The 57,671-nt window shown below is 73.1% G+C and carries 43 protein-coding genes, 1 other RNA gene and 2 pseudogenes; 20 read left to right on the top strand and 26 right to left on the bottom strand.

From position 1 onward, the window contains the following. Window positions 1-165: 165 nt before the first annotated feature. The 9 genes from AB0A94_RS24880 to AB0A94_RS24840 form a co-directional block, all read right to left on the bottom strand. Window positions 166-1,584 (bottom strand): NAD-dependent malic enzyme, encoded by a 1,419-nt coding sequence (locus AB0A94_RS24880; protein WP_361747694.1) that lies wholly within the window; start codon window positions 1,582-1,584, stop codon window positions 166-168. 389 nt (window positions 1,585-1,973) lie between these two features. After that, window positions 1,974-4,271, bottom strand: coding sequence for a UvrD-helicase domain-containing protein (locus AB0A94_RS24875; RefSeq protein ID WP_361747692.1), 2,298 nt, complete (start codon window positions 4,269-4,271; stop codon window positions 1,974-1,976). Between the two features lie 60 nt (window positions 4,272-4,331). Continuing rightward, window positions 4,332-5,093, bottom strand: coding sequence for a zf-HC2 domain-containing protein (locus tag AB0A94_RS24870; RefSeq protein WP_361747689.1), 762 nt, complete (start codon window positions 5,091-5,093; stop codon window positions 4,332-4,334). A gap of 65 nt (window positions 5,094-5,158) precedes the next feature. Next, window positions 5,159-5,743: a sigma-70 family RNA polymerase sigma factor gene (locus tag AB0A94_RS24865; RefSeq protein WP_004930798.1), complete on the bottom strand. Its 585-nt coding sequence runs from the start codon at window positions 5,741-5,743 to the stop codon at window positions 5,159-5,161. A 278-nt stretch (window positions 5,744-6,021) separates the two neighbouring features. After that, window positions 6,022-6,615: a CGNR zinc finger domain-containing protein gene (locus AB0A94_RS24860; RefSeq protein ID WP_361747687.1), complete on the bottom strand. Its 594-nt coding sequence runs from the start codon at window positions 6,613-6,615 to the stop codon at window positions 6,022-6,024. Between the two features lie 116 nt (window positions 6,616-6,731). Then, the gene (locus tag AB0A94_RS24855; RefSeq protein WP_361747685.1) at window positions 6,732-7,886 is read right to left on the bottom strand and encodes a uroporphyrinogen-III synthase; all 1,155 of its coding nucleotides are present in this window, start codon (window positions 7,884-7,886) and stop codon (window positions 6,732-6,734) included. 129 nt (window positions 7,887-8,015) lie between these two features. Then, the gene (locus tag AB0A94_RS24850) at window positions 8,016-9,374 is read right to left on the bottom strand and encodes a nitrate/nitrite transporter (RefSeq protein WP_361747683.1); all 1,359 of its coding nucleotides are present in this window, start codon (window positions 9,372-9,374) and stop codon (window positions 8,016-8,018) included. Between the two features lie 186 nt (window positions 9,375-9,560). Further along, complete coding sequence (locus AB0A94_RS24845) at window positions 9,561-10,451, bottom strand: hypothetical protein (RefSeq protein WP_361747681.1); 891 nt, start codon at window positions 10,449-10,451, stop codon at window positions 9,561-9,563. Between the two features lie 26 nt (window positions 10,452-10,477). Continuing rightward, window positions 10,478-10,948 (bottom strand): ATP-binding protein, encoded by a 471-nt coding sequence (locus tag AB0A94_RS24840; protein WP_361747679.1) that lies wholly within the window; start codon window positions 10,946-10,948, stop codon window positions 10,478-10,480. A gap of 225 nt (window positions 10,949-11,173) precedes the next feature. Between AB0A94_RS24840 and AB0A94_RS24835 the strand changes: the two genes are divergently transcribed. Continuing rightward, window positions 11,174-12,028, top strand: a complete 855-nt coding sequence (locus tag AB0A94_RS24835) for a helix-turn-helix transcriptional regulator (RefSeq protein ID WP_361747677.1) — start codon at window positions 11,174-11,176, stop codon at window positions 12,026-12,028. Window positions 12,029-12,039: 11 nt separating this feature from the next. Then, complete coding sequence (locus tag AB0A94_RS24830) at window positions 12,040-12,213, top strand: DUF397 domain-containing protein (RefSeq protein ID WP_361747675.1); 174 nt, start codon at window positions 12,040-12,042, stop codon at window positions 12,211-12,213. Between the two features lie 1,100 nt (window positions 12,214-13,313). Here the strand turns inward: AB0A94_RS24830 and AB0A94_RS24825 are convergent. The 4 genes from AB0A94_RS24825 to AB0A94_RS24810 all read right to left on the bottom strand — a co-directional run bounded on the left by AB0A94_RS24825 (window position 13,314) and on the right by AB0A94_RS24810 (window position 19,514). Beyond that, window positions 13,314-14,633: an acyltransferase gene (locus tag AB0A94_RS24825; RefSeq protein ID WP_361747673.1), complete on the bottom strand. Its 1,320-nt coding sequence runs from the start codon at window positions 14,631-14,633 to the stop codon at window positions 13,314-13,316. Then, complete coding sequence (locus AB0A94_RS24820; protein WP_361747671.1) at window positions 14,630-16,831, bottom strand: glycosyltransferase; 2,202 nt, start codon at window positions 16,829-16,831, stop codon at window positions 14,630-14,632. The genes AB0A94_RS24825 and AB0A94_RS24820 overlap by 4 nt, the downstream gene beginning before the upstream one ends. Continuing rightward, complete coding sequence (locus tag AB0A94_RS24815) at window positions 16,831-18,366, bottom strand: hypothetical protein (protein ID WP_361747670.1); 1,536 nt, start codon at window positions 18,364-18,366, stop codon at window positions 16,831-16,833. The genes AB0A94_RS24820 and AB0A94_RS24815 overlap by 1 nt, the downstream gene beginning before the upstream one ends. Window positions 18,367-18,545: 179 nt before the next feature. Then, entirely contained in the window at window positions 18,546-19,514 is a 969-nt protein-coding gene (locus AB0A94_RS24810; RefSeq protein ID WP_361747667.1) for a LysR family transcriptional regulator, read from the bottom strand. Between the two features lie 83 nt (window positions 19,515-19,597). On the opposite strand from AB0A94_RS24810, the gene AB0A94_RS24805 reads away from it, so the two are divergent. Together AB0A94_RS24805 and AB0A94_RS24800 are read left to right on the top strand one after the other, a co-directional pair. After that, window positions 19,598-20,920 (top strand): MFS transporter, encoded by a 1,323-nt coding sequence (locus AB0A94_RS24805; RefSeq protein WP_361747665.1) that lies wholly within the window; start codon window positions 19,598-19,600, stop codon window positions 20,918-20,920. 90 nt (window positions 20,921-21,010) lie between these two features. Further along, window positions 21,011-22,018: a LacI family DNA-binding transcriptional regulator gene (locus AB0A94_RS24800; protein WP_361747663.1), complete on the top strand. Its 1,008-nt coding sequence runs from the start codon at window positions 21,011-21,013 to the stop codon at window positions 22,016-22,018. A gap of 164 nt (window positions 22,019-22,182) precedes the next feature. Here AB0A94_RS24800 and ssrA read toward each other — a convergent pair. The 3 genes from ssrA to AB0A94_RS24785 all read right to left on the bottom strand — a co-directional run bounded on the left by ssrA (window position 22,183) and on the right by AB0A94_RS24785 (window position 24,442). Beyond that, window positions 22,183-22,586, bottom strand: a transfer-messenger RNA (tmRNA) gene (gene ssrA, locus AB0A94_RS24795). Between the two features lie 155 nt (window positions 22,587-22,741). Continuing rightward, window positions 22,742-23,221 (bottom strand): SsrA-binding protein SmpB, encoded by a 480-nt coding sequence (gene smpB, locus AB0A94_RS24790; RefSeq protein WP_030834350.1) that lies wholly within the window; start codon window positions 23,219-23,221, stop codon window positions 22,742-22,744. 60 nt (window positions 23,222-23,281) lie between these two features. Continuing rightward, on the bottom strand, window positions 23,282-24,442 hold the full coding sequence (locus tag AB0A94_RS24785; RefSeq protein WP_361747661.1) for a S41 family peptidase: 1,161 nt from the start codon (window positions 24,440-24,442) through the stop codon (window positions 23,282-23,284). Between the two features lie 244 nt (window positions 24,443-24,686). Between AB0A94_RS24785 and AB0A94_RS24780 the strand changes: the two genes are divergently transcribed. Next, on the top strand, window positions 24,687-25,874 hold the full coding sequence (locus AB0A94_RS24780) for a transposase (RefSeq protein ID WP_361747659.1): 1,188 nt from the start codon (window positions 24,687-24,689) through the stop codon (window positions 25,872-25,874). Window positions 25,875-25,909: 35 nt separating this feature from the next. On the opposite strand, the gene ftsX is transcribed toward AB0A94_RS24780, so the two are convergent. Next, window positions 25,910-26,827: a permease-like cell division protein FtsX gene (gene ftsX, locus AB0A94_RS24775; protein ID WP_361747657.1), complete on the bottom strand. Its 918-nt coding sequence runs from the start codon at window positions 26,825-26,827 to the stop codon at window positions 25,910-25,912. 29 nt (window positions 26,828-26,856) lie between these two features. Beyond that, window positions 26,857-27,546: a cell division ATP-binding protein FtsE gene (ftsE, locus tag AB0A94_RS24770; RefSeq protein ID WP_030834344.1), complete on the bottom strand. Its 690-nt coding sequence runs from the start codon at window positions 27,544-27,546 to the stop codon at window positions 26,857-26,859. Window positions 27,547-27,877: 331 nt separating this feature from the next. On the opposite strand from ftsE, the gene AB0A94_RS24765 reads away from it, so the two are divergent. Next, window positions 27,878-28,069 (top strand): hypothetical protein, encoded by a 192-nt coding sequence (locus AB0A94_RS24765; RefSeq protein WP_142195050.1) that lies wholly within the window; start codon window positions 27,878-27,880, stop codon window positions 28,067-28,069. 97 nt (window positions 28,070-28,166) lie between these two features. Here the strand turns inward: AB0A94_RS24765 and AB0A94_RS24760 are convergent, their stop codons facing one another. From AB0A94_RS24760 to AB0A94_RS24745, 4 genes are all read right to left on the bottom strand, one after another. Next, window positions 28,167-28,907 carry an LPXTG cell wall anchor domain-containing protein gene (locus tag AB0A94_RS24760; protein WP_361747655.1) on the bottom strand — a complete coding sequence of 247 codons (741 nt, stop codon included), beginning with the start codon at window positions 28,905-28,907 and terminating at the stop codon, window positions 28,167-28,169. 307 nt (window positions 28,908-29,214) lie between these two features. Beyond that, complete coding sequence (gene prfB, locus AB0A94_RS24755) at window positions 29,215-30,321, bottom strand: peptide chain release factor 2 (RefSeq protein ID WP_217128398.1); 1,107 nt, start codon at window positions 30,319-30,321, stop codon at window positions 29,215-29,217. Window positions 30,322-30,593: 272 nt separating this feature from the next. Beyond that, window positions 30,594-31,838, bottom strand: coding sequence for a serine/threonine-protein kinase (locus tag AB0A94_RS24750; protein ID WP_361747653.1), 1,245 nt, complete (start codon window positions 31,836-31,838; stop codon window positions 30,594-30,596). A gap of 109 nt (window positions 31,839-31,947) precedes the next feature. Then, a complete protein-coding gene (locus AB0A94_RS24745; RefSeq protein ID WP_361747651.1) occupies window positions 31,948-33,618 on the bottom strand; it encodes a serine/threonine-protein kinase in 1,671 nt (556 codons plus the stop codon). 481 nt (window positions 33,619-34,099) lie between these two features. Here AB0A94_RS24745 and AB0A94_RS24740 point away from each other — a divergent pair, with 481 nt between their 5' ends. The 9 genes from AB0A94_RS24740 (at window position 34,100) to AB0A94_RS24700 (ending at window position 51,718) form a co-directional block, all read left to right on the top strand. Further along, the gene (locus AB0A94_RS24740; protein WP_361747649.1) at window positions 34,100-37,735 is read left to right on the top strand and encodes an FHA domain-containing protein; all 3,636 of its coding nucleotides are present in this window, start codon (window positions 34,100-34,102) and stop codon (window positions 37,733-37,735) included. Between the two features lie 380 nt (window positions 37,736-38,115). Continuing rightward, window positions 38,116-39,486 carry an ABC transporter substrate-binding protein gene (locus tag AB0A94_RS24735; RefSeq protein ID WP_361747647.1) on the top strand — a complete coding sequence of 457 codons (1,371 nt, stop codon included), beginning with the start codon at window positions 38,116-38,118 and terminating at the stop codon, window positions 39,484-39,486. 7 nt (window positions 39,487-39,493) lie between these two features. Then, window positions 39,494-40,843: a sugar ABC transporter permease gene (locus AB0A94_RS24730; RefSeq protein ID WP_361747645.1), complete on the top strand. Its 1,350-nt coding sequence runs from the start codon at window positions 39,494-39,496 to the stop codon at window positions 40,841-40,843. Further along, window positions 40,840-41,733, top strand: a complete 894-nt coding sequence (locus tag AB0A94_RS24725) for a carbohydrate ABC transporter permease (protein ID WP_361747643.1) — start codon at window positions 40,840-40,842, stop codon at window positions 41,731-41,733. Before AB0A94_RS24730 ends, AB0A94_RS24725 begins: the two co-directional genes overlap by 4 nt. A gap of 148 nt (window positions 41,734-41,881) precedes the next feature. Next, a complete protein-coding gene (locus AB0A94_RS24720) occupies window positions 41,882-44,149 on the top strand; it encodes a bifunctional glycosyltransferase family 2 protein/CDP-glycerol:glycerophosphate glycerophosphotransferase (RefSeq protein ID WP_361747641.1) in 2,268 nt (755 codons plus the stop codon). Between the two features lie 155 nt (window positions 44,150-44,304). Further along, window positions 44,305-46,503: a bifunctional glycosyltransferase family 2 protein/CDP-glycerol:glycerophosphate glycerophosphotransferase gene (locus AB0A94_RS24715; RefSeq protein WP_361747639.1), complete on the top strand. Its 2,199-nt coding sequence runs from the start codon at window positions 44,305-44,307 to the stop codon at window positions 46,501-46,503. 1 nt (window position 46,504) lies between these two features. After that, complete coding sequence (locus tag AB0A94_RS24710; protein ID WP_361747637.1) at window positions 46,505-48,760, top strand: bifunctional glycosyltransferase family 2 protein/CDP-glycerol:glycerophosphate glycerophosphotransferase; 2,256 nt, start codon at window positions 46,505-46,507, stop codon at window positions 48,758-48,760. Beyond that, entirely contained in the window at window positions 48,757-50,022 is a 1,266-nt protein-coding gene (locus tag AB0A94_RS24705; protein ID WP_361747635.1) for a hypothetical protein, read from the top strand. Before AB0A94_RS24710 ends, AB0A94_RS24705 begins: the two co-directional genes overlap by 4 nt. Before the next feature lie 148 nt (window positions 50,023-50,170). Then, window positions 50,171-51,718: a hypothetical protein gene (locus AB0A94_RS24700; RefSeq protein ID WP_361747633.1), complete on the top strand. Its 1,548-nt coding sequence runs from the start codon at window positions 50,171-50,173 to the stop codon at window positions 51,716-51,718. Between the two features lie 12 nt (window positions 51,719-51,730). On the opposite strand, the gene AB0A94_RS24695 is transcribed toward AB0A94_RS24700, so the two are convergent. Further along, a complete protein-coding gene (locus AB0A94_RS24695) occupies window positions 51,731-52,144 on the bottom strand; it encodes an organic hydroperoxide resistance protein (protein ID WP_217128409.1) in 414 nt (137 codons plus the stop codon). A gap of 131 nt (window positions 52,145-52,275) precedes the next feature. Here AB0A94_RS24695 and AB0A94_RS24690 point away from each other — a divergent pair, with 131 nt between their 5' ends. The 4 genes and pseudogenes from AB0A94_RS24690 to AB0A94_RS24675 form a co-directional block, all read left to right on the top strand. After that, window positions 52,276-52,773, top strand: coding sequence for a MarR family transcriptional regulator (locus AB0A94_RS24690; RefSeq protein ID WP_217128410.1), 498 nt, complete (start codon window positions 52,276-52,278; stop codon window positions 52,771-52,773). Between the two features lie 79 nt (window positions 52,774-52,852). Beyond that, a complete protein-coding gene (locus AB0A94_RS24685; RefSeq protein ID WP_361747828.1) occupies window positions 52,853-54,514 on the top strand; it encodes a glycosyltransferase family 2 protein in 1,662 nt (553 codons plus the stop codon). After that, on the top strand, window positions 54,511-55,491 hold the full coding sequence (gene galE / locus AB0A94_RS24680; RefSeq protein WP_361747631.1) for a UDP-glucose 4-epimerase GalE: 981 nt from the start codon (window positions 54,511-54,513) through the stop codon (window positions 55,489-55,491). Before AB0A94_RS24685 ends, galE begins: the two co-directional genes overlap by 4 nt. Beyond that, a pseudogene (locus tag AB0A94_RS24675) lies at window positions 55,491-55,610 on the top strand (ADP-ribosylglycohydrolase family protein); the annotation flags it as partial. The gene galE and the pseudogene AB0A94_RS24675, both read left to right, overlap by 1 nt. A gap of 81 nt (window positions 55,611-55,691) precedes the next feature. On the opposite strand, the gene AB0A94_RS24670 reads toward AB0A94_RS24675, so the two are convergent. Genes AB0A94_RS24670 through AB0A94_RS24660 form a run of 3 tightly spaced genes read right to left on the bottom strand, consistent with a single transcriptional unit; the run spans window position 55,692 to window position 57,233 of the window. Then, the gene (locus AB0A94_RS24670) at window positions 55,692-56,336 is read right to left on the bottom strand and encodes a dihydrofolate reductase family protein (protein ID WP_361747629.1); all 645 of its coding nucleotides are present in this window, start codon (window positions 56,334-56,336) and stop codon (window positions 55,692-55,694) included. A gap of 55 nt (window positions 56,337-56,391) precedes the next feature. Continuing rightward, entirely contained in the window at window positions 56,392-56,601 is a 210-nt protein-coding gene (locus AB0A94_RS24665) for an SDR family oxidoreductase (protein ID WP_361747826.1), read from the bottom strand. 5 nt (window positions 56,602-56,606) lie between these two features. Beyond that, the gene (locus AB0A94_RS24660; RefSeq protein ID WP_361747627.1) at window positions 56,607-57,233 is read right to left on the bottom strand and encodes a TetR/AcrR family transcriptional regulator; all 627 of its coding nucleotides are present in this window, start codon (window positions 57,231-57,233) and stop codon (window positions 56,607-56,609) included. Between the two features lie 142 nt (window positions 57,234-57,375). Here AB0A94_RS24660 and AB0A94_RS24655 point away from each other — a divergent pair. Further along, window positions 57,376-57,671: pseudogene (locus AB0A94_RS24655) on the top strand (ABC transporter permease); the annotation flags it as partial.

Below are 57,671 nucleotides of genomic sequence, written 5' to 3'. Positions count from 1 at the left end.
CAATCCGGCACCCGCAGGAGTCGTGAGAACACCCCGGGGAGTCACACGAAGAGCGCCACAGCCCGGCCGCCACCATAGAGGGCGACCAGGATTTCCGGGTGCCCCGACGCGCCGGTTCCAACCGGCCGTGGCGATCCTCACAGCCCGCTCGGCGTCCGGGTCCCCCTAGGAGACCGACGCCCCCGCCGCCTTCGCCGCCTCGCGCACCGCGCCGGCGACGGCACCGGCGACCTTGTCGTTGAAGACGCTGGGGATGATGTAGTTCGGGTTCAGCTCGTCCTCGGTGACCACGTCGGCGAGGGCCTTGGCGGCGGCCAGCATCATCTCGGTGTTGACGGTGCGGGACTGGGCGTCGAGCAGGCCGCGGAAGACGCCCGGGAACACCAGCACGTTGTTGATCTGGTTGGGGAAGTCGGAGCGGCCGGTGGCCACAACGGCCGCCGTCTGACGGGCGATTGCCGGGTCCACCTCGGGATCGGGATTCGCGAGCGCGAACACGATGGCGCCCTCGGCCATCGCGGACACGTCGTCGCCGTCGAGGACGTTCGGGGCGGAGACGCCGATGAAGACGTCCGCGCCGCGCACCGCCTCCTTCAGGGTGCCGGTGAGGTTCTCGGGGTTGGTGTTGTCGGCGATCCAGCGCAGGGCGGAGCCGGGGGCGGCGTCCACGAGGTCGGCGCGGCCGGTGTGCACGACGCCGTGGATGTCGGCCACCACGGCGTTCTTCACCCCGGCGGCGAGCAGCAGCTTCAGGATGGCCGTACCGGCGGCGCCGGCGCCGGACATCACGACGCGGATGTTCTCGATCGCCCTGCCGGTGACCCGCAGGGCGTTGGTCAGGGCGGCGAGGACGACGATCGCGGTGCCGTGCTGGTCGTCGTGGAAGACGGGGATGTCCAGGGCCTCGCGCAGCCGCGCCTCGATCTCGAAGCAGCGGGGGGCGGAGATGTCCTCCAGGTTGATGCCGGCGAAGCCCGGGGCGATGGCCTTGACGATCTCGACGATCGCGTCGGTGTCCTGGGTGTCCAGGCAGATCGGCCAGGCGTCGATGCCGGCGAACCGCTTGAACAGGGCCGCCTTGCCCTCCATCACCGGCAGCGCGGCCTTCGGGCCGATGTTGCCCAGGCCCAGCACGGCCGAGCCGTCCGTCACGACCGCAACGGAGTTGCGCTTGATGGTCAGGCGGCGGGCGTCCTCGGGGTTCTCCGCGATCGCCATGCACACGCGGGCCACGCCGGGCGTGTAGACCATGGACAGGTCGTCACGGTTGCGGATGGGGTGCTTCGACGCCATCTCGATCTTGCCGCCGAGGTGCATCAGGAACGTACGGTCGGAGACCTTGCCCAGGGTGACGCCCTCGATGCCGCGCAGCTGCTCGACGATCTCGTCGGCGTGGGCGGTGGAGGAGGCCGCGATGGTGACGTCGATACGGAGCTTCTCGTGGCCCGACGCGGTGACGTCGAGGCCGGTCACCGAGCCTCCGGAGGACTCCACGGCCGTGGTGAGCTGCGATACGGCGGTTCCGCTCGCGGGCACCTCCAGCCGGATCGTCATCGAGTAGGAGACGCTGGGCGCCGTTGCCATGGCCGACTTCCTCTGCTTTCACCGTGCCGCTGAATGTGCCGTCCGATCGTCGCACCTACCCCTGAGTACGCGGTAGCCGCCCCGAATTGCGGACGTTTTGTTCACCGACACGTACCGTATCGTGGAAGGAAGTTTCCATCATTCGGAGAAGCTTGGGCAAGAAAAGAGGCCCACATCACGTCCTGTGATGTGGGCCTCTCAGCTGCCTGAGTGACACCGACCCGCCATGCTCGCCTCGCGGCAAGTGGTCGCTCGAAGCGACTAAGGTTGGGCCCGGGGGCTTGGATCGGGCCGGTGCCACACCAAGGCTAACAAACGGATCCGGTAAGACCATTCCCGTGGCGCAACCGGTTTTCCGGGCGCCCCCGGTCTCCCGGTCCCTCAGTCCCTCAGTCCCTCAGCAGATCCGGCACTCCGGCCGCGTCCGGCTCGTCGCGGTCCGCCGAGACCACCGTCAGCTGCTGCGTGGCCCGGGTCAGGGCGACGTACAGCACCCGCAGGCCGGCCGGGGACTCGTCGGCGATCTCCGCCGGGGAGACGACGATCGTCGCGTCGTACTCCAGGCCCTTGGCCTCCAGGCTGCCGAGCGCCACCACGCGGTCGCCGAGCCCGTCGAGCCAGCGCCGGGCCTCCTCGCGGCGCTGCATGGCGACGACCACGCCGACGGTGCCGTCCACACGCTCCAGCAGCCGGGCCGCCTCCGCGCGCACGGTCTCGCCCAGCACGCCCTCCGCGACGGCGAAACGCGGCTCGACGCCGGTGGAGCGCACCGCCCTCGGCGACCGCGACCCCGGCATGGCGAGCGCGAGCACCTTCGACGCCAGTTCGGCGATCTCGGCCGGGTTGCGGTAGTTCACGGTGAGCTCGAAGCGGCGGCGCGGGCGGGTGCCGAGGGCCTCGTCGCGGGCCTGGGCGGCCTCGTCGGGGTCGGACCAGGAGGACTGCGCCGGGTCTCCCACGACCGTCCAGGTGGCGTGCCGGCCGCGGCGGCCGACCATGCGCCACTGCATCGGGGTGAGGTCCTGGGCCTCGTCGACGATGACGTGCGCGTACTCGACGCGCTCCTGGGCGAGCCGCTCGGCCCGCTCGCGCTGGCTCTCCTCGCGCACCGGCATCAGCTCCTCCAGGCCGGTGAGCTGGTCCAGCGGGTCGAGCTCGCGCTTCTTGCGGGGGCGGGCCGGGGCGCCGAGGATCGCCTGGAGCTCGTCGAGCATCGCGATGTCGTGCACGGAGCGGCCGCCGCGCTTCAGCGCGCGGGCGACCTTGCGGACCTCGCCCGGGTTGAGGATCCGCCGGGCCCAGCGGCCGAGGCGCCGCTCGTCGGCCATGGCGTCCAGGACGGCCGCCGGGGTCAGCTCGGGCCACCAGGCGTCGAGGAAGGCGATGAAGTCGTCCTCGGTGGTGACGTCCTCGTCGAAGGAGGAGCGCAGCTCGGCGGCGAGCTCCGGGTCGGTGTGCCGGTTCCCGGCGCCGGAGCGCTCCCAGAGGGCGTCGAGGAGCAGCTTGCGGGCGCGGGGGCGCAGCAGGTTGACCGGGGCGGTGCCGCCGAGGGCGGTGCGGCGGATGTCCGCCAGTTCCTCCGCCTCCAGTTCCAGTCGCCGTCCGAAGGCGACGACCCGCAGCCGCTGCGGTGCGTCGTGTCGCTCCAGCGCTCCGCGCGCGGCCTTCCGCAGCACCTTCAGCATGCGGTACGAGCCCTTGGCGCGGGCCACCGACGGGGAGTCGTACAGCGTGGCCTCGGCACCGTCGACCAGCGAGCCGATGGCGCGGATGGCGACCTGGCCCTCCTCACCGAGGGAGGGCAGCACGCCCTCGGTGTAGGCGACGAGGAGCGGGGTCGGCGAGACGATGAGGATGCCGCCCGCGTACCGGCGCCGGTCCTGGTAGAGGAGGTAGGCCGCGCGGTGCAGGGCGACGGCGGTCTTGCCGGTGCCGGGGCCGCCCTCGACGTACGTGACGGAGGCGGCGGGGGCGCGGATCACCAGGTCCTGCTCGGCCTGGATGGACGCCACGATGTCCCGCATGGTGTGCGTACGGGCCTGGCCGAGCGCGGCCATCAGGGCGCCGTCGCCGATCACGGGCAGCTCGTGGCCGTCCAGGGACGCCGTCAGCTCGGGGCGCATCAGGTCGTCCTCGACGCTCCGCACCCGGCGGCCCTTGGAGCGGATGACGCGGCGGCGCACGACCCGGCCGGGGTCGACCGGGGTGGAACGGTAGAAGGGGGCGGCGGCCGGCGCCCGCCAGTCGATGACCAGCGGGGCGTACTCCTCGTCCAGGACGCCGATGCGGCCGATGTGCAGGGTCTCGGCGATGTCGGCGGTGTTGTCCGGGCGTACGGCGCCCTCGGCGGGCTCGACGGCGGTGTACGCGCCGTCGGGGCCCTTCTTGCCGTCCTTGCCGAGCAGCAGGTCGATCCGGCCGAAGAGGAAGTCCTCGTACTCGTTGTTCAGCCGGTTGAGGTGGATGCCGGCGCGGAAGACCTGGGCGTCCCGCTCGGCGAGGGCGCCGGGCGTGCCGACCTGGCCGCGCCGGGCGGCGTCGCGCATGAGGAACTCGGCCTCGTGGATCTTCTCCTCGAGGCGCCGGTACACCCGGTCGAGGTGTTCCTGTTCGACTCGGATCTCCCGGTCGCGAACGGAGTCGTGAACCGGGTCGACCGCGGTTTCCTGTTGAGCCTGAGCGGCCACCGGGCCCCCTTCTGACGTGCTGGGCAGCCGTCAACCGTACGCGAAGGGGGCCCCATAAGGCTACGCGTCGACCTCGACGAGCAGTTCGCCGTCGAAGGTCATGATCTGGAAGTGGTCGATCTCGTTCGGCTGGAAGGCGGCACCGCCCTGCACGTACAGCGGCTGCCTGGCCTTCTCCGCCTTGGCGTCCGGCAGTCCGTACCCCTCGCCGGGCACGGACCAGGAGTTGACCGTCTCGCGCTCGCCGTTCTTGCCGACGGCGATCAGCGAGCACTTCTGCTCGCCCTTGACGTTCTTCAGCTCCGTGACGATCTCGGTGCCCCAGAGCTTCTCCTCCAGGGCCACGGTCGCGGTCACCCGGGTGCCGGGATCGGTCGCCATGATCTTGTCGGAGCTCCTGTCGAAGGCCTCCTTGGCGGGATTGGCCGTAAGCGTCCGGCCGGCACCGCCCCCGCCCCCGCCCTCGTCGCCCCCGCCGCTGGCGGCGACGGCCACGAACGGCCCGCTGACGATCAGCGCGCCGGCGGCGGCGACCATGTAGAAGTTGCGGCGGCGCTTCCTCGCGCGGCGCTCGGCCACCTCGTCGACCAGCTTCTCCACCACGCGCGGGGAGGGCTTGGCGGACAGCGACTCGCCCAGCGCGGGCGTCCCGGTGCCGGGCAGGTCCGCGAGCGCGGCCAGCATCGGTTCCATGCCGGCGAGTTCGTCGAGCTGCTGGGCGCACCACTCGCAGGTCGCGAGGTGCGCCTCGAAAGCGGTTGCCTCGGCGTCGTCGAGGATGCCGAGGGCGTAGGCGCCGACGGTCTCGTGTTCGTTCGGCACCGGTGATCCCTGCATGGGACCAGACATACCCGTACCGCCCTCTCCGTATCCCCCGTAGACCCTCGTCACGCCGTCACCCCCCGCTCCTCCAGAGCCAGCTTCATCGACCGCAGGGCGTAGAACACCCGGGAGCGGACGGTGCCGCTGGGTATGCCGAGTGTCTGGGCCGCCTCATTGACGGTACGCCCCTTGAAGTACGTCTCGACGAGTACCTCCCGGTGAGCCGGGGTCAGGTCGTCGAGCGCGTCCGACAGCGTCATCAGCCACAGCGCCTTGTCGATCTCGTCCTCCGCGGGGATGACCTCCAGCGGCGACGGATCGACCTCCTGCGGCCGGGCCTGCCGGCTGCGGTGGCCGTCGATGACGATGCGCCGGGCGACCGTCACCAGCCAGGGGCGTACCGAACCGGTCGCCCGATTGAGCTGACCGGCGTTCTTCCAGGCACGGATGAGCGTTTCCTGAACGACGTCCTCGGCGCGCTGCCGGTCTCCGGCGACCAGCCGCAGGACGTAGGCCAGCAGAGGTCCGGCGTGCTCGCGGTACAGCGCGCGCATCAGCTCCTCGTCGGGTTCCGAGGGCTGTGAGGACATGCGATGTCGGGCCCTCGCTCCACGTTCATTGGCCACGGCCGCATCCTTGCGCACGCCCACCTCCGGTGTCCGGGGGATCCCCCCGTCGGTCGCTCGACAACCGGTACGGACGGCGGGGGGCGGGTGTTCAAAGAGAGGTGACGGTTTTCTGCGAGGTCGTGTGACGACCGGGACATGAACCCACAATCCCCCCGCCGCTTCTTCACATTCCCGACACGACGACAGGGGCGTGACGCCGATCACACCGCGAGAACGCCGAACAGGTCTGTAACCGACGTCACTCGGGCGCCTCATGGCGGCCGGCGCCCGGAAGCAGCGAGGAGGGCGCCCGAGTCGGGCTAGGCCCTCGCGAGTGCCGCGCGCCGGCGGTGGCGGGCCACCCGCTCCCGGTTGCCGCAGACCTCACTGGAGCACCAGCGCCGCCTGCGCCCCCGGGAGGTGTCGAGGTACACGATCGGGCAGTTGTCGCCCTCGCACTGCCGCAGGCTGCCGCGTGCGACGGGGTCGGTGAGCAGGTTCACCGCGTCCCGCGCGACGGCCGCGAGCAGCGCCGCGCGGCCGGGCGGACCGTCGAGGCGGCGCACCAGCACACCGTCCTCACCGGGCACCGCGCGGGGCGCCGGGGGCGCCGCGCGGGCGAGCTCGTTCACCCGGGCGAGCGCGAGGTCGTACGAGCGGACACCGGGCGCCGGCCGGCCGCGCACCAACGGGACGAGCTGCCCGCGCAGTTCGCGGAAGGCCGGCAGCCAGGAGGGGTCGGCGTGGGCGAGCGCGGTGTCCGCGGGCACGAGCCCGGAACCGGTGATCCAGGCGCGCAGCACCTCCACGGAGCCGAGCCGTTCCACGGGATGGGTGGTCGCGAGCAGGTCCAGGCAGACCCGCCCGGTGTCGAACCGCAGCTCGTGGGGCGCCGTGACCGTACCCATTGCCATGTTCCTGCCACCGCCTAGGTTGGCCCCGCGCGTGGGGGCCGGTGAGCGATCCGGGGGAAACCGTTCCCTCCCACAGTGCCTTCCCGCCCCGGTCCCCGGAACCCCCGGCGCCGCGCTCAGCCCTCCCCGTACTTCGACTCCGCCGCCGGGTCCAGGGCGAGGCGGTAGCCGCGCTTGACGACCGTCTGGATCAGTTTCGGGGCGCCCAGGGCGGAGCGGAGACGGGCCATGGCGGTCTCCACCGCGTGCTCGTCGCGGCCCGCGCCCGGAAGGGCGCGCAGCAGCTCCGCGCGGGAGACGACCCAGCCGGGCCGCCGGGACAGCGCCCGCAGCAGCGACATCCCGGCCGGCGGTACGGGTTTGAGCGCGCCGTCCACCAGGACCGCGTGTCCCCGGATCTCCACCCGGTGCCCGGCGACGGGCAACGCCCGGGCACGGGCGGGCAGTTCCCGGCAGAGCAGCTGGACCAGCGGGCCGAGCCGGAAGCGTTCGGGCTGCACCGTGTCGATGCCGCGGGCCTGCAACGGCAGCGCGGTGACCGGGCCGACGCAGGCGGACAGCACGTCGTGGCCGAGCGCGGCGAGCAGGTCGTCGAGCAGTCCGCGCTCCTCCGCCCGGGACAGCAGCGACGCGGCGGCGGGCGCGCTGGTGAAGGTGACCGCGTCCAGGGTCCGGGCGACGCATCCGTCGATGAGGCGGTCCACGGGACCGAGGTCCTCCGGCGGCAGCCACCGGTACACCGGCACCCCCACCACCTCCGCTCCCCCGGCCCGCAGCGACTCCACGAACCCGGGCAGCGGCTCACCGTGCAGCTGTACGGCGATCCGCAGTCCGTCGACGCCCTCCTCCAGGAGCCGGTCGAGCACCTCCGCCAGGGACTCCGACGCCGGCGACCACTCCTCGGTCAGCCCGGCGGCCCGGATCGCGCCCTTCACCTTGGGCCCGCGCGCCAGGATCCGCACCTCGCGCAGCCGCGCCAGCAGGTCCTCGCCCAGCCCCCAGCCGTCGGCGGCCTCCACCCAGCCCCGGAACCCGATCGCCGTCGTGGCGACCGCGATGTCCGGCGCCTGCCCGATGATCTCCTTGGTGGCGGCCAGCAGTTCACTGTCGTCGGAGAGCGGCACGATCCGCAGGGCCGGGGCGTGCAGCACGGCGGCTCCACGGCGCTCCAGCAGCGCGCCCAGCTCGTCGGCCCGGCGCGCCGCGGTCACCCCCACGGTGAACCCCGCGAGGGGCCCGTGCTCCGGTGGCTGCTCTTCTTCGTCGTACATGGCTCTCGTCCCGGCTCGAGTCGGTGTACTGCGGGGAGGTACGGCTCCACCTCCCTGCCGATCGAGCCTGTCAACGGTCCGTGACAGGCTCGGTTCGGCTTCATGTCACCAGTGTTACGTCACTTCGCGTCACACGTCGGCGTAGCTGAGCTGTGGCTTCTCCTCCGGGGCCGGGCTCGTGTCACCCGCACGAACCGCCGGGCGGCGGAGGTATACCGCCCAGGTGACCGCGAAGCAGACCGCGTAGCAGGCGAGGAAGGCGACGAACGCGCCGGTGCCGGAGCCGTAGGAGAGGAAGGACTGGCGGAAGGCCAGGTTGATGCCGACCCCGCCGAGCGCGCCCACCGCGCCGATCAGCCCCATCGACGCCCCCGACAGCCGCCGCCCGTACGCGGCCGCCTCCTCACCCGCGAGCCCCAGGGCCCGGGCCTTCGCCTGGAAGATGCCGGGGATCATCTTGTACGTCGACCCGTTGCCGAGGCCGGTCAGCACGAACAGCACCACGAAGGCGACGGTGAACAGCACCAGCGACTTCTGCATGGAGGCGACGATCAGCACCGCCGTCGCCGCGCCCATGGCGACGAAGTTCCACAGCGTGATCCGCGCGCCGCCGTACCGGTCGGCGAGCGATCCGCCCACCGGACGGATCAGCGATCCGAGCAGCGGGCCGATGAAGGTGACGTACGCGGCCTCGAGCGGCGTGCGGTCGAACTGGTTCTGCAGCACCTGCCCGAAGGCGAAGCTGTAGCCGATGAACGAGCCGAAGGTGCCGATGTAGAGGAACGCCATGATCCAGGTGTGCGCGTCCCGCGCGGCGTCCTTGGCGGCACCGGTGTCGTTCTTCACCGAGGCGAGGTTGTCCATGTAGAGCGCGGCGAGCACGGCGGCGACGACGATCAGCGGGATGTAGATGCCGAGCAGCACGCGCGGTCCGCCGCTCGCGCCGATGATCGCGAGGGCGGCGAGCTGGATCACCGGGACGCCGATGTTGCCACCGCCGGCGTTCAGGCCGAGCGCCCAGCCCTTCTTCCGCAGCGGGAAGAAGGCGTTGATGTTGGTCATGGAGGAGGCGAAGTTGCCGCCGCCGATCCCGGCCAGCAGGCCGACCAGCAGGAACGTGGAGAAGGACGTCCCCGGCTCCATCACGGCGAACGCGGCGACGGTGGGCACGAGCAGCAGCCCCGCGCTGATCACCGTCCAGTTCCGCCCGCCGAAGACGGCGACGGCGAAGGTGTACGGCACCCGGACCACGGCGCCGACCAGTGTGACCATCGACGTCAGCAGGAACTTGTCGGCGGGCGTCAGCCCGTACTCGGGGCCCATGAAGAGCACCAGTACGGACCACATCGTCCAGATCGAGAACCCGATGTGCTCGGACAGCACGGAGAAGAGCAGATTGCGACGGGCGATCTTCTCTCCGGTGCGGTTCCAGAAGGTCTCGTCCTCCGGGTCCCACTGCTGGATCCAACGGCCGCTGCGGGCTGTCATGAGGCCTCCACTGCTCTCCGGGGCGCGGGCGGTGCCGCGAGGGGCTGATCCCGAAGGTAGGGAGGGGTCGTTTCGTGGCTGTGGCGGGCGGTGACCGCTGGGGAACGTTGCTCTCACCCGTGGCGGGGGCCGGGTGAGAGGTGTCCGGCAGAGGGCACGGGCGGCGCCGTGAGGTTCGGCGCCGCGTCAGCGCCGCGGGGGCTGCCAGTGGGGGTTCTGCTGGGCGGGGTACCCGTACGGGGGCTGGGACTGGAGCGGGGCGTAGGGGCCGGGGGCCTGGACCGGCGGCTGGGGCGGGGCACCGTACGGGGCGAGCTGTCCGTATCCGGGCTGGGGCGGTGCGTACGGCGTCGGGGGCTGCTGACCGTACGCGGGTGCGGGCATTCCGGGTGCCGGAGCCGGCATTCCGGGCGCCGGGGTGGGCACCCCCGGGCCCTGGGCTCCGTAAGGGCCGCCCCCGAAGGGGTTGCCGTGCCCCGGTGCCTGCCCGCCCGGGGGCAGGTAGCGCACCCGGCCCGTCTCGTCCGTCACCGGGGCGAAGCCGGCCGCCTGCAGCCGGGCCGCGAACTTGGCGTTGCGCTTGCGGGTGACGACGAGGCCGATACCGAAGACGGCCATGAGGGCCAGCCAGATCACGGCCGAGATGACGAAGTCGGAGGACGTGCCGCCGAGCCGGTAGGCCAGGATCACGCAGCCGATGGAGACACCGAGGGCGCCGTACCCCATCCGCTTCTCGGCGCTCTTTCCGGTGAGGTCGAAGTTGATGCGGGCCTTGAGGAGTTCGAAGGCGTCCGGCACGAGCGGCGGCACCGACACGCCATCGCCGGCGTTCGGGTACTGCGCCCAGTTCTGCGCGGCGCGGGCGCGGGCCTGCGGACTGTGATCGGGCACGATCAGCATCTTCAGCTGGCTGTTGTTCCCGCCGCCCTGCCGCACGTCCGCGTACTCGTAGCCGAACTGCTGGGCGACGAAGGCGAGTCCGGCGAGCTTCTTCACGGACGCCATCGCGCTGGTGAGTTCGACCGGCTCCCCGCTCGCCATCAGTTGCAGCATCTTCCGCGTCTGCCGCTTGCTCATCGTCCCTCGCCCCCTGGCCACTCTGTTCACTTCCGCAACAGGGGCAGTGTGGCACGCCCGCCCACTTCGAACCACAGAAGCTTTCCGGCCCCTCGCCCCGGCGCACCGTCGCCGAGGGTCCACCCTCCCCAGGAGTCGGCGTACTCCTGGACGAGACGCAGCCCGCGCCCGGAGCCGGCGTCGGCCGGGGCGAGCGGGACGGAGTCGCCGCCGGCCCCGCCGAACGGGGCGGGGATGTACGGGTCGCTGTCCCACACCCCGACCCGCAGCCGACCGCCGCTCAGGCCCGTGAGCCGCAGGGAGGCGGGCCCCTCGGTGTGCAGGTAGGTGTTGGTGACCAACTCCGACGTCAGCAACTCCACGACGTCGACGGCGTCCTGCCTGCCGTGCCCGTCGAGCGCGGCCCGCACCGTCATGCGTGCGACGCGTACGGCGCGGGGGTCACGAGGGAGGCGAAGGGCGTACGTCCAGGGGTGGGGCGGGGCTACGGTGACCATGGTCGTCTCCGGGAGTTGGAGGGGACACGGGTTTCGCACGCACGGCCGCGCCGGGCGGTGGCAGTGCCTCGGTCGGTGCGCTTCCGGCTTACGAGCGCGGCGGATGAGCGATATCGCTACCGCAGAGCCGAGATGGAAGATAAATCTCCCAATCATGGGAGGTTCATCTCCGATTAGCTCGTGTGAGGGACATGAGAGCCGCTTCGCGGCCAGGAAGGACACACTGTGCCGCCCACGAACAATCCGACGCTGCGGCAACGGAGACTGGGCGCCGAGCTGCGCAAACTCCGGGAGAAGGCGGGATTCACGGTGACCCGGGCCGCCGAGCACCTGGGCGTCAACCAAGGGCGCGTGAGCATGATCGAGACCGGTCGCAGCCCGGTGAGCGCCGACCTCGTACGCGGGATGGCGTCCGCCTACGAGTGCTCCGACAAGGCTCTGGTCGACGCGCTGGCCGCCATGACCGGGCGCCGCCGCCGGGGCTGGTGGGACGAGTACCGCGAACACCTGCCCGCCGCACTGGTCGACCTGGCGGAGCTGGAACACCACACGACCGCACTACGCGTCGCCCTGGTGATCCACATCCCGGCGCTGTTGCAGACCACCGATCACGCCCGCGCCCTCTTCCGGACCGTGGTGCCGCCCCTGCGTCAGTACGAGATGGAGCACCGCCTCACCTACCGCATCAAACGGCAGGGCATCCTGCATCGAGAGGATCCGCCCTCCTACTCGGCGATCATTCACGAGTCGGCCCTCCGTATGGGCTTCGGCGGCCCTTCCGTGACTCGCGGCCAGCTCACACACCTGCTCGAGATGGGCGAGATGCCCCACGTCACCATCCGAGTGATCCCGTTCGGCACGGCCTACTTCCCGAGCACCGGCCAGTCCTTCGACTATCTCGCGGGTGCTGTGCCGCAGCTCGACACGGTCCAACTGGACACGCACCACGAGGGCTGCGGATTCCTCGACGCGGAGGCACAGTTGACCAAGTACCGAGCCGTACTGGACCACATGACGTCCTGCGCACTCGGTCCCGCCGCGTCTCGCGACTTCATCCACGACCTCATCCGGAAAGCCTGAGAAGGAACACCGTGCAGACCATCCGCTGGCGCAAGTCGTCCCACAGCGGCGACAGTTCGAACTGCGTGGAAATAGCCACCACCCCTGCCGCCGTCCTCGTACGCGACTCGAAGGACACGTCCGGCCCTCAACTCGGCCTCTCCCCCGCCACGTGGGACGTCTTCCTCACGCACATCACCAAGTGACCGTCGAGCCACTCGCTTCTTCGCCAGTGTCGTGCTTCCGCGAGCCGCGTCAAGGGCGCTGCGTTCCGCTGCGCTCCACTCCGCGTCGCCTTCGGCGATGGGCCTCCGGCCCACCCTTGACGCGGCTCGCTCCAGCACGGGGGAGAAGCGAGCGAGCGGCCGGAAGAACGGGTGGCCGGACACACCTGCGATCCACCGTCGGCTGCGAGGCCGGCGGGGGGAGCGCCGCCGGCATTGCGGGCGGCCGACCTGCCGTCAGCACTGTCTGCGGCCTCTGAACCGCGGCGGTGACCCGTACATTCGACGTATGTGACCGGCTGCGTCATCCGGCGGGACACGATTTCCCGAGGGCTCACGCCCCCTCACCTTGCCGAAAAGAGTGAGCATCCGACTGACGAATGCAACTCGCGCACTCAGATGAGCGGAGCGTGAACACCACAGGCCGAGATGCTCCCCCTTTTCAAAACGACACATGCCTCCCGGCCGTGCGACGAAGGGCCACGTCCCACGACGTGGCGCAAACGGCCGAGTCGTTCGCTTCCCGGCACGAGGGTCGTGGCGACCGTCCAGGAAAGCGGCGGGCCGCGAAGTGTCCCGTGGAGCCGGGCCGGACACCCGACCCGGCAGAACCGACCGTCCCACCCACGGATTCCGACGCCACGATCCCCCACACCGCCCGGCGGAGCACCAGGCGCCCCTGTCACCCACCCGCCGTCACCCACCCGCCGTCGGCCGCTGAGTCGGCCCGGCGTGCCGCCACCGCACCCGATGCGACCCCCACCCCGCACCGCCCACTCACCTCAAGCCGTCGAACCCACCCGGCGTGCAGGCGAGGCGCGAGCACGCATCCCGCACGCCGGGTGACTGGCCGGCCGACCGAAGGGACCGGCACAGGTCGGCCACCCGTTCCTCCGGGCCGCTCGCTCGCTTCTCCCCCGTGCTGGAGCGGGCCGGGTCAAGGGTGGCCCGCAGGGCCATCGCCGAAGGCGACGCGACCGCAGGGAGCGCCCTTGACGCGGTTCGCGGAAGCACGACACTGGCGAAGAAGCGAGTGGCCCGACGGTCACCGCCGAACCCCGCCGACACAGGCAACCGTGACGTCAGCCCCGGCGCGCCCCACTGCTCGACCGGGGCCGCTCGCTCCTGCTTCCGTTCGGCCACAGTCTCGGCTTGCGCTTCGCCGCGAGGTCCTCGACCCAGCCGACCGCGAGGACCATCAGGCCGATGAGCGGCCAGACGAGGGCGAACATCCAGATGGTGTACGCGCCGTCGAGGGCGGCGACCGCCCGCTCGCTCTGCATGAACGGGAGCTCGTAGGCCAGGTCGATGATCGGCACCGTCGCCATGATCAGCAGGTTGTGCCACAGGTAGATGGTGACCGCGCGGTTGTTGGAGAGGGTCACCAGCTTGTCCCACTTCGCCAGGCGGCCCGGGAGTTCCTGCCAGGACGGGGAGTACTGGAGCAGGATCACGACGAAGCCGAACGACCAGGTGGCCTGGGCCAGCGGGATGTCGTTGAGGTCCCAGCCGTCGGGGCCGAGGTGGTTCGAGGCCCACCACAGGCCGAAGGCCATCACCAGCGACGCGCAGGAGACGGAGACGTACCTCGGGATCTGCTTCAGCAGGCCTTCGTGGTGGGCGAAGCCCAGCACCCAGCAGCCGCCGTAGACCGCGAAGTCGGTGACCGCGTTGCCCGTCTCGCCGGGGATGGTCACCACGCCCGTGCCGACGATCGCCGTCAGGCCGAGCGGTGCGAGCAGCGTCGGCCAGGGAGCCTTGCGGAACAGCCACAGCAGCAGCGGCGACGCGATGACGAACCACAGGTAGGCGCGCAGGTACCACAGGGGCCCCGCGGCCTGCACCGCCCAGGTGTCCTCCAGCAGCCCCGACTGGGAGCCGACGTGCCAGGGGTAGGGCGGGGCGCCGATCGGCACGATGTAGTTGAACAGCTCGATCAGGCCCCAGGTGCCGCCGCGGTCCGGGTCCTCGGACGGGTTCCAGCCGTCGGCGAACATCATCGCCAGCACGACCACGGCGAACGCCCACATGGGCGGCAGGAGCCGGCGGACGCGCCCGCGGATCACTCCCAGTGCCGGACGCTTCAGCGACCGCGCCATCAGCGAGCCCGCCAGCGCGAACATCACACCCATCGACGGGAACAGCACCGTCAGCCAGGCCCAGCCGAAGAGGTGGTACACCACGACGCGGACCAGGGCGATGGAGCGCAGCAGGTCCAGGTACCGGTCGCGACCCGGCTTCTCGGGCTTCGGGACGGGTGCGGGCTCGGGCTCGGTCGTCCGCTGCTGCGGGACCGTGTACGACGTCGCCGGGACCGTGCCGGCGTCCCCCGCGTACGGCGTTCCGTACGGGCCCGCCGGTTCCGGGCTCCTGCCCGTACCGGCCGTGTATCCGTGGGTCATGCCACGGGCCTCCGATCATCGCTGTGCGGGGCGCGCGGGCCCGGCACCGCTCCGGCGACGGGTGCCCCGACCACGCCCGTGCGCCGCAGCTTCTGCCAGCGCAGACGGCCGCCGGTGAGCGCGGTGATCCAGGACTGGAGGAGGACGACGTACATGAGCTGGCGGTAGAGGATCTGCTGCAGCGGCAGCGAGATGAGGTGAGTCATGCGTTCCCGGTCGAGGTGGAAGGCGTACGCCGCGCAGACCGCCTGGATGGCCAGGACGCCCAGCCACGCCGCGATCGTCTTCTCGGTGGGGCCGAAGACGAGGCCGTAGAGCAGGAAGACGTCGATCAGCGGCGCGAGCAGCGGCGCCACGATCATGAACAGGGAGACGAAGGGCAGGCCGATGCGGCCGAAGCGGCCCGAGGGGCCCTTGTCGATCACCGCGCGGCGGTGCTTCCAGATGGCCTGCATGGTGCCGTACGACCAGCGGTAGCGCTGGGACCACAGCTGCTGGACGGACTCCGGGGCCTCGGTCCAGGCGCGGGCGTTCTCGGCGTAGACCACGCGCCAGCCGGCGCGGTGCAACGCCATGGTGACGTCGGTGTCCTCGGCGAGGGTGTCGTCGCTCATGCCGCCGATGGGCTCCAGGGCGGAGCGGCGGAAGGCGCCGACCGCGCCGGGGATGGTCGGCATGCAGCCGAGGATGTCGTACATGCGGCGGTCCAGGTTGAAGCCCATCACGTACTCGATGTGCTGCCAGGCGCCGATGAGGCTGTCCTTGTTGCCGACCTTCGCGTTGCCCGCCACCGCGCCGACCCTGGGGTCGCCGAAGGGCTGGACGAGTTCGCGGACGGTGGACGGTTCGAAGACGGTGTCTCCGTCCATCATCACGACGATGTCGTAACGGGCGTTGGCCAGGCCCCGGTTGAGCGCGGCCGGCTTGCCCGCGTTGAGCTGGCGGATCACCCGTACGTTGGGCAGGCCCATCGCCTCGACGATGCGGGCGGTGCCGTCGGTGGAGCCGTCGTCGATGACGAGGACCTCGATCGGGTGCTCGCTCGCCATCAGGGAGTTGACGGTGTTCTCGATGCACTTGGCCTCGTTGTACGCCGGGACCAGCACCGTCACGGGTTCGGTGACCGGCGGGCCCCAGCGGAAGTTCCTGCGGCGGACGCGGCGGGCGTGGACGCCGGAGAGGAGGAGCATCAGGACGAAGCGGCCGATGACCAGGGTGCCGATGACCGCGAGGCCGACCACCAGGACGCCGGTGATGTGCTCGGAGGCCTGGACCAGGAAGATCCACGCCTTGCCCTTCCAGAGGTCGGCGCCGGTGACCGGGCTGTGCGCGCTGGGCGCGTCCAGGGCCTCGGTGAGGTTGTCGAACTCGTAGCCCCTGTCCTTGAGGTCGGGCAGGAACCTGTCGAGCGCCGCGACGGTCTGGCTGCGGTCGCCGCCGGAGTCGTGCATCAGGACGATGGCGCCCTTGCCGCGGTGCGGCGTGGCGCGGCGGATGATCTCGTCGACGCCGGGCCGCTTCCAGTCCTCGCTGTCGGTGTTGTTGACGACGGTGAGGTAGCCGCGGCTGCCGATGTACTGGGTGACCGGCCAGGTCTCGTTGTCCATGGCGGCGGAGAAGGAGGAGTACGGCGGGCGGAAGAGCGAGGTGCGGATGCCGGCCGCGCCGGTGATCGCCAGCTGGTTCTGCGACAGCTCCCAGTCGATGCGCTTCTTGGACTGGAGGGAGAGGTCGGGGTGGTTGAAGGTGTGCAGGCCGATCTCGTGGCCCTCGTCGACCATGCGCTGGACGAGATCCGGGTAGCGGGAGGCCATGGTGCCGGTGACGAAGAAGACCGCGTGCGCGTCGTGCTTCTTCAGCACGTCGAGCACCTTCGGTGTCCAGGTCGGGTCCGGGCCGTCGTCGAAGGTGAGGACGAGGCGGCGGTCGGGCACGCTCAGGCTCTGGACCTGCCCGGCGCGGGCGTCGATGACCGGGCCGCCCTCGAGTATCTCCTCGGGCACGTTCGTGGTGGGGGCGGGCTTCCCGACACGGTGGTCGGCGAGGATCTCGCTGTGCACGTATCCGCGCAGCATGAGCATGGCCGCCAGGGCGACGAGGACGAGCACCGGGAGCAGCAGGCGCAAGGGCACGCGGCGGCGCGGGGCGCCGTCACGGGCCCGGCGGGTGGCCCGGTGACGGGGGGAACGGGGTGCCATCAGATGACGTTCTCCGGGGACGGTGCGGTGGGAGCGGTGGACGGGTCCGTCCGTGCGACGGAGCCGTCGGCCGCGCCGACCGGCCGGTCGGCGGGGGCACCGGCGGCGTTGTCGGTGCCCCCGGCCTCTCCGCCGCCGGTGGGGACGGTCAACGCGGGGTCGGGGATCTCCGACCCCGGCGGGTCGGCGGGCGCCGTGCTCACGGTGTCGTCCGAGGGCGTGGTGGTGCCGCCGCCACTGCCGGTGGCCGGGTCGGTGGTGTTCTGCCGGGTCGACGGGGGTGTCGGGTCGGCGGCGTCCGGCTGGTCCGCGGTGCCGGCCCCGCCGCCCGTCGCGGGGGCGGTGGTGTCGGGCGCGGGCAGCGTCGGGGCGCCGGTGGTCGGCGTGCCGTCCGGGGCGAGGCCGGTGCCGGAGCCGGGCGTGGCGCCCGTCTCCCCGGGCCGCGGTGTCGTCTCGACCTGACCGGCGGGCTCGCCCTTCTGGCCGGGGACGGGCATCCAGGGGGCGTCGGAGTTGCCGGACAGCAGCGTGGCGACCATGACGACGGCGTAGCCGGCGCAGGCGAGACCGACGGCCAGGCCGATACGGCGGTAGAGGCGGATGCGGCGGCCGGACTCGTCGACGAACACGGGTCCGCCGGCGGCCTCCTGTCCGCCGCCCGCCCGGCTCGTCGTCCGGCGCAGTTCGAGGCCTTCCCCGATCTGCACGGAGTCGAGCTGGACCGTCACCTCGTGCGGGTCGTGGGTGGCCGCGGCGGAGTCGCCGGCCTCCTCCTGCCAGGGGTCACGGACGGGGGCCCGGGAGGCCTCCGGGGCGCCGGGGTCCGGGGCAGGGCGCAGGAACTCGGTCGGAGCACCGGAGTCCGGGGTGGGACGCAGGAACTCGGTCGGAGCACCGGCCGTCCCGGGGTCGGACGACGGGCGTCCGGACACCGGAGGGAAGACGGCCGTCCCGGGGTCCGACGGCGGGCGTCGGAAGGACGGCGGGGAACCGGCCGCTCCGAAGTCGCCCGAGGGGCGTGCTCCGCCCGGTCGGGACGAGGGTCCTGCCGTCCTGGCGCCGGGGGCGCCGCCCTGCTGGCGGGGTATGCGCAGGGCGGTGGTGCGCTCGGTGTCCCAGGGACCGTCCACCGGGCTCTCGGACGGCATCGACCGGTGCGGTGCCGTGGTGCGCCCGGCGTTCCAGGGAGCGTCCGACCGGCCCTCGGACGGTGCCGCACGGCCCGGCGCCGCGGGGCCACGGGTGTCACCGGCCCGGGGGCCGGTCCGCGGCTCGGGCCGGGCGGAGGGGTCCGCGCGGTGGGCGGCGTCGGGCAGGACCCGGGTCTTGTCGCTGTCACCGGGGAAGGCTCCGAAGGGGGCCCGGCCGTCCTCGAGGGAGCCGGGACCGGAGTCGGCCCCGCGCACGTCCGCGTCGGCGGGCTTCTCGCTCAGGGGGAGGACCCTCGTCTCACGCAGGTCCTCGTCCTCGGTGTTCCCGAACCCCGGTACGCCCTCAGGCCGTTCCGGTTGGGTGTCTTCTCGCCATTTTTCCACGCGCACGCACTTCCCCCCACAGGGTACTTACGGTGCGCGTACGACTCGAGCACCCGTCGGCGGAACGGGCCCCCACCCGCTCCGAGCGCCCCGTTTATCACACCGTGCTCGGGGACCGAATGTAGCGCACGTGGAAGTCCTGTGTTCCCGGGGCGGTGATTCGTGTCAGTAGTGAGACATCACTGACTCGCCATCACGACAATGTCCCGATCGGGCAGCCACCCCTCCGCCGGCCGCCGCAGCCAGCCCTCCTCGGCGGCGACGACGGCCGCCGCCCGCCGGAGAGCGCTCAGGGCGGGATGAACAAGCCCTTTCCGCCACACAAGGGACACGGGTGACAGCGGGATCGGGTCCACGAGAGGGCGCAGCACCGTCGAGGGCAGTGGCGGAAAATCGATCACGGCGAGGATCGGGTGACGGGTCCTGGCCATGATCCGCTGGAACTCCTCCTCCCCGACGGCCAGCGGCGCGGGCGGCGCGAGCGTGATCCCCCGTCCTTCGAACAGCGACCGCGCGAGGTCCGTCCACTCCGGCGTACGGGGGTTGCCGGCCCCGGCGTAGACCGTCTCGCCGGCCAGCGCGGCGAGCGGCACCTCGGTCAGTGCGGCCAGCGGGTGGTCCTCGGGCAGGACGACCGCCATCGGCTCGTGGCGCACGGGCTGCTGGTCGAGTCCGGCCCGCAGCGCGGGGGCGAGGCCCGCGAACCGTCCGAACGACGCGTCGAGCCGCCCCGCGAGCAGTTCCCCCGCGGCCCCGGTCAGCCCGCTCTCGTAGCGGGCCATCAGCTCGTGCCCGGGGGCGAGTTCACGGGCCCGGTGCAGCACCCGGCGCGGGGTGTGCAGGCCCGGGCTGTTGAGGTCCACCAGCAGGGGCCGGGCCCGTCCGGCGGCGGCGAGCAGGTCGTCCTGCGCCTGGAGCACCGCGCGGGCGTACGGCAGCAGGCGCTCGCCGTCGGCGGTCAGGGTCACCTGGCGGGTGGTCCGTACGAACAGCTCGCTGCCCAGCTCCCGTTCCAGCCGCCGTACGTCCCTGCTGAGCGCCTGCTGGGCGACGTAGAGGCGGGTGGCGGCCCGGGTGAAGTGCAGCTCCTCGGCGACGGTCACGAAGGCGCGCAGCAGGCGGGGGTCGAGGTGGGCGGGGGCGGACATGACGTGAACTTACAACACGGGTGCGTCAATCGGCGCCGGGAAGGTGTTGGACCGGCCGCGCGGCCACGGGCGACGGTGGTGTCATGCCCCAGCCGACCTCCCGTTCCCGGGACACCCCCCTGCTCACGGTCACCGCCGACACCCTGGTCGCCGTCGACTTCGGCCCGCGCGGGCGGCGCGAGCCCCGCGCGAAGGGCCCGTACCGCCGTCTCTTCGCACTGCCCGGTGCCCGCGCGTTCACCGCCGGCAACCTGATCGCGCGGCTGCCGATGGGCATGTTCAGCGTGAGCGCGGTCGTGATGATCGCCGGGACGCGGGGCTCGTACGCCCTGGCCGGCGCCGTCACCGCGACGGGCCTGGCGGCGACGGCGGTGGTCGCGCCGTGGACCGCGCGCCTGGTCGACCGGTACGGGCAGGCCCGGGTCGCCCTGCCTGCCACGGTGTTCGCCGTGCTCGGCTCCCTCGCGCTGCTGCTCTGCGTACACCACGGCGCCCCGGACTGGACCCTGTTCGCCTCCTACGCCGCCACCGCCACCACCCCCAACACAGGCGGGATGTCCCGGGCGCGCTGGGCGCACCTGCTGAAGGGGGACGCCGAGGCCCTGCACACCGCCAACTCCTTCGAACAGGCCGCGGACGAACTGTGCTTCATGCTCGGCCCGGTGCTCGCGGCCTTCCTGTGCGGGACGTTCTTCCCGGAGGCGGGCACGCTCGTGGGCGCCGTGCTGCTGCTCGCGGGCGTCCTGCTGTTCACCGCCCAGCGCTCGACCGAGCCGCCGGTCGAGCGGCGTTCCTCCGCGCGGGCGCCGCTGCGGGCGCCCGGCATGCGGCCGCTGCTGGCCGTCTGCCTGGCGACGGGCGCGGTGTTCGGCTCGCTGGAGGTCGTCACCCTCGCGTTCGCGGACGAGCGGGGGCACCGCTCGGCAGCCGGTGCGGTGCTCGCGCTCCAGGCGGCCGGCTCCTGCGCGGCGGGGCTGCTGTACGGGGTGGTGCGCCCGGCGGGGTCCGCGCGGTCCCGGCTGCCGTGGTGCCTGGCCGCGATGACCGCGCTGATGGTCCTGCCGCTGCTCGCGGCCGGGCTCACCGGTTCGCTGGTGCTGCTGGCGGGGGCGCTGCTGGTCGCCGGGATGGCGACCGCGCCGACGATGGTCACCACCATGACCCTGGTCCAGCGGTACACCCCCGAGGGCCGGCTGAACGAGGGCATGACGCTCGCGGTGACCGGTCTGCTCGGCGGGATCGCCTGCGGCAGCGCGGCGGGCGGCTGGACGGTGGAGCGCGTCTCGGCGACGGCCGGGTACGGCGTGCCGGTGGCGGCGGCCGCGACCGCCCTCCTCGTGGCCCTCTGCACCCTCGTCCTGTTCGGGCCGTCGAACCGCTCCACCGATTCCCTCCCGACCCATTGACGGCCACGGGCCCCGCACATACCTTCACCCGTCGAAGCGCTTCGAAACCGCTTTCTGCATCCCCACGGACCGTGCAGATGAGGACCCCCGATGGTGAAGATCACGGATGTGGCCCGGCGCGCCGGGGTCTCCCCCAGCACGGTCTCGTACGCGCTCAGCGGCAAGCGTCCGATCTCCGACGCGACCCGGCTCCGGGTCCAGGCGGCCGTCCGCGAGCTGGGCTACCGCGCGGACGGCGGTGGCCGGGGCCCGGCCGCCCGCAGGTCGAAGGTGCTGGCCCTGGCGGCCCCGGTGCGCTCCGGCGTCCACGTGCCGGTGGTGACGCGGTTCGCGGTGTCGGTGGTCACCGCCGCCCGCGCCCACGACCACGACGTGCTGCTGCTCACTCAGGGCGAGGGCGAGGAGGGCCTCGGGCGCGTCGCGGACATCCGGCTGGCGGACGGGGTGATCGTGATGGACGTACAGCTCCAGGACCCCCGGCTGCCGCTGCTGCGCTCGGGGGCCTTGCCGTCCGTGCTGATCGGCGTGCCCGCCGAGCCGGACGGGCTGACCTGTGTCGACCTGGATTTCCGGGCGGCCGGTGAGCTGTGCGTGGACCATCTGGCGCGGCTCGGGCACCGGGTGGTGGCGCTGGTCGGCTCGCCGCCGGAGGTGTACGTGCGGCGGACCGCGTTCGCGCGCCGGCTGGTGGAGGGCTTCACGGCGGCCGCCGACCGGCACCGGCTCACCTCGGCCGTGCATCCGTGCGGGACCGGCCGGGACGCCGCCCGCGCGATCGCCGAGCGGCTGGTGCGCGAGCTGCCGTCGCTGACGGGGGTGGTCGTGCACAACGAACCGCTCCTCGATCCGCTGATCGACGCCTTCGAGCGGCTGGGCCTGAGCATCCCCGGCGATCTGTCCCTGACCGCCGTCTGCCCGTCCCCCGTCGCCGCGGCGGCCCGCGTCCCGATCACCTCGGTCGCGGTGCCGTCGGCGGAACTGGGCACCCGCGCGGTGCACCTGCTGGTACGGAAGCTGTCCGGGGTCCCCGTACCGGAGGTCACCCTGCTGCCGCCCCGGCTGACGGAACGGGCGAGCACGGCACCGCACGGGACGTGACGGCCGGTTTCACCCAGCCCGGTCGGCCCAGCCCGACCGGGCCAGCCCGGCCCGGCCGGTTCCGTCCCGGCCCGGCCCGATCGGTTCCGGTTCCCGGGCTTTCCCTGGCCGCATGACAAAGGCCCCGCCGCTCGAAGCGACGGGGCCCGTGCCCACATGGGGTGGAGTGGAGATGGCGGGAATCGAACCCGCGTCCAACGGTGCGGAACCAGGGCTTCTCCGTGTGCAGTCGGCTGTGCTTTTCTCGGCCCCGGAGATCACGCCGACAAGTCTCCGACGGGCCCAGTCACTGTGTGGTTTCCCTCTTCACCCCGTGACCGGGTTCAAGGTTTAGTCCCCTAGATGATGCCAGGATCCGGGTCGGGAACACCCCCGGGCTGACACTCCCTTAAGTAGGGGAGCCGCTGCTCGCTACCTGAAGATCAGGCAGCGAGGGCGAGCTCGCCCTGGGAGATGGATCGCTTGGAATTGGCGATTATTTTTTTCGGCCTGTGGTTTACGAGATCATGGCCGCTTCCTCGACACGCTTCCCCTGCTTCGACAGCCGCTGTCGAAACCGATCATCCCCATGTTGATTTTTCAACCCCCCGGAGGGGGCACGCACCCGCTATGAGGTGCTTGCGCCATCGTACGTGACCGACGCCCGACGATGCCACCGTATTCCCAGCGGTCATCCCGCCTTCGTAGAGGGTTCAACGCCGGCCGGGTCCGGGATGTTCCCGCTCAGGCCCGCTGCTTCCGGCGGACCGCCGAGATCGCCCGTTCGGTCTCGCGCCGGTCCTGCTTCTCCCGGAGCGTCTGCCGCTTGTCGTACTCCTTCTTGCCCTTCGCCAGCGCGATCTCGACCTTCGCCCGGCCGTCCTTGAAGTACAGGGCGAGCGGCACGATGGTGTGGCCCGTCTCCTGGGACTTGGACTCCAGCTTGTCGATCTCCTCGCGGTGCAGCAGCAGCTTGCGCTTGCGCCGCGCGCTGTGGTTGGTCCAGGTGCCCTGGCTGTACTCCGGCACGTGCACGTTGTGCAGCCACGCCTCGTTGCCGTCCAGCTGGACGAAGCCGTCCACCAGCGACGCCCGGCCCTGGCGCAGGGACTTCACCTCGGTGCCGGTGAGGACCAGGCCGGCCTCGTAGGTGTCGATGATGAGGTAGTCGTGCCGCGCCTTCTTGTTCTGCGCGATCAGCTTGCGCCCTTTTTCCTTAGCCATAGTGCCGCCCATTTTCGCACTACGGAGGGGGTCGGCGGGAAGCCGATTATCGACCGCGGGCTAGCGGCCGAGCCCGCTGAGGACCGTCTCGGCGCGCTGGAGCGCCTGTCCGTCGGCCTCCAGGTCGGGGGCGAGGCCGTGCCCGTCGACGCTCCGGCCGGAGGGGGTGCGGTAGTGGCCGACGGTCAGCTCGGCGACGGAGCCGTCGGGCAGCTCGGTCGGCATCTGGACCGAGCCCTTGCCGAAGGTGCGGGAGCCCACGACGACCGCCCGTCCGCGGTCCTGCAGGGCGCCGGTGAGGAGCTCGGCCGCGCTCATCGTGCCGCCGTCGACGAGCGCGACCAGGGGTCTGGTGGTGTCGCCGCCGGGCTCGGCGTGCAGGGCGCGCTGCTCGCCCTCGACGTCGTACGTGGCGACCAGGCCGCCGTCGAGGAAGGCGGAGGCGGCGGTGACCGCCTCGGCGACCAGTCCCCCGGAGTTGCCCCGGAGGTCGAGGACGACGCCGGCGTCGGCGGGTGCCTGCCGTACGGCGGTGCGGACCTCGTCGCCGGAGCCCTTGGTGAAGGCGCCGACCGTGATGACGGTCACCCGGGAGGCGAGCTCGCGGACGGTGACGGTGTCCCGGGAGAGCCGGGCGCGGCGCACGGTCTCGTGCCACGCGCGCGTGCCGCGTTCCAGGCCGAGCCGGACGGTGGTGCCGGCGGACTCGCCGGTGGTCTCGCCGCGCAGTAAGGAGACGACCTCCGTGACGGGCCGGCCGTCGACCTTCTCGCCGTCGACGCTGCGCAGCCGGTCGCCCGCGCGGATCCCGGCGTCGGCGGCGGGCGTGTCGTCGCCCACCCTCGTCACCTCGATCCGGCCCTCCCGCTCGCGGGCCCACAGGCCGACGCCGGTGTACCGGCCGTCCAGGGCGTCCTCGAACTCCTCGTACTCGTCCGGGGAGTAGACGGCGGCCCAGCGGTCGCCGCTGCGGCTGACGGCGCGCCGGGCGGCCTCCAGGGGGGAGGCGCCCTCGGCGGCGGCCTCCTCGGCCGCCCGGGCGACATCCGTGCCGTGGCCGACGGGGGCGGCCGAGGCGGCGCCGTCCGCCGTGGCCCCGTAGTCGGCCCCGGGGAGGTTGCCCGTGGCCGCGCCGGCGACGAGCACGCTCGCGAACACCAAGGTCAGGGCGGCCCCGCGGCGGATGCGGCGGGGCTGACAGAACAGGGCACGACCTGACATGCCGGTGAGTCTAGGACAACGCGAAGGGGCGCACGGCAGGTTGGCCGCGCGCCCCTCGTGGCAAGGGTCACTCGGTCTCTTGCGAGGAGGCTCCGACGTTCAGGCCGAAGCGAGGAAGGGGCGCGAACACACACCCCGGTTCACTGGTCAGGGTGATCGCAGCGGGAGAAGTGGGCGGGCGTGCGGGGCTCGTACGTACGGTCAATTGACCAGGAGTTGACTGACCGGGACAGGGGCGGAGGCCATGGAAAAGGGGGCGCGGCGTGCGCGGTATACGTATCGGCTGCGGGTGTCGGCCGCCGCCCGAGCAGAACTGGAAGGGGAGTGGGGGCGGTGCCGGTGGCTGTGGAACGAGTGCGTGGCCCGCGCGAAGAAGGCTTACTCGGAGGGAGAGGTGTGTGGTCCGGCCCGGCTGGACGGGATGTTGACGCGTGCGCGTGCGGTGACACCGTGGCTGGCCAAGGGTGCCTCCGTGCCGCAGCAGCAGGGCATCCGTGACTTTGCCGCATCCCGTGGTAAAGCGCTCAAGGACATCAAGAACCGGCTGCCGGTGAAGCGGCGGGCAGGGATACCCCGCCACAAGAAGCGGCGCGAGTGCGACCCGTCGCTGAACTACACGCGGCGCGGTTTCCGCCTCAAGAACGGGCGCCTGCATCTGGCAGGCGGGATCGTCCTGACCGTGGTCTGGTCCCGCCCTCTCCCGGCCGAACCGTCCTCTGTGCGGGTCTACCGTGACCGCGTCGGCCACTGGTACGCCTCGTTCGTCGTTCCTGCCCCGATCGAGCCGCTGTCGCCGACGGGTGCGGTCATCGGGGTCGACTGGGGTGTGAAGGAGACCGCGACCACCACGTCCGACCGCCATGACCTTCCCCACCCCCGCCACGGCTTCAAGGCGCAGGAGAAGCTGTCCCGCTACGACCGGATGATGGCCCGCCGTAAACCGAGGAAGGGGCAGGCAGCATCGAAGGGCTACCGCGAGGCGAAGCGGTGGCGGGCGAAGACCTACGCCAAGATCGCCCGGCAGCGGCAGGACACCGCCCGCAAGTGGGCCAAGCGCGTGGTGCGCGACCACGATGTGATCGCGGTGGAAGACTTCCGGCCGAAGTTCCTCGCCCGCACCACAATGGCGAGCAAGGCGGCCGATGCCGCGATCGGCGCCACCAAACAGGCCCTGGTCGAGATGGGCCGCAAGCACGGCCGGGATGTGCGTCTGGTGCATCCCGTGCACACCACCATGGACTGCGCCAGGTGCGGAGCGAGAACCAAGCACGCACTCCCGCTGTCCGAACGTACTTACACCTGCACCGCGTGCGGAGCTGTCTCCCCCAGGGACAAGAACTCCGCCCACGTGATGCTCACCCGGGCAGGTCTGAACCCGGCTGGTGACGAAGGCACAAGACCTCCCGGAGCGCCGCTCCGGGAGGCGGTCTGAGCCAGGAATCCCCTCCCGCTCAGGGAGGGGAGCCGTCAAACCTTCAGATACTTGCGCAGCGCGAAGAACGCGGCCAGCGCGGGCATCAGCAGACTGGTCGCGAGGATCAGCGGAAGCTTCGTCAGGACGGCGTCCCAGCCGATGAAGTTGATCAGGTTCAGCTTCTCCGACAGGGCCAGCCCGTTGTCGATGATGAAGTACCGGCCGACCACCAGGAACCCGCACGCGAGGATGCCGCCGATGAGTCCGGCGACGGCGGCCTCCATGATGAACGGCGTCTGGATGTAGAAGCCGGAGGCGCCGACCAGCCGCATGATGCCGGTCTCGCGGCGGCGGCTGAACGCGGAGACGCGCACCGTGTTCACGATCAGCATCAGGGCGACCACCAGCATCAGCGCCATCACCGCGCGGGCGGCCCAGTTCATGCCGTTCAGCAGTCCGAAGAGGTTGTCCAGGATGCCCTTCTGGTCCTGCACCGACTGCACGCCGTCCCGCCCGTCGAAGGCGGTCGCGATGACCTGGTACTTCTCCGGGTCCTTCAGCTTGATGCGGTACGACTCCTGCATCTGGTCCGGCGTCAGGGAGCTGGCCAGCGGGGAGTCGCCGAACTGCTCCTTGTAGTGCTTGTACGCCTCATCCTGCGACTCGTACGTCACCGAGTCGACGACCGACATCTTCTCCAGGTCGGTCTTGATCTGGCCCTTCTGGTCGTCGGTCACCGCGCCCTTGGCGCAGTTGGGGTCGGACTCGGCGTCACTCTTGTTGCACAGGAAGATGGAGACGTTGACCTTGTCGTACCAGTAGCCCTTCATGGTGTTCACCTGGTCGCTCATCAGGAGCGACCCGCCGAACAGGGCGAGCGACAGGGCGACGGAGACGACGACGGCGAAGGTCATCGTCAGGTTGCGGCGGAGACCCACACCGATCTCCGACAGGACGAACTGGGCGCGCATGGCGTCTGATCAAGCCTTTCCGTGGAGCGTCAGTGCTGGTAGCCGTAGACGCCGCGTGCCTGGTCGCGGACGAGACGGCCCTTCTCCAGCTCGATGACGCGCTTGCGCATCTGGTCCACGATGTTCTGGTCGTGCGTCGCCATCACCACGGTGGTGCCCGTCCGGTTGATCCGGTCGAGCAGCTTCATGATGCCGACGGAGGTCTGCGGGTCGAGGTTGCCGGTGGGCTCGTCGCAGATGAGCAGCTTGGGCCGGTTGACGAAGGCCCGCGCGATGGCGACGCGCTGCTGCTCACCGCCGGAGAGCTCGCCGGGCATCCGCTCCTCCTTGCCGCCGAGCCCGACGAGGTCGAGCACCTGCGGCACGGACTTGCGGATCTCGCCGCGCGACTTGCCGATGACCTCCTGCGCGAAGGCGACGTTCTCGGCGACCGTCTTGTTCGGCAGCAGGCGGAAGTCCTGGAAAACGGTCCCCAGCTGGCGCCGGATCTGCGGCACCTTCCAGTTGGAGACGCGGGCGAGGTCCTTGCCCAGGACGTGCACCTGTCCGTGGCTGGCCCGCTCCTCGCGGAGGATCAGCCGCAGGAAGGTGGACTTTCCGGAGCCGGAGGACCCCACGAGGAAGACGAACTCGCCCTTCTCCACTTCCAGGGTGACGTCCCTGAGTGCGGGGCGGTTCTGCTTGGGGTAGGCCTTGGACACGTTGTCGAATCGGATCACGGATGCACCACGGTTAGCCGGGGGTAGATGAGCGTGACCATACGCGAACCGGGTAGGCGAGCGCAGGCACCGGAGCCGTTGTGCAGGACTTACGCCCTTTTGTTCCAGTGCCGGGCGGGCACAGCACCCCCGGGGCGCGGGGCTGTGACATGTGCGGCTCCGCCGCGCGGGCGCGGCCGGCCCCGCAGCGCCGCAGCCGCGAAACCCTCCCAAACCACCCCTCCCGGAGCGACCCGGCGCGGCTTCCGCGGGAACCTGGCACAGTGGAAGGGGAACGTTCGCGAGAGGGTGGGCGTTGTTCATCTGGAACCGGTGCGAGGAGGGCGAGCGCATGACGTACGACCGGCTGGTGTGCGCGAACTGCGCCGCGCCCGTGAGCGAGGGCCGGTGCCCGGTGTGCCGCGCGAACCGCGAGCGGCTGCAGCAGGAGAACTTCTTCGCGGGGCTGAACCCCATGACGCTGATCGCGCTGCTGGCGGTGCTGGTCGCGGCGGTGGCGCTGCTCGCCCACCAGACCGCCTGACGTACGGGACAGGACGCGGCGAAGGACCCGGAGCGCGGTTGCGCTCCGGGCCCTTCGCGTTACGTCATGAGTACGGTGCGTACGCGCGCGGCCACCGTCAGGCGGCTGCGCCGCGGCCGGACATCATGCGCGGCAGCACCCGGAAGCCGATACCGCCGGCGATCATCGTGGCGGCACCGATCAGCAGGAAGGTGGTCTCGGCGGCACCGGTCTCGGCGAGCTCCTTGCCGTCGCCGCCCTGGGCCGAGGTGGCCGGGACGTCGTCGCCGGTGTCGGTGAGGGCCGAGGAGCCCTCGTCCTGGGGAGAGGCGTCGTTACCGCCGTCCGGGGTGGTGCCGGTGTTGTCGTCGTCACCGTCGTCACCCGGGGCGGGCTCTACGGGGTCCTCGCCACCGTTACCGGGGTCCTCGCCACCGGGCTCTTCCCCGCCCGGCTCCTCGCCACCGGGGTTCTCACCGCCGGGGTTCTCGCCACCAGGGTTCTCACCACCGGGGTTCTCACCGCCCGGGTTCTCACCACCCGGGTTCTCACCACCGGGGTTCTCACCGCCCGGGTTCTCACCACCGGGGTTCTCACCACCCGGGTTCTCACCACCGGGGTTCTCACCACCGGGGTTCTCACCACCCGGGTTCTCACCACCCGGGTTCTCGCCACCCTCCCCTTCGCAGTCCGGATTGACCACGATGTCACAGCCCGGGTCCGGCTCGTCGCCCTCGGTGGTGATGCCGATGTTGAACTCGAGCGCCGAAGCGGCACCCGCCGCCGTCAACGACGCACCCGCGGCGATCACGGCGCCGGCTGCGATGCGTGCGACGCGGATCCGCGTCTTCTTCGTCATGTGTGTGCTACCCCCAGTAGCTGATCGTCAATGAGGCCGCGCTCGGGGCGGTGATCAACGGGGGTGACTCTGATGAAACGCCCCCCGGTTCACATGCGCCCCAGAGATACGCATGCCACGCTTCACCTTTCCCATTTTCCAAAAGAACGTCAAGGCCGTTGCGTACGCGATGTCCACCTACGCACGCTTTGCGTGAAAACGAAACTGTGAGTGTGATGTAAATCCCGGATGCCACCGGACGAAAAAGGCAACTGCCGTCCAAGTGACGGCAGTTGCCTTGTCGACAAATCTGCGTTCGCGCGGGAGGTTACTTCTCCTGCTGCTTGCGCCAGCGAATTCCGGCCTCCAGGAAGCCGTCGATCTCGCCGTTGAACACGGACTCGGGGTTGCCGACTTCGTGCTCCGTGCGCAGGTCCTTGACCATCTGGTACGGGTGCAGCACGTACGAACGCATCTGGTTGCCCCAGGAGTTGCCGCCGTCGCCCTTGAGGGCGTCCATCTTGGCCTGCTCCTCCTGGCGGCGCCGCTCCAGGAGCTTGGCCTGGAGGACGTTCATCGCGGTGGCCTTGTTCTGGATCTGGGAGCGCTCGTTCTGGCAGGAGACCACGATGCCGGTGGGAAGGTGGGTGAGCCGCACCGCGGAGTCGGTGGTGTTCACGCCCTGACCGCCGGGACCGGACGACCGGTACACGTCCACCCGCAGCTCGGACTCGTCGATCTCGATGTGGTCGGTCTGCTCGACCACGGGGAGGATCTCGACGCCCGCGAAGGAGGTCTGGCGGCGGCCCTGGTTGTCGAAGGGCGAGATGCGCACCAGGCGGTGGGTGCCCTGCTCGACGGAGAGGGTGCCGTAGGCGTAGGGCGCCTGGACGGAGAAGGTGGTCGACTTGATACCGGCCTCCTCCGCGTACGACGTCTCGATCAGCTCCGTCTTGTAGCCCTTCTGCTCCGCCCAGCGCAGGTACATCCGCTGCAGCTTCTCGGCGAAGTCGGCCGCGTCGACGCCGCCGGCCTCGGCGCGGATGTTGACGAGCGCCTCACGGGAGTCGTACTCGCCGCTGAGCAGCGTGCGGACCTCCATCTCGTCCAGCGCCTTCCGGACCGCGGCGAGCTCGGACTCGGCCTCCGCGCGGGTGTCCGGGTCGTCCTCCTCCTCGGCCATCTCGAAGAGCACGGAGAGATCGTCGATCCGGCCCCGGAGCGCCTCGGTCTTCCGCACCTCGGCCTGGAGGTGGGAGAGCTTGCTGGTGATCTTCTGCGCCTCGTCCGGGTTGTCCCACAGGGACGGCGCGGCCGCCTGCTCCTCGAGCACGGCGATGTCTGCCCTCAGCTTGTCGAGGTCCAGAACGGCCTCGATCGACTCCATGGTCGAGGAGAGGGACTTGAGCTCTTCGGATACATCGACGACTGCCACGCCCTCCAGCGTAACGGCTCCGCGCACCGGCCCACGCAGTGCGGCGGGGCCGGAGGGCCGGTTCGCCTGCCGGCGCCGGCCGGGTGCCTCCCCCGACTCTCGGCTCCTCCCCCACTCCCGGCTTCGCTCGAGCAGGGGGACCCCCATGAGCGGGAGGCACCCCACCGCCCACCCTCCCCCACCCTCGGCTGCGCTCGGGCCGGGGGACCCCCATCGCCCCGGGGGCACCTCCCAGGCATTCAAGGCACCGAGGGAGGCACGACTGCCCGCAGCTACGGGTTCGCGGGCGCCGAGTTCCGGGTGTCCTGGGGCGGGGGCGCCTCGTCCTCCGTCGTGGCCAGCCAGGTGCCGATGCCCGCCGCCACGAGCACCACCGCCGCCACCGCCAGGGTGAGCCGGCGCCGGCGGGTGACCGCGCGGTTGCGGGCGGAGCCCGGCCGGCGCGCACCCGCCGCGCGGGGCGCGCGGGCCGTGCCGCGGGCACCGCCGGCCAGCTCGTCGGGGGCCGGCACCCGCATCGACGTGTGCGTGTCCCGGTTGGAGTCGGCCGGTTTCGCGCCCGGCACCAGCGGGACCGCGCCGCGGCGCCGCACCGGCGCCCCGGCGGCCGGGGCCGGCCCGGAGGGCTGGAGCTCCTCCCCCGCCTCCTCCACGGGCTCGGTGTCCGGCTCGTCCACGTCCAGCGGCGGCATCCCCGCCAGCATCGGCAGCAGCTCCCGCAGCCGTGCGCCCAGCTCGGAGGCGCGCAGCCGGGACGCCGGGGCCTTCGCCAGGCACTGCACCAGCAGCTGCCACAGCTCGTCCGGGATGCCCGGGAGGGGGACGACCGTCTCGGTGACGTGGCGGCGCAGCACCGCGCCCGGGTGGCCGCCGCCGAACGGCGTGAAGCCGGCGAGCAGCTCGTACAGGACCGTGGCCAGCGCGTAGATGTCGACCGAGGCGCGCGGGGGCAGGCCCTCGACGAGCTCCGGGGCCAGGTAGTCAGGCGTTCCGATGATCTTCGTGGCCCGGGTGCGGCGCGGGGTGTCGATGAGTTTCGCCACACCGAAGTCGGTGAGCAGGGCGCGGTGCGAGCCGCCGGGCCCGAACGGGCCCTCCATGTCGAGCAGCACGTTCTCCGGTTTCACGTCCCGGTGCACGACCCCGGCCGCGTGTGCCGCCGCCAGGCCGTCGGCGACGTCGGCGACGATCGCCACGGCAGCCTCCGGGGCCAGCCTGCGCTCCCGGTCGAGGCGGGTGCGCAGGTCCGTTCCCCGGACGAGGTCCATGACCAGGGCGAGATCGTTGCCGTCGACCACCAGGTCGCGTACGGAGACGACGTGCGGATGCTCCAGGCCGAGCAGCACCGTCCGCTCCCGCACGAAGCGGCCGACGAGCTCCTGGTCCGAGGAGAGATCCTCACGCAGCAGCTTGATGGCGACGGGCCCGTCGGGGCCCTCGCCCAGCCACACCGTGCCGGCGCTGCCCCGCCCGAGGATCTGATGGGCGGTGTACCGGCTGCCGATTCTCCGTGCCAAGACTGCTCCTACCGACGCGTGTTGCCGCTAAAGCTACGCGTCCGGAGTGCCGGCCTTCACAGCGGATCCGGAAATCACCCTTCAGATGTCGACAAATCAGCAAACAAGCTCAGTTCGTCCCGGAGGGGCCCGAGGGCTCCGAGGAGCCGCCCAGGTCCTCGATCCAGCCCGTCACCGAGCCGAACCAGTCGCTGAGCTGGTCCCAGTAGCCCTTGCCGGTGCCGATCCAGTCCTGGAGCGGGCTCAGCTCCCAGATCAGCCAGCTCGCGACGAACAGGATGACGATCGTGAACAGGCACCCCTTCAGGCAGCCCAGGCCGGGGATGCGCATCGGGTTGGCACCACGCTGCCGGGGCTGCCGCGGCTCGCGGGCCGGGCGCTGCGGCTCCGGCGGAGGCGGCGGGGCGTAACGCTGCGGCTGGGGCTGCTGCCGGCGCTGGGGCTCCGGCGGCGGGGCGTACTGCTGGGGCTGGTGCTGCTGCGGGTGGCCGTAGCCGGGGCCGGGCTGCTGCGGCTGGGGGCGCCGCTGCGGCTGCTGCTGCGGGGGCCGGGAGACCTGCCGCTGGGGGCGGCGGCGCAGCGGGTCCTGGCTCGGGTCGAGGTACTGGACCTGGGTCTGCTCGTTGCGGTCGCGGGCGGCGCGGAGCTGGTTCTGCCAGGGGTGCGGGTCCTCCGGACCGGCACCGGGTCCGCCGGGCTGCCCCGGCGGTACGGGGGGCATGACGGCCGTGGGGTCGGCGGCGCCCGCCGGGCCGCCGGTCTGCGGCAGGACGCTGGTCGCGCCGTCGGGGTCGTAGCCGCCCGCGCCGCTCTGCGGCAGCACCTGCGTCGGGTCGGCGGCGCCCGGCGCGCCGGGTACGGGCGCGGGCGCCGGGTCGGGGGCGAGGAGCGCGCCGACGTTCTCGGCGGCGGCGATCTGCGCGGAGTTCGCGTGCACGCCGATGCCGTCGGCGACGACGCGCAGGCCGCGCGCGAGGTTCTCGGCGCTGGGCCGTTCGTCGGGGTTCTTGCGCAGGCAGCGCTCGATGACCGTCCACAGCGGGTCGGGGACCGTGGAGGGGCGGCGCGGTTCGGCGCTCAGGTGCTGGTGCAGCACCTCCAGGGCGGAGCCGCCGGAGAACGGCGGGCGGCCGGTGACCAGCTCGTACAGCAGGATGCCGGCGCCGTAGATGTCGACGGCGGAGGTCTGCGGGCGGCCCTCGGCGGACTCGGGGGCAATGTACGCGGGCGTGCCGACGAACTCGTGGGTGCGGGTCAGGCCCGGGGAGTCGGCGAGGCGGGCGATGCCGAAGTCGGTCAGCATCGGGTGCATCTCGCCGTTCTGCTGCTTGAGCAGGACGTTGGCGGGCTTCAGGTCGCGGTGCACCACGCCGTCGGCGTGGCTGGCGCCGAGCGCGTCGGCGATCTGCGCGGTCAGCAGGGCGGCGGCGACGGGGGTGAAGGGGCCGTTCTCACGGAGGTGGCGGTGCAGGTCGGGGCCCTCGACGAGGTCCATGACCAGCGCCAGCAGATCACCCTCGACGACCAGGTCGCGGACCCGGACGATGTTGGGGTGGGTGAGCCGGAGCAGGACGGACCGCTCCCGCAGGAAGCGCATCACGACGTCGGCGTCGTTGGCGAGCTCCTCCTTGAGGACCTTGATCGCGACGGTCTCGCCGGGCTGTCCCGGTACGGCCGCCTCGGCGCCCGCGGTCTCCCGCTGGCGGGCTCGCCAGACGGTGCCCGTGGCGCCGCGTCCGAGCGGCTCCTCGAGCAGGTACTTGCTGCCGACTGGCCGCACGTCACGCACTCCCTGCTGCTTGCTTGGCGTACACCCTGGTCCACCGTGTCACGGAACGTTCCGACCCACTGTAGTGCCGCCGCGCGGGATACCGGCCGGTCGTCTTCGACGTGATCTCCCCGTGGGGCTCACGCACTGGTTCCCGTCCGTCGTACCGGTTCCCGTCCGTGGGCGGAGGTTCGCAGGAAAGACGCTCGACCCGGTCCGTCGGTTGCCGCATGCCGGACGTGACCGATCTCAAATGGACCCGGAACGATCATTCGCTCCTCACCGGTCAGGCACTTTTGCGGGCAGAGCCGACCAATCAAGATCATTTGCTGCCGGAGGGCGGGCGCGTTGTCGGTGGCAGGTGCGAGGATGCGTGAAGTACTGGCCGTACGTGCGCGTGTGGCGGTGGGGGAAGTCCGCGGGCGGGGGATCCGCGGGGCGGTGGTGTCCCCCCGCGTCGCGGGCGCCCGCGCAGAAGGGACCGCTGACGGCGATGCAGATCCGGCTGACCGTCGTAGACCCGCTGGGCCCCTCCTCCCCCGCGCGGGAGCGGGCCGCGAGCTGCGACGTGCTGGTCACGGCGCCCGCGGGCACGGCCCTGGCCGCGGTCGCCTCCGCGCTGGCCGCGGTGGTCCCCGGCGGCGACGGCCCGTCCGGCTCCTCGGGCACACCGGTGCTCTACGCCGGTGACCAGCGGCTGGACGCCCAGCGCTGCACGCTGGGCGAGCCGCCGCTGATCGACGGCGCGGTGCTGGCCGTGGGCGCCCCGGGCGAGCCCGAGCCGCACCCCGAACTGGACGGGGCCCCGACCCGGCTGCACGTCGTCGCCGGTCCCGACGCGGGCGGGGTGCACCTGCTGCACGGCGGCGAGATCCGCATAGGCCGTTCCGCCGACGCCGACGTACCGCTCGACGACCCGGACGTCTCCCGGCTGCACTGCGCGGTGACGGTCGCCCCGGACGGCGGCGTCTCGGTCGCCGACCTCGGCTCCACCAACGGCACGACCCTGGACGGCCGGCGGGTGGGCCCCCGCCCGGTCCGCCTCACCCCGGGCGCGCTCCTGCGCGTCGGCGAGTCGGCCCTGCGCCTGACCCCGGCGGCGGGTCCCCGCGCGCGAGCGGCCACGACACCGGACGGCGAGGGGCACGTACGGGTGCCGCCCCCGGCCGGGCAGGCCGACGGCGAGGACGCCCCCGCGCGCGCGACGGCACCGACGGCCCCCACCCACCACGCCCACGGCTCGGCGGGCTGGGCCGTGACGGCACCGGACGTACAGGGTGTACGGGACGTACAGGACGCGCGGGAGACGCCGGACACGGCGCGGTGGGACGGCGGGAGTCAACCGCCGCGGGTGCCGGGACAGGGCCGCGCCCCCGGGATCGAGCGCACCGGCACCGCCCCCGGGGGGCGCGCGGTGCACACGGTCACCCGGGGAGACGTGCCCCGCCCTCCCCAGGGCCGCCGCGTGTCGCGGCCGCTGCCCGCCGACGGGGACACGCACGCGGGGCGCTCCGGCGTGGGCGCGCCCGGTACGGGCCCCGGTGCCGCCGGCCGTTCCGCCGGGACGGCTCCCGAGGGGGTCCGCGGCGAAGAGGTCCGGGGCGAGGGGGTCCGGGGCGAGGGGGTCCGGGGCGAGGGGGTCCGCGGCGAAGAGGTCCGGGGCGAGGGGGTCCGGGGCGAGGAGGTCCGGGGCGAGGGGGTCCGGGGCGGGACGGCCGTCCCGGCGCCCGGCCGAGCGCCCGACGGCGCACCCGGTGGCGCGCCCGGCCGTCTCACCGGCCCGACCACCGGGCCCGCCACCGGCCACATGCCCACCGGCACACCCTCCACCCCGCGCGAGGGGTTCCCCGGGACCCGCAAGGGCACCCCCGTGCGCGGCACCGACCTCCCCCAGCCGACGGGCGGGCGCAGGCGCGGTGGACTCACCGCCTGGGCCCGGCGGCTGACCGGCGGACGGCAGGAGCCGCAGGCCGCGTGGGCCGCCCACGGCGAGGAGGGCTCCGGTGTCGCACCCGGCCCGGGCGCGACCGCCCCCGCCGTGCCCGAGACCTGGCCGGACCCCGCCACGCTGCTGCTGACCGCGCTCGGCCCCGGCCCCCGGCTGTGGGAGCGCGGACCGGGCCACCCGGAGGCGCTCACGGTGCGGCTCGGCACCGCGGACCGGCCGGCGCCGGACGGCTCCGGTCTGCTGCCCGCCGTCCCGGTGACCTCGGGGCTGCGCGAGGCCGGCGCGCTGGGACTGGCCGGCCCGCGCGAGCGGCTCGCCGGACTGGCCCGCACGGTGCTCGCCCAGCTCGCCGCGCTGCACTCCCCCGACACCCTGGAGATCGTCCTGATCGCCGCGGACCCCTCCCGCCCCCTGGCGGAGCGCACCGCCGAGTGGTCCTGGCTGGGCTGGCTGCCGCACGTGCGCCCGGGGCACGGCCAGGACTGCCGCCTGCTCCTCGCGCACGACCGCGAACAGGCCGCGGCCCGCGCCGAGGAACTGCTGCGCCGGCTGGAGGACCACGGCCACCCGGCCCCCCGCACCCCCGGTGAGGGACCGTACGAACCGTACGAAGGGCCGTACACCGTGGTCGTCGTGGACGGCGACCCCGGCGGCTCCGACGTGCGCGAGGCGGTGGCACGGCTGGCCCTGGAGGGACCCCGGGCCGGGATCCACGTGGTGTGCCTCGCCGAGACGGCCGCGGCCTCCCCCGCGTCCCCGGTGACGGAGACGTACGAGGCGGCCTGCGCGGCGGCGCCGGCGTTCCGGCAGTGCGGGGCCGTCGCCCTGCTCAGCGGGGACGTGGCGACCGCGCTGCGCCTGCTGCGGGTGGCCGGGACCGGCTCCGGCCGTCCCTCCGGCCCCGTCGGCCACGGCACCCTCGCCACGGTCGACGCGGTCTCCCCCGCCTGGGCCGAGCGGTTCGCGCGGGCGCTCGCACCGCTGCGCACGGACGGCGCCGGCGGGGAGCGGCACGCGCGCGTGTCGGCGCCGCTGCCCCGGTCGGCGCGGCTCCTCGACGAGCTGGGCCTGGCCCGGGCCACCCCGGCCTCGCTGATGGCCCGCTGGGCGGACGCGGCCGACGACACCCAGGCGCTCGGCGGACGCGTCACCGCCGTACTGGGCGCCGGACCGCGCGGCCCGGTCACCGCCGACCTCGCCGCCGACGGACCGCACCTGCTGGTCGAGGGGCCGCCCGGCAGCGGTCGTACGGAACTGCTGCGGGCGGTCGTCGCCTCGCTGGCCGCCGCCGAGCGTCCCGACCGGCTGGCCGTCGTGCTGGTCGACGGCCGGGGCGCCCCCACGCCGGGCGACGCGCCCGGCGAGGGCCTGCGCGTGTGCACGGACGTACCGCACGTCACCACGCACCTGTGCGCCAACGACCCGGTGCGGATGCGGGAGTTCGCGCAGTCCCTGAGCGCCGAGCTGAAGCGGCGCGCGGAGCTGCTGGGCCGGTCGGACTTCGCGGAGTGGCACACCGGGCGGGAGCTGTCGGACCGCATGGTCGCCCAGCGCACGGCGTCCGCGTCCCGCGCGGAGCAGAACGGGGACCTCGACACCCCGCCCAGCTCGACGCTGCGGCTGCGGCCGGGCGCCGACCGGCGCAAGACGGGGGCCGCGCCGCCGCTGCCCCGGCTGGTGGTGGTCGTGGACGACCTGGACGCGCTGGTGTCCCCCGCGCTCGGTTCGCCGGGGCGGCCCGCCGCCGGGTCGGTGATGCGGGCGCTGGAGGCGGTGGCGCGGGACGGTGAGCGGCTGGGCGTGCACCTGGTGGCGGCCACCGGGCCCTGCGCCCGTACGGCGCGGACCGAGCCGGTGCGGCAGGCGTCGCTGCGGGTCGCGCTCGACGCGGCGGTGCCGGGGGGCGGTCCGGACGAACCGGCGCCGGGGCGGGGGCGGCTGACCTGTCCGGACGGGCGGGAGACGGCGTTCCAGGGCGGGCGGGTGACCGGGCGCATTCCGCGGACGGCGACCCTGCGGCCGACGGTCGTTCCTTTGGAATGGCACCGCATGGGGGATCCGCCGGCCCGCCGTCAGGTGCGCGAGCTCGGTAACGGGCCCACCGATCTGGCGTTGCTCGCCAGTGCGTTGGAGCGGGCGGCGCGGCAGGTGGCGGCGGCGGAGGTGCCGTCGCTGCTCTGACCCGGGGAACGTCGGCCGGCACTCGGGGCTGGGCGGGGGGTGTTCGCGCGGCCCGGCGCTTGCGGGGTGCCTCCCCCACTCTCGGCTGCGCTCGAGCGGGAGGTGCCCCCACCGCCCACCCTCCCCCACCCTCGGCTTGCGCTCGGGCGGGGGGACCCCCATCGCCCTGGGGGCACCTCCCAGGCCTTCGAGGCACTGGGGGAGGCACGACTGCCCGCGGACGGCGACGCCCGCGGTTGACCGGTGACGCTTGGTCACGACGCGGTCACGATAGCCGTTTTGACACGGGAGGCGGTCTTGCCACCCCTACCCCCCGGGCGTAGACCAGAGCGCACGGGACAGCGCTCGGCGTTCGACGGAGCACGAAGAACGGGGCAGTGATGCGCAGGACGAGCAGGATCATCCGGATACGTGGTGCCGCGGCGCTCGCCGCCGGAGTGCTCGCGGTCTCGCTCACCGCGTGCGGTGGCGACGACGGCGGCGGCGACGACGAGGAGAAGGGCGGCGGAACCGGCGGAACCGGCGGAACCGGATCCACCGTCACCCTTCCGAAGCTGGACGGCGCGAGCCTCGAGGTCGCCGCCGTGTGGACCGGCGCCGAGCAGGCCAACTTCAAGAAGGTCCTCGCGGAGTTCGAGAAGCGCACCGGCGCCAAGGTGACCTTCGTCCCCGCCCAGGACCCGATCATCAACTTCCTCGGCTCGAAGGTCGCGGGCGGCGCCCCGCCGGACGTGGCGATGCTGCCGCAGCCCGGCGCCATCAAGCAGGCCGTCGACAAGGGCTGGGCCAAGCCGCTCGGCGCCGAGGCGACCAAGGAGCTCGGCGAGAACTACTCGCAGGGCTGGCAGGACATCGGCAAGGTCGACGGCAAGCAGTACGGCGTCTACTACAAGGCCGCCAACAAGTCGCTGATCTGGTACAACGCCCAGGTCTTCGAGAACGCGGGGGCCGCCGAGCCGAAGACGTGGGACGAGCTGCTCACGACCGCGCAGACGGTGTACGACTCCGGTGTCACCCCGTTCTCGGTCGGCGGCGCCGAGGGCTGGACGCTGACCGACTGGTTCGAGAACGTCTACCTCTCGCAGGCCGGTCCGGAGAAGTACGACCAGCTCGCCAAGCACGAGATCAAGTGGACGGACCCGTCCGTCAAGGAGGCGCTGACCACGCTCGCCGAGATCTGGGGCAAGAAGGACTACGTCGCGTCCGGCGCGCTGGGGACCGACTTCCCGACGTCCGTGACGCAGACCTTCACCGGCGGCGACCAGCCCAAGGCCGGCATGGTCTACGAGGGCGACTTCGCGCAGGTCAACATCGGCGAGACCGAGGCGGAGGTCGGCACGGACGCGAAGGTGTTCCCGTTCCCGGCCGTCGGCGACACCGCGCCGGTGGTCTCCGGCGGTGACGCGGCCGTGATCCTGGAGGACTCAAAGGCGGCGCAGGCGCTGGCCACCTTCCTGGCCTCCCCCGACGCGGCGGCGATCCACGCGAAGCTGGGCGGCTTCCTCTCCCCGAACAAGAGCGTCGACCCGTCGACGTACCCGAACGCCGTGCAGAAGAAGATCGCCGAGGCGCTGATCGCGTCCGGCGACGACTTCCGCTTCGACATGTCCGACCAGGCCCCGCAGGCGTTCGGCGGCACGCCCGGCAAGGGCGAGTGGAAGGCGCTGCAGGACTTCCTGAAGAACCCGAAGGACGTCGCCGGTACGCAGGCGAAGCTGGAGGCCGACGCGGCCGCGGCGTACGGGAACTGAACCGGCGATGGCGTCGGACACGGCGGCGGGGGCACCGAAGACGTCCCCCGCCGCTCCCAAGTCGCGCAAGAGCGTCACCGGCACCCGCACCACCGTCGCGGCGCTGTTCCTGCTGCCCGCGCTCGTGCTGCTCGGTGCGCTCGTGGTCTACCCGATCGGGTACTCCGTCGTCCGCAGCTTCTACGACCAGTCCGGCGACGGTTTCGCCGGATTCGACAACTACCGGGCCCTGTTCACCGACGACGGCATCCGCACCGCCCTGAAGAACAACATCGTCTGGGTGGTGTTCGCGCCGACGATCGCGACCGCGCTCGGCCTGGTCTTCGCGGTGCTGACCGAACGGGTGCGCTGGGGCACGGCGTTCAAGCTGGTCGTCTTCATGCCGATGGCGATCTCGATGCTGGCGGCCGGGATCATCTTCCGCCTGGTGTACGACCAGGACCCGGACAAGGGCGTGGCGAACGCGGTGTGGGTGGGGGTGCACGACACCTTCGCCCAGTCCTCGGCGTTCCCGAAGGCGCACCCGGGCCGCGAGTCGCCGCTGGAGCCCGCCGGCGGGGGCGCGTTCATCACCAAGGGGACGGTGAGCACCGGTGACACGGTGACGCTGCCGCTGGTCGGTGTCGCCCCCGACCTGATGCCGGACGAGGCGGAACGGGCGGCGGCACCGAAGCCGGAGGACGACCGGATCACCGGCACCACCTGGCAGGACTTCACCCGCGGCAAGGGCGTCGGCACGCTGAACGGCGTCGACGCGGCCGAGCTGGGCTATCCGGGGATGAGGATCGAGGCCGTCAAGGACGGGAAGGTGGTGGAGACGGCCTCGGCGGGCGCCGACGGCACGTTCTCCTTCTCGTCGAAGGCGGACGGGGCCCGGCTGCGGCTCCCGGCGGGCAACTTCGCCGAGCCGTACAACGGCCTGGACTGGCTCGGCCCGTCGCTGGTCACCCCGGCGATCATCGGCTCGTACATCTGGATGTGGGCGGGCTTCGCGATGGTGCTGATCGCGGCCGGGCTCGCGGGCATGCCCCGGGAGCTGCTGGAGGCCGCGCGGGTGGACGGCGCGAACGAGTGGCAGGTGTTCCGCAGGATCACGGTGCCCCTGCTGGCGCCGGTCCTCGCGGTCGTCACCGTCACCCTGATGATCAACGTGCTGAAGGTGTTCGACCTGGTCTTCATCATCGCCCCCGGGTCGTCCCAGGACGACGCGAACGTCCTCGCGCTGGAGCTGTACCGCAAGGGCTTCGCGTCGGACCAGCCGGGTGTCGCCAGCGCGATCGCGGTGTTCCTGCTGCTGCTCGTCATCCCGGTGATGTGGTTCAACGTCAGGCGGCTGAGGCGGGAGGTCAGGCGATGAACACCACCAAGGCGGGTGCACGGCCCGCCGTCAAGGCCGAGCAGTCGCTCGGCTCCCGGCTCAGCCAGTGGGTCAGCGGCGGTCTGGTGCGCGTCTTCCTGATCGTCGTGGGCCTGTTCTGGCTGGTCCCGACGGTCGGGCTGCTGCTGGCCAGCCTGCGCACCCCGCAGGACATGGCCGCCGACGGCTGGTGGAAGGTGTTCACCGAACCCTCGCGGCTCACCTTCGGCGCCTACGAGACGCTGCTGGAGAACGACGACATCACCGGCTCGCTGCTGAACACGGTGTACATCACCGTCCCGGCGACCGTGCTGGTGGTGGTGATCGGCTCCCTCGCCGGGTACGCCTTCGCCTGGATGGAGTTCCCCGGCCGGGACTGGTGGTTCCTGGCCGTGGTGGGGCTGCTGGTGGTGCCGGTGCAGGTGGCGCTGATCCCGATCGCCGAACTCTTCGGCAACCTCGGCCTCTTCGGCTCCGTGACCGGTGTGGTCCTCTTCCACGTCGGTTTCGGTCTGCCGTTCGCGGTGTTCCTGCTGCGGAACTTCTTCGCGGAGATCCCGAAGGAGCTGCTGGAGGCGGCCCGGCTGGACGGCGCGGGCGAACTGCGGCTGTTCGTCCGGGTCGTGATGCCGCTCGCCGGGCCGGCCATCGCCGCGCTCGGCATCTTCCAGTTCCTGTGGGTGTGGAACGACATGCTGGTCGCGCTGATCTTCACCGATTCCGGGAGCCAGCCGATCACGGTCGCCCTGCAGACGCAGGTACGGCAGTTCGGCAACAACGTCGACGTCCTGGCGCCCGGCGCGTTCATCTCGATGGTGGTCCCGCTGGTCGTGTTCTTCTCGTTCCAGCGGCAGTTCGTCTCCGGTGTGATGGCGGGTGCGGTGAAGTAGCCGCCGTACGAGTCACGTTGGAGGGGCGGATCCGTACGGGTCCGCCCCTTCGTGTGACGGGTGTCCCCCGGATGCCGCAGGGGGCGTAACCAAGCCGGGCCGGCGGCCGTTGCCGGGCAGAACGCCCGCACCGACCGTTGGATGCCCTTTGCCCAGGTTCAGTGTCATTGTCCCCGCGTACCAGGTTCAGGCGTATCTGCACGAGTGCCTGGAGTCCGTGCTGTCCCAGTCGTACCCCGATCTCGAGCTGATCGCCGTCGACGACTGCTCGCCGGACGCCTGCGGTGCGGTGATCGACGAGTTCGCGGCCCGCGACCCGCGCGTACGGGCCGTGCACCTGCCCCGGAACGCCGGTCTCGGCCCGGCCCGCAACGCCGGGATGGAGCGGGCGAGGGGCGACTACCTGGTGTTCCTGGACGGCGACGACACCCTCACGCCCGACGCGCTGCTCGCCCTCGCCGACCGGCTGAAGGAGACGGGCGAACCGGACGTGCTGGTCTACGACTACGCGCGCACCCACTGGTCGGGCGAGGCCGTGCGCAACCGGGTCGCCGCCGAGCTCACCGAGGACGGACCCGCGCCGTTCCGCCTCGAGGACCGGCCGGGACTGCTGAACCTGCTGATGGTGGCGTGGAACAAGGCCTACCGGCGGGAGTTCGTCGAGCGCGCGGGCTTCGCCTTCCCGCCCGGCTACTACGAGGACACCCCGTGGACGTACCCGGTCCTGATGACGGCGGAGTCGATCGCCACCCTGGACCGGGTGTGCGTGCACTACCGGCAGCGCCGGGCCGGCGGCATCCTGCGCACCACCAGCGAACGGCACTTCGACGTCTTCGACCAGTACGACCGGGTCTTCGCGTTCCTCGACGAGCGGCCCGCGCTGCGGCGCTGGCGGCCGGTGCTGTTCCGCCGCATGCTCGACCACCTGGTGACGGTGTACGCGCGGCGGGACCGGCTGCCGCGCGGGTCGCGCGCCGCCTTCCTGCGCCGGGCGCGTGCCCACTGCCGGCGCCACCGGGCGCCCGGCGCGTCCGTGTCCGCGCGCGCCCGGGTCCACCACACGATGGTCCGCCTCGGACTGCACCGCACCTACCGGGCGCTGCGGCTGGCGGCGGCGCTGCGCCGCCGGTGGGCCCGGATCGCGGGGCGGCTGCCGCGCGCCCTGCGCCGCGCGGCCCTGCGCCTGCACTACCGGTTCCAGCGGCTGCTGCCGCTCCGCGCCGACCGGGCCGTCTTCGTCGCCGACGGGGGCCGCGGTCACGGCGGTGACCCGGGCGCGCTGGAGTCGGCGCTGCGCGAGCTGGCCCCGCACGTCCGCACCGCCTGGGTGGCCCGTCCCGAGCACCACCACACCCTTCCGCCGGCCGCCCGCCGGCTCGTGCCCGGCACGGCCGCCCACTTCAGCGCGCTCGCCCGGTCCGCGTACCTGGTGACCGACGCCGACGTGGTGCCGGGGCTGGTCAAGCGCAAGGGGCAGGTCCTGGTGCAGACGCGGCGCGGCACCCCCCTCGGGCACGAGGGCCTGGACCTGCTGGAGCGTCCCGCGGCGGCCCGGGACACCGACTTCGCGCGGCTCCTCGAGGGCGTCGACCAGTGGGACTACGTCGTCTCCGCCGACCGCCACTCGACCCTGACCTGGGAGCGGGTCTGCCCCGGCCGCTACACCACCCTGGAGTACGGCAGGCCGCGCACCGACCGGTTCCACACGGCGACCGGGGCGGACGTGGCCCGGCTGCGGGAGTCGCTCGGCGTCCCCGAGGGGTCGGTGGCGATCCTGTACGCGCCGGCCCACCGCGACTACCGGCGCACCCAGCGCCGGCTGCTCGACCTGGAGCGCGTGGTGCGCCGTCTCGGCCCGCGGTTCGTCGTCCTGTCCCTCGCCGACCGCCACCCGTACGGCGGGCCGCTGGAGGCCGCCTCCGACCGGGTCCTGGACGTCACCGGCCACCCGGACGTCACCTCGCTGTGCCTGGCCTCGGACGCCCTGGTCACGGACTATTCGCCGCTGATGTTCGACTACGCGGGCCTGGACCGGCCGGTCGTGCTGCACATCGACGACTGGGAGGCGTACGAGGCGGCCCGTGGCGCCTACTTCGACCCGCGGGCGTTCCCGCCGGGCGCGGTCGCGGGCGGCGAGGACGAGCTGATCGACATCTTCGCGACCGGTCACTGGTGCGGTGCCCGCGCCACCCGGCTGCGGGCGGACTTCCGCGCGCGCTTCTGCCCGCACGACGACGGTCGCGCCGCCGAGCGGGTCGTACGCCGGGTGGTGCTCGGGGAGACGGACCTGCCGCCGGTGGTGCCGCTGGACGGGCGCCGCCCGGTGCCGCCGGCCGGTGCCGTGTCCGGCCCGTCGTCGCTCACGACGGTGCCGCAGCAGCCCGCCGGTGTCCTGGCCGTCACCGACCACGGCTGACCGCCGTTTCCCTCTGTGCACCCAGGGAGTTCCCATGCCCTCCGGCTCGTCGCGGCCCACCCCGGCCCGGCCGCCCGCCCGGCGGCCGTCGGGGCGGCCGGGCGGGCGCCCCACCCGCTGAGGGCGCCACGACACCCTCTACGAGAAAGAGCAGAATGCCCCGCTTCAGCATCATCGTCCCGTCCCACGGGGTCGCCGGCCGGCTGGGCCGGGCGCTGGACTCGGTCCTCGCCCAGTCCTTCGGCGACTTCGAGCTGATCCCGGTCTGCGAGGTGCCCGGGTCCGCCGCGGCCGACGTGGCCGCCCGGCACGCCGAGCGGGACTCGCGGGTGGCGCCGGTGCACGCGCCGCCGTCGGCCGGACTGGCGGGGGCGCGCAACGCGGGGACGCGGGCGGCCACGGGGACGTACCTGCTGTTCCTCGACGGCGACGACGTCCTCGTACCGGGGGCGCTGGCGGCGCTGGACGCGCGCCTGGACCGGACCGGTCCGGTGGACGTGCTGCACTGCGAGCACGAGCGGGCACCCTGGTGGGAGGGCGAGCCCACCAACCCGGCCGCGCCCCTGCTGGCGAAGGCCCCCGACGGCGCGTTCTCCCCGGACCGCGCCCCGCACCTCACCGGCGTGGGCCTCCCGGCGTGGAGCGCGGCCTGGCGCCGCGACTTCGTCACCGAGCGGGGTCTCGCCTTCCCCGCGGGCCACTTCACGGACATCGGGTGGGGCGGACTGGCGATGCTGGACGCCGAGCGGGTGGCGGTGCTGCGTGCGGTCGTCGTACGGCATCTGGTGCGGCGGCAGGGCAGCCGGCTGAACCTGCCCGGGGAGCACCACGCCGAACTGCTGGACCAGGTCGAGCTGGTGCTGGAGCGGGCCGCCGAACGGGGGCTGTCCGCCGAGCGGTCGGCGCCGCTGTTCGAGCAGTTGTTCGCCACCGTGCTGAAGACGGCCGCCCGTCCCCGGCGGCTCCCGTCGGGCCGCCGCGCCTTCTTCCACCGGGCGAGCACCCTGTACCGGCGTCACCGCCCCGCCGGGTACCGGCCCCCGCGCGGCAGTCTCGGGGTGCAGCACCGGCTGCTGGCGTCCGGCTCCTACGAGGCGTTCGCCGCCCTGCGCGGCGCCCGGCGCACGGCGGCGCGGGCCGTGGCGGCGGTGCCGCGCCCCAGGGGCCTGCGCACCCGGCTGCTGTACCGGATGCACCTGCGCCGCCCGCTCGATCCGAACCTCGCCGTGTACTGCGCGTACTGGGGCCGCGGCTACGCCTGCAACCCGGCCGCGATCCACGCCCGGGCCCGTGAACTCGCCCCGCACATCCGCTCGGTGTTCCTGGTGGAGGCGGACCGGGCGCACACCGTGCCGGACGGTGTCGAGTACGCGGTCCTCGGCAGCCGCCGCTGCTGGGAGGTGCTGGCCCGCGCGAAGTACCTGGTCAACAATGCCAACTTCGCCGACGGCGTGGTCAAGCGCCCCGGCAGCGTCCACCTCCAGACGCAGCACGGCACCCCGCTGAAGACCATGGGTGTCGACCAGTCGACGTACCCGGTGGTGGCCGCCGCGACCGGCAGCTTCACCAAGCTCCTCGGCCGGGTGGACCGCTGGGACTACAACCTCTCCGCCAACCCCCACTCCACCCGCGTGTGGGAGCGCGCCTTCCCCGGCTCCTACGAGCACCTGGAGTACGGCTATCCGCGCAACGACGTGTACCTGACGGCCGGCGCCGACGACGTGGCCCGGATCCGCGCGGAGCTGGGCGTCCCTCAGGGCGCGCGGGCCGTGCTGTACGCGCCCACCCACCGCGACCACCGCACCGGCTTCGAGCCCGGCCTCGACCTGGAGGCGTTCTGCGCGGCGGCCGGCGAGGACGTCGTCGTCCTGCTGCGCGCCCACTACTTCTACGACCGGGGCGGGCGCGGGAGCGGCGGCCGGGTCGTCGACGTCACCGCGCACCCCTCGTCGGAGGACGTGTGCCTGGCCGCCGACGCGCTGGTCACCGACTACTCCTCGATCATGTTCGACTACGCCAACCTGGACCGGCCGATCGTGGTGTACGCCGACGACTGGGACGTCTACCGGGAGGTCCGGGGCGTCTGCTTCGACCTGCTGGAGGCACCGCCGGGACCGGTGGTGCGCACCCCCGAGGAGCTGGCCCGGGTGTTCCGCGACGGCTCGTACGCGGACGCGGAGTCGGCCGCGCTGCGGGCCCGGTTCCGGGAGCGGTTCTGCGCGTTCGACGACGGGCGGGCCGCCGAACGGGTCGTGCGCCGGGTGCTGCTCGGCGAACCGCCCGAGGCCCTGCCGCCCGTGATCCCGCTCGCGGAGCGCGTCCCCGCCCCCGCGGCCACCCCGGTGAGGAGCTGACGTGCCCCGTTTCAGCGTCATCGTCCCCGTCCACAGGGTGCGGGGGTACCTGCACGCCTGTCTCGACTCGGTGCTCGGGCAGTCGTACCGCGACCTCGAGGTGATCGCCGTCGACGACCGCTCCCCCGACGGCTGCGGCGCGGTCCTCGACGCGTACGCGGCCCGCGACGAGCGGGTCCGGGTGGTGCACCTGCCGCAGAACGTGGGCCTCGGCCGGGCCCGCAACGCGGGGATGGAGCACGCGACGGGCGACTACCTGTTCTTCCTCGACGGCGACGACACCCTCACCCCGGGCGCGCTGCGCGCGACGGCCGACCGCCTCGACGAGACCGAGGACCCGGACGTCCTGGTCTTCGACTACGCCCGCACCCACTGGTGGGGCGGCACCCGCCGCAACGTCCTGGCCCGTCTGCTGGCCACCGAGGAGGTGTTCACGGCGGCCGAGCGGCCGGAGATCCTCGATCTGCTGATGGTGGTGTGGAACAAGGTCTACCGCCGCGACTTCGTGGCCCGGGAGGGCTTCGTCTTCCCGCCCGGCTACTACGAGGACACGCCCTGGACCTTTCCGGTGCTGCTCAGCGCGGAGCGCATCGCCACCCTGGACCGGATCTGCGTGTACTACCGGCAGCGCCGCCGGGGCAGCATCCTGTCCACCACCAGCCGCAGGCACTTCGACGTCCACGAGCAGTACGCGCGGGTGTTCCGGTTCGTCGACGCCCGCCCGGCGCTCGCGCACTGGCGGCCCTTCCTGCACGCCAAGATGGGCGAGCACTGCCTCGACATCCTCGCCAAGCCGGACCGCCTGCCGCCGTCCGACAAGGGCGAGTTCTTCCGCCGCACGGCCGAGATGTTCCGGGCGCACCGGCCGGAGGGCGTCCCGGTTCCGGCGGAACTGCGGGTGCTGGAGGGAAGTTACGCCGGATACGTCCTGAAGCGGCGGGCGGGGGAGGCCGGGCGGGAGCTGGGGCGGCGGGCCCGGCAGGCGGGTACGGCGACGGCGGCGCGGTACGCCCGGGCCCGGGCCCGGTCCGTGTTCCGCCGTCCGCTCGACCCGGACCTCGCCGTGTACTCGGCGTTCTCGCACCGGGGCGTGCTCGGCGACCCGGCGGCGATCCACCGCGCGGCACGCGAACTCGCCCCGCACGTCCGGGGCGTGTGGGTGCTGACCGACGAGGAGCAGGCGGCCGGTCTTGAGCCGGACACCGCGTACGTGCTGCTCGGCTCGCCCGGATACCGCCGGGTGACCGAGCGGGCCACGTACTTCGTCAACAACGTCAACTGGCCGGGCTCGCTGGTCAAACGCCCGGGGAGCGTGCACGTCCACACCCACCGGGGCACCCCGCTGAAGTACCTGGGCGCCGACCTGCTGGACCGGCCCGGCGCCCGGCTCGGCCTCGACGTCCCGCAGATGCTGCGCCGGGCCGACCGCTGGGACTACAGCCTGGTCGCCAACCGGCACTCCGAGCTGGTGTGGGAGCGGGCCTTCCCCTGCCACTTCACCTCCCTGCGCACCGGCAGCCCGCGCAACGACGTCCTGGTCGCCGCTCCGGCGGACCGGGGGCGTGCGGTGCGCGAACGGCTCGGCGTCCCGGACGGCGACACGGTGGTGCTGTACGCGCCGACCCGCCGCGACTACCGCAGGGACGGGCTGGTGGAGCGGCTCGACCTCGCCCGGTTCGCCGCCGGCCTGGGCGAGGGCCGCACCCTCGTCGTCCGCCTGCACCCCTCGCTGGCCGCCGGCCCCGCGCGCGGCCTCGGCCTGTCCGAGCTGCACCGGCGGGGCGTGCTCGTCGACGCCACGGACGAGCCGGAGGTGCAGGACGTGCTGCTCGCCGCCGACGTACTGGTCACCGACTACTCGTCGATCATGTTCGACTACGCCCTGCTGGACCGGCCGATCGTGGTGTACGCCGACGACTGGGACGCCTACCGGGCGAGCCGGGGCGCCTACCTGGACATCACGGCCGAGGCACCGGGCCATGTGGCGCGCTCCCCCTGGGAGCTGGCGTGGCTGTTCGACTCCGGGACCTGGCGGGACGAGGAGGCGGCGCGGCTGCGGTCGGCGTTCCGGCAGCGGTTCTGCGAGTTCGACGACGGCCGGGCCGCCGAGCGGGTGGTGCGGACGCTGATGCTGGGCGAGCCGATGCCCGAGCGGCCGGCCGGACCGGCCCGGGTGCCGTCCCCCGAGCGCCCGGCTCCGCTCGCGGCGGGGGGATCCCCGCCGTCCACCGGCCGCGACCTGCTGACCCCGTCGTGAGGCCGCGCACCCGGGTCCTGCTGCTGGCCGCCGTCTTCGCGCTGCTGCAACTCGCCAACGTCACCGGCCGGGACACCCCCGACAGCAAGAACTACCTGTCGTACGCGCTGCACCTGACCGGTGCGGACAAGCGGGAGGCGGCCACCGCCACCATCGACTACTTCTGTGCGGGCCGGGCGTCGATCGCGCACCGCGAGCAGAACGTGGACGTGGTCCGCTTCCACGCCCCCGACCCCGCTCCGGAGGTCCTGCGCGAGTGCCGGGAGCGGGAGTGGCGGCAGGTGGAGGCCCTGCTGGCGGCGGGGCGGACCGGCGGGCACACCGTGCCGTTCATGCCGGAGCGGTTCATGCGGATCTTCGAGGTACGGCCCGGCTTTCCGGTGTTCCTGGCGCCGTTCGTCGCCCTGTTCGGGGTGACGTGGGGCGTGTGGGCGGCGGGCGTGGTGGTGACCTGCGCGGGCGGGGTGCTCGCCTTCCTGGTGCTGCGCGCCCTGGCGGTGTCCGTGCCGCTCGCGCTCACCGGGCAGGCGCTGTTCCTGGTCCTGCCGTGCGGGACGACCGCGATGCGCCCGATGGCCGAGGGGCTGCTGCTGGCGCTCACCCTGGCGGCGCTGTGGGGCTGTGCGCTGGTGCTCCAGGGGCACAGGACGCGGGCGGGCCTGGCGCTGGTGGGCGCCGCGCTGCTCGCGCTGTTCACCGTCAAGCACTCGCAGGCGCTGTTCCTCGGGCTGTGCCTGGCGGGCGCGGGCGCGGCGGTCGCCGTGCGGCGCCGGTGGCGGGGGCGGCCGTCGGGGCGCGGGGTGGTCGCGCTCGCGGGGACCGGGTGCGCGGGGGTGTTCGGCACGCTGCTGCTGGCCCGGCTGCTGCACTACCCGTCGGCGTCGGAGAGCGTGCAGGACCTGCTCACCGATCACTTCGCCCGCCCCGACCGGGAGCGGCCGTGGGCGGAGTTCTTCCAGTTGCAGGGGAACTTCTGGACGGAGTGGCTGCGGCGGCAGCTGTGGGAGCCGGTGTTCGTCTCGTTCCTGGCGGCCGGTGTCCCGGGGGCGCTGCGGCGGCCGGCGTTCGGTGCCTTCCTGGTCGCCGCCGCCGGCACGGGGTTCCTCAACCAGGCCGGGCATCCGGACATCAACATCTGGGGCGACCGGCTGATCACGCTGGCCTGGCTGCTGCCGGTGCTGGGCGTGCCGCTGCTGCTGGAGCCGGTGGTGCGGCGGGCGGTGGTGCCGGCGCAGGGCGCTCCGGTGGGGCTGGCGCACTGACCGTCCGCTTCACCCGATGAGCTGGCCGTCCGCTTCACCCGATGAGCTGACCGTCCGCTTCACCCGATGAGGTGACGCGGGGTCATGCCGTGGGGCACGCCGGGAACATTGGGCAAATGCCCGTGAAGCTCCCTTTCCGTACCCTCCGATGAGCTCCCCGGTCCTCGTCCGGCCGGCCGTGCGCGGTGCCACGGCGCTGCGCGGCGGCGGGGCCTGGCGCCCCACTCCGTACCAGTTCTTCGGCTTCCTGTTCTGGCTGGTGATGTCGCTGGCGTACTGGAGGGTGCCGCTGTGCTGCGACGCCGGGCAGCACGCGGCGGTCGTCGAGCGCCTCGAGGACGATCTGCTGCACCCCCGGCACCCGATGGCGGACCTGCCGGGGGCGGGCAGCCCCTACTACTCGCCGTTCGCGCTGGCGCAGGGCGTGGCCGCCCGGCTGACGGGGCTGGGCGGCTGGGAGGTGCTCAGGCTCACCGGGCCGCTGAACCTGCTGGTGCTGCTCACCGGGATCGGCCGTTTCGTGCGGGTGCTGACCCCGCGCCCCTGGGCGCCGGTGCTGGCGCTCGGCGCGATGACGCTGTTGTGGGGGGTGGAGCGGGCCTGGTGGAGCGGCTATCTGAACCTGATGTCGATGACGGGCAACCTGGCCTACCCGTCGGCGTTCGCGATCGGGCTCGCCTTCTGGGCGTGGGCGCTGACGGGGACGCGGGCTCGGCGGGCGGGGGCACGGGGCCGGCGCGCGGGGACGGGCGGGCCGCGCCCGCTGTCCGGGTACGCGGCGCTGGGCGCGCTGTACGGGCTGATCCTGCTCGTGCACCCGATCACGGCGGTCGCGGCGGCGCTGGGCGGGGTGGCGCTGGTCGCCGGGTGGCAGCGGCGGTGGGGTCCGGCGGCCGCGGGGCGGTGGGCGCTGGCGGGGGCGGTGGCGCTGCTGACGGCCGCCTGCTGGCCGTACTTCGACGTGTTCGCGCTGGCCGGGGACGGCAGCGTGGACGCGATGCACCGGCGGCTGTACCTGGACCTCGGCGGGCAGTTCGGGCTGGCGCTGCTCGGGCTGCCGGTGCTGTGGCTGCGGGCGCGGCGCACCTCGTGGCGTGATCCGCTGGTGCTGATGTTCGTCCTGGACTGCCTGGTGGTGGCGTACGGCTGGGTCAGCGGCCACTACACCTACGGCAGGATCCTCGGGCTGACGCTGGTGCCGTTGCAGTTCGCGTCGGCGGTGGAGCTGGCGGCGCCGCGGCCGTGGCCGGTGTGGCGGCGGCTGCTGGGCGGGGCCACGGCGGCGGGGGCGTGCGCCGCGTTCCTGACCGTGCACGCCGGGGCGGTGGTGCCGGCGGGCTTCGAACGGCCGCCGGACTGGCCGTCGTACGCGTGGGCCGCGCGGTACGTCGGGCCGGGTGAGGTCGTGATCACCGACGGCTACCACGCCGTCCACGCGATCGCCGGGTACGGGCCGAACCTCGCCGCGCCGGCCTGGCCGGACGCCTCGCTGGACGAGGGGGAGCGGCTGCGGCGGGTGGCCGACGTGCGCGCGTACCTCGACCCCGGTTCGACCCGCGCCGAGCGGGCCGCGGTCGTCCGCCGGTACCACGCGCGCTGGCTGCTGCTGACGCCCCGGCAGCGGGTGCCCGAGGAGGCGGTGGTGGTGGCGTGGAGCCGGCGGACGGGGGAGGTGCTGGCGCGGGTCGGGGGGTGAACCCGCCGGGGACTACTCGATGACGAGGTCGACCGGGATGTTGCCGCGGGTGGCGTTGGAGTAGGGGCAGACCTGGTGGGCCTGCTCGACCAGCTTGCGGCCGGTCTCCTCGTCGAGGCCGTCGGGCAGTTCGACGCGCAGCGTCACCGCGAGCGCGAAGCCCTCGCCCTGCTTGCCGAGGACGACCTCGGCGGTCACCGCGGCGTCGCTGACGTCGACCTTCGCCGCCCGGCCGACCACGCCGAGGGCGCTGCCGAAGCAGGCCGCGTAACCGGCGGCGAACAGCTGCTCGGGGTTGGTGCCCTGGCCGTTGCCGCCGAGCTCCACGGGGGCGCTCAGGCCGAGGTCCAGCTTGCCGTCGGAGGTGACGGCGCGGCCCTCGCGGCCGTGGGTGGCGGTGGCGACAGCGGTGTAGAGCGCGTCCATGGAAAGGACCTTCCCTCTCGAGTCGTGGCTCGGCCGGGCCCTTCGGTGGGTCCGGCCGCCGTACGACCACAAGTAGAGCACGCAATTGAATTGCGCGCAACCAAATGGCTCGCAAGGGCTACCCTGGAGGCATGACAGCCACTCCGAGCCCACCCCCCGCGACGGCCCCGCTGCCGGGCGCCGCGGACGACTGGCTCCGCCTCGACCAGCAGATCTGCTTCAACCTGAACGCCGCCTCCCGCGCCTTCAACGGCGTCTACCGGGTGGTCCTCAAGGACCTCGGGCTCACCTATCCGCAGTACCTGGTCATGCTGGTGCTGTGGGAGCACGGCACGCTGCCCGTGAAGAAGCTCGGCGAGCACCTGCGACTGGACTCCGGCACGCTGTCCCCGCTGCTCAAGCGGCTGGAGACGGCCGGTCTGGTGCGCCGGGAGCGCAGTGCGCGCGACGAGCGGTCGGTGGAGGTCCGGCCCACCGAGGAGGGCACGGCGCTGCGGGAGCGGGCCCTGGAGGTGCCGCGCCGGATCATGGCCGCGACCGGCTTCGGGATCGACGAGATCCGCGATCTGAGCACCCGCCTCCACCGGCTCACGGCGGCGCTGGACACGGCGGTGGCGGAGGGCGCGTGACGGCCGCCGACGTGCGCCGAGCGCGCCGGGCGTCCTCAATGGAGGGCAGGAGCAGCCCCGTGACGTGTCCGAGGACGCCATGCAGCCCTCTCAGCCCCAGGTCGCCGTCGTCGTCATCGGCCACGACGACGCCGCCCATGTGACCGACGCCGTGCGCTCGGCGCTCGGGCAGGGCGGCGCCGTACGGGAGGTCGTCGCCGTCGACGACTGCTCGACGGACGGCAGCGCCGGCCTGCTGGACCGGCTCGCCGAGGGCGAGCCCCGGCTGCGGGTGATCCGGCTCCCCGTCAACAGCGGCGGCTGCGGCACCCCGCGCAACACCGGGCTCGCCGCGGTGACCTCCCCGTACGTGATGTTCCTGGACAGCGACGACGTACTGCCGCCCGGCGCGGTGGACGCGCTGCTCACGGCCGCGACCGGGGCGGACGCGCAGGTCGCGGGCGGCCTGTGCGTGCGCCGCGAGCTGCCGTCGGGGCGCGAGGTGCCCTGGGAGCCGGCCCTGTACGCCGCGCCCGCCGTGCTCGACCGCCCGGCGCTGCGCCCGCGCCTGGTCCACGACACGCTGTGCGTCAACAAGCTCTACGGCACGGCCTTCCTGCGCGCGCACGGCATCCGCTTCCCCGACGGCCGGTTCCCCTACGAGGACGTCGTGTTCACCGCGCGGGTGTGGGCCGCCGCCCCGCGCGTCGCGCTGGTCCCGGACCGGGTGTACGTCTGGCACGTCCGCCGGTCCGCGCGGCGGCTGTCGATCTCGCTGGACCGCGCGGGCGTCGACAACTGGCGGGCCCGCACGCACGCGTGCCGCACCGCCCACGGGATCCTGCTGGCCGCCGGGGAGAAGCGGCTGGCGCGCCGGGCGCGGGCCAAGTTCCTCGACCACGACCTGCGCATGTACGCCCGCGAGCTGCCGCTGCACGACGAGGAGTACCGGCGTCAGTGGTGGGCGCACACCCGGGCGTTCCTCGCGGAGTACGACGCCGCCGACTGGGCCCGCGACCCGGTGGCCCCGGGCCGGCTGACCGGGCGGGTCGTGCTGGCCTCCCCCGAGCCGTGCGACCTGCCCCGGCTGCGGGAGCTGGCGGCCCGGCCGGCCCGGCTGTGCCCGCCGTACGCCCGCGCGGCGGACGGCACGCCCTGCTGGTCGGCCGCCCTGCCCGGGATCACCCTGGAGCCCCTGCTGACCCGCCCCGTGCCCCTCCTCCCGCTCGCCGTGGACGCGGAACTGCGCCCCCGCGCGCACGGCCCGCGGCTGCGGGTGCGCCTGCACGAGCTGTACGGCCGGGTGGCACGGGCGGAGCCCTGGTCGGTGGAGACGGAGTGGCGCCACCGGGACCGGGACGGCGCCCGCGTCCGCCGTACGGTGCCGCTGCGGACGGCCGCCGACGGCACCTGGGTCGCGGAGACGACCGTACGGCCGGACCGGCTGGCCACGCTCGGCACGGGCGCCTGGGACCTGCGGCTGCGGGTGCGCTTCCGGGACGGTTCGAGCCGCCGGGTCACCGCGCACGCGCTCGCCGGGCCGGGGCTGCTGCGCCGCTGTGCGATGCCGAGCCCCTGGCACGGTGTGGTGCTGGTGCGGCCGTACGCCACGCACTCGGGCGCGCTCGCCCTGCGCGTGGCGGCCGGGGTCCGCGGAGTCGCCCCGGTGCTGCGCGGAAGGCTCCGGCGCCTGCTTCACTGGGAGCCGACCACTTCCGACCGCACGGGCACGGGCCAACGACGAGGGGACGGCCGACCATGACCTGGTTGATCACCGGCGGCGCCGGCTACATCGGGGCGCACGTCGTACGGGCGATGACCGAGGCGGGCGAACGGGCGGTGGTGTACGACGACCTGTCCACCGGACTCGCCGACCGGGTGCCGGACGGGGTGCCCCTGGTGGTCGGCTCCACCCTGGACGGCGAGCGGGTGGCGCGCGCCCTCGCGGACCACGGGGTCACCGGGGTCGTCCACCTGGCGGCGAAGAAGCAGGTGGCCGAGTCGGTGTCGCTCCCCCTGCACTACTACCGGGAGAACGTGGAGGGCCTGCGGGTCCTGCTGGAAGCGGTCACGTCGGCCGGCGTCCGCTCCTTCGTCCTCTCGTCCTCGGCGGCCGTGTACGGCATGCCGGACGTGGACCTCGTGACGGAGGAGACCCCCTGCGCGCCCATGTCGCCGTACGGCGAGACGAAGCTGGCCGGCGAGTGGCTGGTCCGCGCGACCGGCGCGGCGGCCGGGCTCTCCACGGCCTGCCTGCGCTACTTCAACGTCGCCGGCGCCGCTCGCCCGGACCTCGCCGACACGGGCGTCTTCAACCTCGTCCCCATGGTCTTCGAGAAGCTGACCGAGAACGCGCCCCCGCGCGTGTTCGGCGACGACTACCCGACCCCCGACGGCACCTGTGTCCGCGACTACATCCACGTCGTCGACCTGGCCGAGGCCCATGTCGCGGCGGCCCGCGCGCTGCGCTCCGCCCCCGGCCGGGACCTCACCCTCAACATCGGCCGCGGTGAGGGCGTCTCCGTCCGGGAGATGATCGACCGCGTCAACGCCCTCACCGGCCACGACTGCCCGCCCGTGGTCACCCCGCGCCGCCCCGGCGACCCGGCCCGCGTCGTCGCCTCCGCCGACCGGGCGGCCGCGGAACTGGGCTGGAAGGCCCGCCACGGCGTCGACGACATGATCACCTCGGCCTGGGCGGGCTGGCTGCGCCTGCACCCGGAAGCGGCCCGCGCCTGATGCCCACCCGCACCGAACGCGCCCCGGGCGCCGTCATCGGCTCCGCCGTCGGCGACGCCCCGGGCGCCCCCTTCGGGTTCGGCCCGGAGGGCGCCTTCCCGGCCCGCTTCCCGGCACCGAAGCCGCGGTGACCCTGTGGAGCAGGAGTCCCCCACGACGGGCTGACCTCCGCGGCCGGTCGGGGTGGTCCTGAGGGCCGGTCACCTCCTCCAGAACAGGTGGTGGGTCACGCCGCTCGGGCTGGGCACGACCTCCAGGTGGAACCGGTCGAGCAGTTCGTCGGGGGACTCCCACAGGCGCAGTCCGGACCCGAGCTTCACCGGTGAGACCGCCACGTGCAGGGTGTCGACGAGATCCGCGTCGAGGAACTGCCGAATGGTGGTGACCCCGCCGCCGAGCCGGACGTCCTTGCCCCGCGCCGCTTCCCGCGCCCGCGCGAGGACCGCGGCCGGGTCCCCGGCGACGAAGTGGAACGTGGTGTCGGAGAGCGTGAACGAGGGACGCTCGTGGTGGGTCATGACGAACACCGGGGTGCGGAACGGGGGCTCCTCCCCCCACCAGCCGCGCCACTCGTGATCGTGCCAGGGCCCGCGCTGGGGCCCGAACTTGTTGCGGCCCATGATCTCGGCGCCGATGTTGCGCGCGTAGTCCCGGGTGAAGTAGTCGTCGAGGCCCCGGCTGCCCCCGGGGTCGGTGCGCATGGGCCAGCTCGCCGTGGCGCCGGCCCAGGCGAACAGCCGCTCGGGGTGGTCGAGGCCGAACGGCTGCTCGAGGCTCTGGTCCTCGCCGGCAGCGATGCCGTCGCTCGAGACGTTGAAGTTCTGGACTCTCAGAAGCTGAGCCACGCGTTCCTCCCGTGTTGTCGGACAACAAGGGTGAGACTCCTCGGGCCGGGAAAAGTCATCGCCGCGCCACACGGCGATGGCCGGGACCGTACGCCGGTCCCGGCCGTTGCCGCGTGCGGGTCCAGATCTGGTTGAGGCCGCCGTCGACGGCGATCTCGGCGCCGGTCACCAAACTGCTCTGCGGTGTGGCGAGGAAGAGCACCGCGTCGGCGACCTCCTCCGGGCGGCCCAGCCGACCCAAAGGAAGCCCCGGGGCGCGGCGCACCTCCCTCACAGCGCCTTCAGCGCCTCCGTCGTCGCCCGGGTCAGCGCCTCCAGGTACCCCTTCGGCGGCTTGGGGCCGCGGATGACCACCGAGCGCCAGTACAGGGGGCCCGAGATCAGGTCGAGGGCCAGGGCGTGGTCGGCGCCGGGGCGGAGTTCGCCGCGCGCCTGTGCCGCCGCGACGATGCCCCGGGCGACGGAGTCCTGGCCCTCGCGCAGCGCCTTCTGCAGGGCCTCGGCGATGTCGGGGTTGCGGGCGGCCTCGGCCTGGAGGTCGGGGAGGATCTGCGAGGCGACGGGGTGGCGCAGGGCGCGGGAGGTGACCTCGTACAGCAGGCGCAGGTCGCCCTCCAGGGAGCCGGTGTCCGGCGCGGGCAGGCCCTGGACGGCGATCGCGGACAACAGGTCGAGGACCAGGTGCAGCTTGGAGCGCCAGCGGCGGTACACCGCGGTCTTGCCGACACCCGCGCGGCGCGCGATCCCCTCGATCGACATCCGCGCGTAGCCGGCCGCCGCCAGCTCCTCGAAGACGGCCGCCCGGATGGCCTCCGTCACGTCCTGGCGCAGGACGGCGGCCCCGGCGGGGGCCCTGCGGCGCGGACGCGGCTGGGGCTCGTCGGCGTTCGTCGTCATGCGGACAGCATAGGCCGATACCGTCACGACGAAACGGTTGCGTTCCGGCGTTCTTTCGACTTACGCTCCCGTTGCGACGATACGGTCCCGTCCCGACGTAGGGACTCCCGTCGCCCCCCTCCCTCTAGCGAAAGCGCCGGATGTGAGTCAGGCCCTCCACACCCCACCCCCCGCACCGGTCCGCCCGGTCCCGGCCGAGGACGACCTCGCGGCCCTCGCCGCCCGGCACGGCCTCACGGTCAGCGGCGCCCGGCCGTCCCTGGGCGAGTACGTCCGTCAGCTCTGGGACCGGCGGCACTTCATCCTCGCCTTCTCCCGGGCGAAGCTGACCGCCCAGTACAGCCAGGCCAAGCTCGGCCAGCTGTGGCAGGTGGCGACCCCGCTGCTGAACGCGGCGGTGTACTTCTTCATCTTCGGCCTGCTGCTGGGCGCCAACCG

It is taken from the genome of Streptomyces sp. NPDC044984, from assembly GCF_040646935.1.
Classification (GTDB): domain Bacteria; phylum Actinomycetota; class Actinomycetes; order Streptomycetales; family Streptomycetaceae; genus Streptomyces.
The sequence above is the reverse complement of the archived record's forward strand: the minus strand, read 5'-3'. Positions and strand labels throughout refer to the sequence as shown.

Coding starts and splice junctions, on each gene's coding strand:
- AB0A94_RS24880 (WP_361747694.1), bottom strand. CDS start 1,584: ATGGCAACGGCGCCCAGCGTCTCCTACTCGATGACGATCCGGCTGGAG.
- AB0A94_RS24860 (WP_361747687.1), bottom strand. CDS start 6,615: ATGGCAATGGGTACGGTCACGGCGCCCCACGAGCTGCGGTTCGACACC.
- AB0A94_RS24855 (WP_361747685.1), bottom strand. CDS start 7,886: ATGTACGACGAAGAAGAGCAGCCACCGGAGCACGGGCCCCTCGCGGGG.
- AB0A94_RS24850 (WP_361747683.1), bottom strand. CDS start 9,374: ATGACAGCCCGCAGCGGCCGTTGGATCCAGCAGTGGGACCCGGAGGAC.
- AB0A94_RS24845 (WP_361747681.1), bottom strand. CDS start 10,451: ATGAGCAAGCGGCAGACGCGGAAGATGCTGCAACTGATGGCGAGCGGG.
- AB0A94_RS24840 (WP_361747679.1), bottom strand. CDS start 10,948: ATGGTCACCGTAGCCCCGCCCCACCCCTGGACGTACGCCCTTCGCCTC.
- AB0A94_RS24825 (WP_361747673.1), bottom strand. CDS start 14,633: ATGACCCACGGATACACGGCCGGTACGGGCAGGAGCCCGGAACCGGCG.
- AB0A94_RS24820 (WP_361747671.1), bottom strand. CDS start 16,831: ATGGCACCCCGTTCCCCCCGTCACCGGGCCACCCGCCGGGCCCGTGAC.
- AB0A94_RS24810 (WP_361747667.1), bottom strand. CDS start 19,514: ATGTCCGCCCCCGCCCACCTCGACCCCCGCCTGCTGCGCGCCTTCGTG.
- AB0A94_RS24805 (WP_361747665.1), top strand. CDS start 19,598: ATGCCCCAGCCGACCTCCCGTTCCCGGGACACCCCCCTGCTCACGGTC.
- AB0A94_RS24800 (WP_361747663.1), top strand. CDS start 21,011: ATGGTGAAGATCACGGATGTGGCCCGGCGCGCCGGGGTCTCCCCCAGC.
- smpB (WP_030834350.1), bottom strand. CDS start 23,221: ATGGCTAAGGAAAAAGGGCGCAAGCTGATCGCGCAGAACAAGAAGGCG.
- AB0A94_RS24785 (WP_361747661.1), bottom strand. CDS start 24,442: ATGTCAGGTCGTGCCCTGTTCTGTCAGCCCCGCCGCATCCGCCGCGGG.
- AB0A94_RS24780 (WP_361747659.1), top strand. CDS start 24,687: ATGGAAAAGGGGGCGCGGCGTGCGCGGTATACGTATCGGCTGCGGGTG.
- ftsX (WP_361747657.1), bottom strand. CDS start 26,827: ATGCGCGCCCAGTTCGTCCTGTCGGAGATCGGTGTGGGTCTCCGCCGC.
- AB0A94_RS24765 (WP_142195050.1), top strand. CDS start 27,878: ATGACGTACGACCGGCTGGTGTGCGCGAACTGCGCCGCGCCCGTGAGC.
- AB0A94_RS24760 (WP_361747655.1), bottom strand. CDS start 28,907: ATGACGAAGAAGACGCGGATCCGCGTCGCACGCATCGCAGCCGGCGCC.
- AB0A94_RS24740 (WP_361747649.1), top strand. CDS start 34,100: ATGCAGATCCGGCTGACCGTCGTAGACCCGCTGGGCCCCTCCTCCCCC.
- AB0A94_RS24735 (WP_361747647.1), top strand. CDS start 38,116: ATGCGCAGGACGAGCAGGATCATCCGGATACGTGGTGCCGCGGCGCTC.
- AB0A94_RS24730 (WP_361747645.1), top strand. CDS start 39,494: ATGGCGTCGGACACGGCGGCGGGGGCACCGAAGACGTCCCCCGCCGCT.
- AB0A94_RS24725 (WP_361747643.1), top strand. CDS start 40,840: ATGAACACCACCAAGGCGGGTGCACGGCCCGCCGTCAAGGCCGAGCAG.
- AB0A94_RS24715 (WP_361747639.1), top strand. CDS start 44,305: ATGCCCCGCTTCAGCATCATCGTCCCGTCCCACGGGGTCGCCGGCCGG.
- AB0A94_RS24700 (WP_361747633.1), top strand. CDS start 50,171: ATGAGCTCCCCGGTCCTCGTCCGGCCGGCCGTGCGCGGTGCCACGGCG.
- AB0A94_RS24695 (WP_217128409.1), bottom strand. CDS start 52,144: ATGGACGCGCTCTACACCGCTGTCGCCACCGCCACCCACGGCCGCGAG.
- AB0A94_RS24690 (WP_217128410.1), top strand. CDS start 52,276: ATGACAGCCACTCCGAGCCCACCCCCCGCGACGGCCCCGCTGCCGGGC.
- AB0A94_RS24685 (WP_361747828.1), top strand. CDS start 52,853: ATGCAGCCCTCTCAGCCCCAGGTCGCCGTCGTCGTCATCGGCCACGAC.
- galE (WP_361747631.1), top strand. CDS start 54,511: ATGACCTGGTTGATCACCGGCGGCGCCGGCTACATCGGGGCGCACGTC.
- AB0A94_RS24660 (WP_361747627.1), bottom strand. CDS start 57,233: ATGACGACGAACGCCGACGAGCCCCAGCCGCGTCCGCGCCGCAGGGCC.